32 protein-coding genes and 2 pseudogenes are annotated in these 43,938 nt (G+C 43.8%); 18 read left to right on the top strand and 16 right to left on the bottom strand.

Annotated features, from left to right (window positions below; all coding sequences use genetic code 11):
* The first annotated feature begins 238 nt into the window (after positions 1–238).
* Both P5683_RS02985 and P5683_RS02980 read left to right on the top strand, forming a co-directional pair.
* Positions 239–955 (top strand): Uma2 family endonuclease, encoded by a 717-nt coding sequence (locus P5683_RS02985; RefSeq protein WP_315648632.1) that lies wholly within the window; start codon positions 239–241, stop codon positions 953–955.
* Between the two features lie 51 nt (positions 956–1,006).
* Positions 1,007–1,489 (top strand): low molecular weight protein-tyrosine-phosphatase, encoded by a 483-nt coding sequence (locus P5683_RS02980; protein ID WP_006669755.1) that lies wholly within the window; start codon positions 1,007–1,009, stop codon positions 1,487–1,489.
* Here the strand turns inward: P5683_RS02980 and P5683_RS02975 are convergent.
* The 3 genes from P5683_RS02975 to P5683_RS02965 all read right to left on the bottom strand — a co-directional run bounded on the left by P5683_RS02975 (position 1,482) and on the right by P5683_RS02965 (position 4,978).
* Positions 1,482–2,150 carry a response regulator transcription factor gene (locus P5683_RS02975; RefSeq protein WP_006625870.1) on the bottom strand — a complete coding sequence of 223 codons (669 nt, stop codon included), beginning with the start codon at positions 2,148–2,150 and terminating at the stop codon, positions 1,482–1,484. The genes P5683_RS02980 and P5683_RS02975 overlap by 8 nt on opposite strands.
* A 246-nt stretch (positions 2,151–2,396) precedes the next feature.
* The gene (locus P5683_RS02970) at positions 2,397–4,142 is read right to left on the bottom strand and encodes a hypothetical protein (RefSeq protein ID WP_006625871.1); all 1,746 of its coding nucleotides are present in this window, start codon (positions 4,140–4,142) and stop codon (positions 2,397–2,399) included.
* 65 nt (positions 4,143–4,207) lie between these two features.
* Complete coding sequence (locus P5683_RS02965) at positions 4,208–4,978, bottom strand: pentapeptide repeat-containing protein (RefSeq protein ID WP_315640621.1); 771 nt, start codon at positions 4,976–4,978, stop codon at positions 4,208–4,210.
* Positions 4,979–5,179: 201 nt separating this feature from the next.
* Here P5683_RS02965 and P5683_RS02960 point away from each other — a divergent pair, with 201 nt between their 5' ends.
* Positions 5,180–5,383, top strand: a complete 204-nt coding sequence (locus tag P5683_RS02960) for a hypothetical protein (RefSeq protein ID WP_006625873.1) — start codon at positions 5,180–5,182, stop codon at positions 5,381–5,383.
* Between the two features lie 35 nt (positions 5,384–5,418).
* Here the strand turns inward: P5683_RS02960 and tnpA are convergent, their stop codons facing one another.
* The gene (tnpA, locus tag P5683_RS02955; protein ID WP_315669411.1) at positions 5,419–5,856 is read right to left on the bottom strand and encodes an IS200/IS605 family transposase; all 438 of its coding nucleotides are present in this window, start codon (positions 5,854–5,856) and stop codon (positions 5,419–5,421) included.
* 60 nt (positions 5,857–5,916) lie between these two features.
* On the opposite strand from tnpA, the gene P5683_RS26390 reads away from it, so the two are divergent.
* The 3 genes and pseudogenes from P5683_RS26390 to P5683_RS26385 all read left to right on the top strand — a co-directional run.
* Entirely contained in the window at positions 5,917–5,982 is a 66-nt protein-coding gene (locus tag P5683_RS26390) for a helix-turn-helix domain-containing protein (RefSeq protein WP_321201176.1), read from the top strand.
* Positions 5,983–6,045: 63 nt separating this feature from the next.
* Positions 6,046–6,891: pseudogene (locus P5683_RS02945) on the top strand (RNA-guided endonuclease InsQ/TnpB family protein); the annotation flags it as partial.
* A gap of 27 nt (positions 6,892–6,918) precedes the next feature.
* Positions 6,919–7,089: pseudogene (locus tag P5683_RS26385) on the top strand (RNA-guided endonuclease TnpB family protein); the annotation flags it as partial.
* Between the two features lie 149 nt (positions 7,090–7,238).
* Here P5683_RS26385 and P5683_RS02940 read toward each other — a convergent pair.
* The 4 genes from P5683_RS02940 to P5683_RS02925 form a co-directional block, all read right to left on the bottom strand.
* Entirely contained in the window at positions 7,239–8,087 is an 849-nt protein-coding gene (locus tag P5683_RS02940; protein WP_006625876.1) for an amino acid ABC transporter substrate-binding protein, read from the bottom strand.
* Between the two features lie 114 nt (positions 8,088–8,201).
* Positions 8,202–9,767: a helicase C-terminal domain-containing protein gene (locus P5683_RS02935; RefSeq protein WP_006669760.1), complete on the bottom strand. Its 1,566-nt coding sequence runs from the start codon at positions 9,765–9,767 to the stop codon at positions 8,202–8,204.
* A 161-nt stretch (positions 9,768–9,928) separates the two neighbouring features.
* Positions 9,929–11,482 carry a pentapeptide repeat-containing protein gene (locus P5683_RS02930; RefSeq protein WP_006625878.1) on the bottom strand — a complete coding sequence of 518 codons (1,554 nt, stop codon included), beginning with the start codon at positions 11,480–11,482 and terminating at the stop codon, positions 9,929–9,931.
* Between the two features lie 80 nt (positions 11,483–11,562).
* Positions 11,563–13,122, bottom strand: coding sequence for a pentapeptide repeat-containing protein (locus P5683_RS02925; protein WP_006625879.1), 1,560 nt, complete (start codon positions 13,120–13,122; stop codon positions 11,563–11,565).
* A gap of 234 nt (positions 13,123–13,356) precedes the next feature.
* Between P5683_RS02925 and P5683_RS02920 the strand changes: the two genes are divergently transcribed.
* A complete protein-coding gene (locus P5683_RS02920; RefSeq protein ID WP_006625881.1) occupies positions 13,357–14,244 on the top strand; it encodes a prephenate/arogenate dehydrogenase in 888 nt (295 codons plus the stop codon).
* A gap of 43 nt (positions 14,245–14,287) precedes the next feature.
* On the opposite strand, the gene P5683_RS26380 is transcribed toward P5683_RS02920, so the two are convergent.
* Entirely contained in the window at positions 14,288–15,214 is a 927-nt protein-coding gene (locus P5683_RS26380) for a CYTH domain-containing protein (protein WP_008050571.1), read from the bottom strand.
* A 199-nt stretch (positions 15,215–15,413) separates the two neighbouring features.
* On the opposite strand from P5683_RS26380, the gene P5683_RS02905 reads away from it, so the two are divergent.
* Together P5683_RS02905 and P5683_RS02900 are read left to right on the top strand one after the other, a co-directional pair.
* Positions 15,414–16,373, top strand: a complete 960-nt coding sequence (locus tag P5683_RS02905; protein ID WP_006625883.1) for an orange carotenoid-binding protein — start codon at positions 15,414–15,416, stop codon at positions 16,371–16,373.
* Between the two features lie 380 nt (positions 16,374–16,753).
* Positions 16,754–17,074 carry a hypothetical protein gene (locus P5683_RS02900; protein ID WP_006625884.1) on the top strand — a complete coding sequence of 107 codons (321 nt, stop codon included), beginning with the start codon at positions 16,754–16,756 and terminating at the stop codon, positions 17,072–17,074.
* 105 nt (positions 17,075–17,179) lie between these two features.
* On the opposite strand, the gene P5683_RS02895 is transcribed toward P5683_RS02900, so the two are convergent.
* Positions 17,180–18,154 (bottom strand): carbohydrate kinase, encoded by a 975-nt coding sequence (locus P5683_RS02895; protein WP_008050568.1) that lies wholly within the window; start codon positions 18,152–18,154, stop codon positions 17,180–17,182.
* A 129-nt stretch (positions 18,155–18,283) separates the two neighbouring features.
* On the opposite strand from P5683_RS02895, the gene P5683_RS02890 reads away from it, so the two are divergent.
* From P5683_RS02890 to hisS, 3 genes are all read left to right on the top strand, one after another.
* Entirely contained in the window at positions 18,284–18,601 is a 318-nt protein-coding gene (locus tag P5683_RS02890) for a helix-turn-helix transcriptional regulator (RefSeq protein ID WP_006625886.1), read from the top strand.
* A gap of 19 nt (positions 18,602–18,620) precedes the next feature.
* Positions 18,621–18,932: a hypothetical protein gene (locus P5683_RS02885; protein WP_006625887.1), complete on the top strand. Its 312-nt coding sequence runs from the start codon at positions 18,621–18,623 to the stop codon at positions 18,930–18,932.
* Between the two features lie 103 nt (positions 18,933–19,035).
* Positions 19,036–20,313 carry a histidine--tRNA ligase gene (gene hisS, locus P5683_RS02880; RefSeq protein WP_048895408.1) on the top strand — a complete coding sequence of 426 codons (1,278 nt, stop codon included), beginning with the start codon at positions 19,036–19,038 and terminating at the stop codon, positions 20,311–20,313.
* 196 nt (positions 20,314–20,509) lie between these two features.
* Here hisS and P5683_RS02875 read toward each other — a convergent pair whose 3' ends face one another.
* The 3 genes from P5683_RS02875 to P5683_RS02865 all read right to left on the bottom strand — a co-directional run bounded on the left by P5683_RS02875 (position 20,510) and on the right by P5683_RS02865 (position 28,577).
* Positions 20,510–21,316: a TPM domain-containing protein gene (locus P5683_RS02875; RefSeq protein WP_006669763.1), complete on the bottom strand. Its 807-nt coding sequence runs from the start codon at positions 21,314–21,316 to the stop codon at positions 20,510–20,512.
* A gap of 159 nt (positions 21,317–21,475) precedes the next feature.
* Positions 21,476–26,665: an eIF2A-related protein gene (locus tag P5683_RS02870; RefSeq protein ID WP_315639583.1), complete on the bottom strand. Its 5,190-nt coding sequence runs from the start codon at positions 26,663–26,665 to the stop codon at positions 21,476–21,478.
* 559 nt (positions 26,666–27,224) lie between these two features.
* Positions 27,225–28,577: an AAA family ATPase gene (locus tag P5683_RS02865; protein ID WP_006669766.1), complete on the bottom strand. Its 1,353-nt coding sequence runs from the start codon at positions 28,575–28,577 to the stop codon at positions 27,225–27,227.
* A 147-nt stretch (positions 28,578–28,724) separates the two neighbouring features.
* Here P5683_RS02865 and P5683_RS02860 point away from each other — a divergent pair, with 147 nt between their 5' ends.
* From P5683_RS02860 to P5683_RS02845, 4 genes are all read left to right on the top strand, one after another.
* Entirely contained in the window at positions 28,725–29,567 is an 843-nt protein-coding gene (locus P5683_RS02860; protein WP_006669767.1) for a cell division protein FtsQ/DivIB, read from the top strand.
* A 270-nt stretch (positions 29,568–29,837) separates the two neighbouring features.
* Positions 29,838–31,124, top strand: coding sequence for a cell division protein FtsZ (ftsZ, locus tag P5683_RS02855; protein WP_006625893.1), 1,287 nt, complete (start codon positions 29,838–29,840; stop codon positions 31,122–31,124).
* 186 nt (positions 31,125–31,310) lie between these two features.
* Positions 31,311–32,357, top strand: a complete 1,047-nt coding sequence (locus P5683_RS02850) for a caspase family protein (protein ID WP_008050552.1) — start codon at positions 31,311–31,313, stop codon at positions 32,355–32,357.
* A gap of 30 nt (positions 32,358–32,387) precedes the next feature.
* Positions 32,388–34,562, top strand: coding sequence for a pentapeptide repeat-containing protein (locus P5683_RS02845; protein ID WP_315639581.1), 2,175 nt, complete (start codon positions 32,388–32,390; stop codon positions 34,560–34,562).
* Between the two features lie 20 nt (positions 34,563–34,582).
* Here the strand turns inward: P5683_RS02845 and P5683_RS02840 are convergent, their stop codons facing one another.
* The gene (locus P5683_RS02840; protein ID WP_315639580.1) at positions 34,583–36,946 is read right to left on the bottom strand and encodes a S8 family serine peptidase; all 2,364 of its coding nucleotides are present in this window, start codon (positions 36,944–36,946) and stop codon (positions 34,583–34,585) included.
* 84 nt (positions 36,947–37,030) lie between these two features.
* A complete protein-coding gene (locus P5683_RS02835; RefSeq protein ID WP_396442552.1) occupies positions 37,031–40,186 on the bottom strand; it encodes an ATP-binding protein in 3,156 nt (1,051 codons plus the stop codon).
* Between the two features lie 397 nt (positions 40,187–40,583).
* Between P5683_RS02835 and P5683_RS02830 the strand changes: the two genes are divergently transcribed.
* Positions 40,584–41,849 (top strand): glycosyltransferase, encoded by a 1,266-nt coding sequence (locus tag P5683_RS02830; protein ID WP_008050547.1) that lies wholly within the window; start codon positions 40,584–40,586, stop codon positions 41,847–41,849.
* A 79-nt stretch (positions 41,850–41,928) separates the two neighbouring features.
* Positions 41,929–42,144 carry a hypothetical protein gene (locus tag P5683_RS02825; protein ID WP_006620255.1) on the top strand — a complete coding sequence of 72 codons (216 nt, stop codon included), beginning with the start codon at positions 41,929–41,931 and terminating at the stop codon, positions 42,142–42,144.
* A 10-nt stretch (positions 42,145–42,154) separates the two neighbouring features.
* On the opposite strand, the gene P5683_RS02820 is transcribed toward P5683_RS02825, so the two are convergent.
* Positions 42,155–43,801: a serine/threonine-protein kinase gene (locus P5683_RS02820; protein ID WP_315639577.1), complete on the bottom strand. Its 1,647-nt coding sequence runs from the start codon at positions 43,799–43,801 to the stop codon at positions 42,155–42,157.
* Positions 43,802–43,938 lie beyond the last annotated feature (137 nt).

Below are 43,938 nucleotides of genomic sequence, written 5' to 3'. Positions count from 1 at the left end.
AATTTACTGTTATCTGGTGAAGAACGAGCGGAACGGGAACAACAACGAGCGGAACGGGAACGACAACGAGCCGATCGCCTAGCAGCTCGTTTACAGGAATTGGGAATTGATCCTAATGAAATCATCTGAAATTATCCAATTTGGGCTTTAGTGTCATAGAAGTGGAAAAGAGAAGGAGAGGAGCGATCGCCTTGTCAGATATGCTATAGTCAAGTCAGAACTATCGGTTCTCTTGTATATGACTGCCACCGAATCTTTAACGACTCTACCGGATCATACCCAACTTCCCTGTGAAGACGGAACCTTTGTGAAAAACTTTCAAGAACACCCCCAAAGTATCCTATTAACCGATTCTATTCGTCCGGTTCTTAATCAAATACATCCAGACGGACAATATTGCATTGGTCAAGATAGTGGGATTTACTGGCGCATTACAGACCCACCCCAAAAAGGAGCGGAAGCACCGGACTGGTTTTATGTGGCGAATGTTCCCCCGACCCTCAATGGTAAACTGCGACGGTCTTATGTATTGTGGCAAGAATTAATCCGTCCCCAAATCATCATCGAATTTGTATCTGGGGATGGTTCAGAAGAACGGGATAAAACCGCTTGGAAAGGCAAGTTTTGGATTTATGAAACGGTAATAAGAACGCCGTATTATGCCATCTATGAAGTGGAAAAATCTCAGGTAGAAGTGTATCGTTTAGAGGGTAGTTTCTATGAGTTGCTAACCCCAAATAACCGCAATCATTACCCAATTCCCGAAATGGGAGTAGAGTTAGGTATCTGGTCGGGAATATATCAGAACGTGGAATTACCTTGGTTGCGTTGGTGGGATAGTGATGGTAATTTACTGTTATCTAGTGAAGAACGAGCGGAACGGGAACGACAACGAGCCGATCGCCTAGCAGCTCGTTTACAGGAATTGGGAATTGATCCGAATGAAATTATGTGAAATTATATAATTATGGCGTTAGTGCCATAGTCAAAAATCGTGTTTCCAACTATGTCCTATAGATTGTTATTTGTTTGTCTGGGAAATATTTGTCGATCGCCTTCAGCCGAGAATATTATGAATCATCTGATCGAAGAGGCTAATTTGAGCGATCGCATTGTCTGTGATTCGGCGGGGACATCAGGCTATCATATTGGTTCGGCCCCTGATCCTCGTATGACTATGGCTGCGAAAAAACGAGGCATTGTCCTCAAGGGTTCTGCTCGTCAGTTCACCGCCTCCGATTTTGATAATTTCGATCTAATTTTGGCGATGGATCAGGACAATTATCAGCAAATTCTGTATCTTGATCGAGGGAAAAAATATGGTGATAAGGTTAAGCTAATGTGCGATTTCTGTAGCCATCATACCCTCAAAGAAGTTCCCGATCCCTACTATGGTGGCCCGGAAGGTTTTAATCAGGTGATTGATTTGCTACTAGATGCCTGTGAAGGCTTATTAGAATTTGTAGTTAATCAACCATCGGTTAATTAATTAGGTCATTTTCCAAGGCAAACCGTACCAGTGCAGCGCGGTTACTGCTGTCAGTTTTGCGGAGTAAACTGCTAACATACTTTTCGACAGTGCGAGAACTCAGATGCAGAGAATTTCCGATTTTGACGTTGGATAATCCTTCTGTAAGTAGGTTCAAAACCTGTTGTTCTCGTTCGGTGAGATGAATGTTGGTAGTTGATAAACTGTGAAAATGATGCCGTTTATAACGGGGACTGGTATGGTTTGATAGGGGTTCATTAATCCGAGACCTCCATTCTGCTTCAATGAGTTGCGATCGCTCTAAAAGCGCCCTAATCACTACACCTAACTCATCTAATTCAAAAGGCTTAGGGAGATAATTATCACACCCGAGTTGATAGCCCCGAATCCGCTCTTCGGTACTGGTATGAGCGGTTAAAAAAATCACTGGTAACAAACGGAAACCAGGTTGGGAACGAACTCGCTTGACTAGCTCAAAACCATCCATTTCTGGCATGGCAATATCTGTTACTATCAGGTGTGGTTGATGCTTTTCTACCAATTCGAGTGCTTCCTGACCATTGGTGGCAGAAATGACCATATATCCTGACATTTCCAGATAATCGCTAATCGAAAGGCGAGTTCCCAAATCATCATCAACGACTAGAAGTGTCAAAGGCATAGGAACTGGAGATAAAAGACTAGAGATTTAGATTCTCTATGGGTTTTAGAGATAGGCTGACTCACAAAAAACACCTCACCAACTAGGAAGTTAATACCAAATGCTGTAGCTATCCTCAAATCGCCACTACTTAAATGATTATTTGGGATTGTTTATTTTAACATTATATGTAGTTGACAAGTGGATAGCTTAAGGGATAAGTATTTATCCCTGTACTGATCAGTGGCATGGCAGGGGGCTGTATGATTAGGCATACATCTGGGTTTCCAAGACTTTGATGGTTTGCTGGCGGGTTTTCTGATATGTAAATAATTGTCTCACATCAAATTGAGAAGATAACACTCTTTCCGGCAGCCACTCCCCCGGCTGAGTTATGGCTTGTAAGCCTTGGAGTTCTGTGATCATGTCTCTATAGGCGGGTAAGCCAGATAATTTACTAGATCGAGGGTTGGGTGTGTCTCCAAAGGAACCCACAGCTTGCCAATTTTTACCTGTGGCTGTGGTGGTGCGATCGCTATTATGACCTATACCCAAGGCCATTTTTTCGGTAGCGGGGAGTAAGGCTACTTGGGCGATCGCCACCAGGGCTGCTGTCCCAATTAATCCAGTTATCCCCTCTAGCATTGGCATTCCCGATAACAGACCCAAACCACCACGGGAGACACTGTTATAAGCCGACTCGGCTAGAGTTCCAGGTAAAACTTCAATGGGTGGGAAGTTGGCTGAAGGTCTCTGTTGGGGTTGGGTCTCGTTTATATAGGCTTTAGCAGTAGCGATCGCTTTCCAGGACTGTTCCCAATGGTCTGATGGTAATTCACTGTGCAGCTGAAAGCTACCTTCTCGCCATAGGTAAAAAATCACCTGACACACTTGGGGAATTTCAGCTTGTGCTATCCAAGCCTCAAAGCGTTTGAATAGGGGCTGATTCTGAATGTTTTTTCCCTGACGAAACTTGGTAAATACAGATAAAAAATCTGGTCGTTCTTCCTGTGCAATGGTCTGGCAGGTATTAATACTACTAATAATTATGGCATCTACAGTCATTGACCAAGCCATTGCACTAGATCTCAGATAATATTGTTTGATAATCTTAGGGAGGGAGGAATGCAAAACTATCGCATCCAGACGAGTGAGGTTGTCTAAATTAGTAACCATCTCCCCGGCACGCAAATATTGATAAGTGCTGCGGATATCTCGTTGTTCTGTTAGTTCTAATTGACCTGCATTTAAGGCTGACTCAATAGATTTTTCAATAGCCATTAATCGGGAATTATAACTAGCAATAAGATAGCGCTGACTTAACTCGGAATATACAGGAGAAGACAGAAACAAATAATCCAGCAAATTGAGGGTATTAGGGTCTGTGATAGCCGAGCCTGATTGCAGATTATTATAAGCCTGAAAACATCTAACTTTACTGCGGTCATGAATGGGAGATTGTACAATCAGGTTGTTGATTTTACGGTCAATATTATCAGAGGGCTGGTTGAGTAAAGTATGCAAAATTAAAAAGGCATCCTCTCCCTGCAATCCACACCCTTTCAGACGCAGATTAGCACCTTCTGAGCTATGGGGTGGGATTTTCACTTCATATCTTTTACCTGTTTTTACCATAACCATTTGAGTCCCCCCATTGGTGGCAATTGGAGCCGGGACAAAAATATGATAAAGCTCATCTGTACTCCAGTCATATTCTGGATTAGTGGGGATTTCGTCCTCGGCTTCTGGATAAATATTTTCCACCCATCCTTGAGCGCGTTTCACCACAGAAGCCCCAGAATTGGTGGCTGTATGTATTGCGGCTTTCCCCACTTCGGAAGCGCGATGAGTAATCGAATCCCCTATCTCAGTTGCTGTTTTTCGAGCTGTTTCCGTGGCTCGATCGCTCAGGGATTTACCCAACCCTGATGCGGGTTGACTCCAATTTTTAGGCAGACCGGATACTTTCTGGTTTACGGAATCCCAAAAAGATTGATTTTGGCGATCGCCCATAGTCTACAACTCCATCACAACTCGCATTAAACCAACAGTAGTCTTCACTCAATTATTTCTGCTTCTTAGAACAGAAATCTTAACAGTAGGGGAGTAGCACTTTCCAGAAGTCCCATAACCCCGCCATTACGGGCTCTAAGTTCCTGGGGATTTTGACGAAATTCGATAATTTCAATCAACTGAGCAGTAATTTCCTGCCCTTCCTGGCTCCCCCATCTATTATATAGTTCTTGAGCCTGTTTAGCATCCGACATGGCTCTATTTAAATCACCACTATCAGCCCAAGCCATACTGCGAGCAAAATAAGCCGCCGCCAGGTTAGGATTGAGACTCAGGGCGCGGTTGTAGTGGTCTATGGCATTTTTATAGTTCCCTGCCAAGGCTTCTTTAACTCCCAGGCGATAGAAATCCTCGGCGTTGCCAATATTAGTCGGGAGTCCCACCACTCCAATTAATTGAGCCTCAGTAATATTAGCCTCAAGGGCGATCGCATTAGCCAAATAAGCGCCTCGCAAATCCGACCCCGCCAGGTTCGCCCCAGTCAGGTTCGCCCCAGTCAGGTTCGCCCCAAATAAACTCGCCCCAGTCAGGTTCGCCCCAGTCAGATTAGCCCCAGTCAGGTTAGCACGACTCAGGTTAGCCCCAGTCAGGTTAGCCCCGCTGAGGTTCGCGCCGCTGAGATCTGCTAACACCAAGCCCGCATTAGTCAGATTGCAGTTTGGACATTCTTTAGTTGATAGGAGTTGTCGGATCTCCTGTAAATTACTAGCCTGGACCGGAGCCATTGGTAGGATAGCAATCGACAGGGTAATCATCGTTAGAATTGGGAATTTCATCGAAGATCTCCGGTAGCGAGTAAGCGTTCATGAACCTTTATTCTATACCATTTTCCGCCCATGACTTGGGTGGTATATATGCGGCAATTGTGATCTCAATCAGGTTTAATATTGATCACAATCACAATGGCTGACGCGCTCTATCACTTCCATAATCCCCAGAACGTAAGATAATAGCTACATAGCGTTATATGAGTTCCCATGCTGGCGCAATTCTCACCCTCATCTAACAATCTCGATGCTCTAATTGATCGCATTTTTGTTTCTCGCAAGATCACCCGCGAGGACCAAAAGCAACTTATGTACTTGCTTCTATCCAAGGAATGTCTGAGTGATGAAGAACACGACTGCATTAACGAAGTATTCGATCGCCTACGTCGGGGATTACTCCACGTTGTTGAGTAAATTATCGAAAATTTTTGGTTGAAAACCCCGTCGTTCTACGACGGCTTTTCTTGGTTTTTAATGTAAGACTTCAGAACCTCTAATGGTGCGCCACCGCTTGAAGATACAAAATAACTAGGCGACCATAAAGATTCTTTTCCGTAGGGTTTAGGGAATCTGGCTTGCCCATATCTACGACTGTCAACTCCTTTTAAAGCATTTACTATGACAGAAATAGAGAGTTGAGGAGGGTATTCAACTAAGGTATGAATATGGTCTGACTCCCCATTAAATTCCAGCACTTGAAAATTCATTTTTTCAGCCACTTCTCGAAAAGACTTCAGGATTAACATCCGGCTCTCCACTGTCAAGATTTGGCGACGATACTTAGTCACACAGACCAAATGAATCTTTAAATCCGAAACAGACGCTCTTTTCGTCAAAGGGTTGACATCTACCAGACTCCTAGCTATAATTAATGCAGACTCATACATTTTTACAGTATGAAGCTAAGATATCGATATCGAATTTACCCAACAGACCAACAATAGAGATTGATGTCTCAATTGTTCGGATGCTGTCGGGTAATATTTAACGATGCCTTAGCATATTGTCAATAACAATACCGTGCGGGTCACAAAAAGCCTAAGTTCAAGGAACTTTCTCAAAGACTTACAGAACTCAAAAAAACCGAGGAGAAAATCTGGTTGGGAGAAGTTTCTTCTATTCCCTTACAACAGTATTTAAGAGATTTAGAGCAGGCTTACTCTAACTTTTTCAAATCCTGTAAAGGACAAAGAAAAGGTAAGAAAGTTAAACCTCCCAAGTTTAAAAAGCGTAAATCTAAGCAATCCGCTAGGTTTATGGATAATGGTTTTAAACACCTTAATTCCGATTACATTTACATCGCTAAAATTGGTGATATTAAAGTAGTCTGGAGTAGAGAGTTACCCACAAAACCTTCTAGTGCTACCTTAATCAAAGACAGTGCTGATAGGTATTTTGTCAGTTTTGTTGTTGAGTTTAATCCTCAACCCTTACCGGAAAACCAAAATTCTGTAGGAATTGATTTAGGAATCACTGATTTTGCTACATTAAGCAATGGTGAGAAAGTTAAATATCCTAAGCCTTTAAAGAAACAACTAAAGCGTTTAAGAAGATTACAACGTAATTTGTCTAGGAAACAGAAAGGTAGTAAAAGAAGGGAAGTTGCTAGAAAGAAATTAGCTAAACTTTACGCCAAGATTTCTGATACCAGAAACGATTTTCTTCAGAAATTGTTAACTCGGATTATTCGTGAAAACCAAACGATAGTCTTGGCAGATTTAAATGTTTCAGGGATGATGAAAAACCGAAAACTATCCCGTGCTATTTCAGATTTGGGTTGGCGCAGTTTTAGAACAATGCTAGAAGTTAAATCTGTTATGTACGGGCGTGATTTTCGTGTCATTGATAGATGGATTCCCACTTCTCAAACCGGTTCTGGCTGCGGTTTTCGCGGTGGCAAAAAAGAATTAAATATGAGATAGTGGACTTGTTTAAATTGTGGCACATCTCATGATAGAGATGTTAACGCTGCGATTAATATTAAGGTCGCCGGAGGGCATTTGGAGACTTTAAACGGATGTGGAGAGAGGGTCAGACTTTCTGTAAAGAAAGCACATCTCAATGAAGCGTCAACCCGTCCAGCATTTCAACAATTGTCAATCTTTGATTTGTTGAAATAGATGGAAAGCCCCGTTAGCGCACGCCGGGACGGATAGGCGGATGTCAAAACTCATGCAGGCAGAATATACGATTAATTTCGCCTCCCCAAAACACGAGAAACCCCCTCCAGATTTCCCGGTTTGTTGATCGGCATATTCTCGGTCAATACTTATTCAAATTTACGATAAGGGAACCTACCTTGGTTGGTATCAAACCATTGATTCCAAAGGGTAGTGTTTTCTGGGCTGGCAATAGTTGAATTAACTACTCGGCTCCACTCCCGGCTGTTCATGGGTAGGATACATCCGTAATTCTCGAAGGTCAGGGGTTGGCTGGGAACCAGTTGAAAGTTCTGGCGATCGCTCCCATCTTTCCACAACTGTCCAAGCAACAGAATACCATCACTAACAATGCCTTGTAATTCCCCTGCCTGTAAGCGGCGGATACCTTCAGCGCGGCTAGGGACGGCTTCCCATTGGGCTTCTGGGTAAACTGGGCGCAACTCGCTATCAGCGGTGGTAGATTCTAAAAATCCAATGGTAACCCGTTCCAAGCTAACGGTTGAAATGTCTGTTTCGGATAGTTGGGTGGGGTCAAGGCGATCGCGATTTTCAGTTTTGACTAACATCTGAATCCCCGTTACAAAAAAGGGAGTAGAAAAATCCACCCCATTTTCCCGTTCAGCGGTGATGCTAGTAGCCTCGCACACCAGGTCTAGGTTTCCCTTTTGGACTTGTTCAAAGCGATCGAGTAGGGTAACAGTAGTCATCTCCAACCGGATCGGCTGGTTTAGCTTCTCTTCAAGGCGACCATGAATCAACCTAATCAAATCGACAGAATATCCCTCGATCTCGCCATTATCGTTTAAATAGCTAAAGGGAACCGCATCAGTCCGTACACCCGCCCGCAGGACTCCAGTTCGTTCAATTTGTTCTAAAACAGTTTCCGCCGCTGCATATCCAGTAAAGCCCACACTCAGGATTAAGCTAAGTAGGGGAATTGCCAATTTTTGATTCATAGATCTAATTTAAATGGTGGGCGATTATCAAAAAAACCGAGTTAAAAACTTGGCCCAATTGGGGAAAGGAAATTGATGGTATCATAGCACTGTTGGCAAGGACAATCAAGCCAGTTAAATATTTAACCAGGTGGTGTCGAGATAATCGATTTGAACGTGGGGACTCAGGGCTGTTAGTACCTGTTTTCCATAGGTGCGACGAGTTACCCGACTATCTAATAGGGCTACGATACCTTGTTTGTGGCGAACGGGAGCGACAGCACCCTGTAACTCTCTTAAGGCGGCGGGGAGTAAATATAGCCGAAACCAGTCCTGGCGCTGCTGTTTGTAGTAGGCGACCGTCCCGGCTACTAGGGGATTTTCTAGGGAGGGTAAGGGTAAAGTGGCGATCGCTAACAAATGGGGAGAAACTAACTGATGCTGATGGTTTCGCCAAAATTGCCAACCCGTAACTAAAACCCCTGTTTCGCTGATAGCCGTGGTTTCCACCTGTACTAGGGAACCAAACTCAGAAGCTAACACCGCCGCCACTCTTCCTTTGAGGGGAATATCCTCAACCAATATAACTTTCAAACCACTAATATTGATACTCATACATAGTAAGGTCCGCAATTGCTCAATTAATGCCTTCTCAAACTGGGGTGTATTTGGCATGGGTATCCCAGAAGGTAGATAAAGTTGAATTAATTGGCTTTGGCGATCGGGTGTAAATTTCACACAGGTTAAATCCCCTAATCCCATGCTCTGACGATAAATGGGAGCGTTTTTATCCAAGTCTAAAGCGCCGCCAATCAAGACTACGGGTTGTTTTTCCCAAATGGGACTCAAAGCTGAAGCCACTTCTAGGGGACTGCAATATAATTTGAATGAACCCTGCGCGCGGTCAACTTCTACCCACTTTAGTTGATTTTCAGATAACCATTGATGGTAAAACTCGTGCCACCGAGAGTCTAAGCGTTGACTAGAGGTTTCGGCTGAGGTAGTAGTTGATTCTGTGGGTTGTGTAAGAGCCACAAACAGATTTTGGAGAATATCCTGTTCTTCGGAGTCGAGGAGATGACAACCATAAAGATTAGCTGGGTGCGCGAAAATTGAGCGAATTAGACGCACTTGGGTTAACTGGAGGGTGTCTCGCCATTCTGGTCGATTCTGGGTTAATAGGGTCCAGTCTGACCATTCTAAGGCGACGGTGAGGCGATCGCGACTCCACTGTTCTAAATCATCGGCACCATCAATAATGGTGGGAATATGTGGGGGAAAGTGCTGGTTTTCGCCTAGTCTATCTGCTAACCATATTTGAGGGGTGGTTAGTAGCAAACCCTGAAAATCTTGACTTGGCCAGCGATCGCCTTTTTGAATCGCCATCAGGGGTAATTTCTGATCATCTGCATCTGTAATACCCTGAATTTTGGGAACTTCTACGGTCAAGAGTTGCTCAATTACCGATTCGGAGGCGACGATGACAGTGGCTTTTTTCCCAACTAAAACCGGAATTAGATAACTAAACCGATAGGGATGATCGAGGACTTTTGGCATCACCCCGGTTTGAATTAATGCACTACGTCCCAAACGCAAGGCGCGCGCCACTAATCTTGTCATTGTCAAATAGTGTGGCCAGTCCATGTCACCAACGGACTGCACCAAACGACGAACCAGATTATGTGCTTCTACTTCAATCACAGGGTTATCAAGCCAAATATTTAGTAATGGTGCCAGAGGTTCTCAACTTCAGCCCATCGACTTCTAGTTTAGCTTGTAGTGAGCAGAACACCGACCAACCCACAGCATCGAACCCGGACCCATGAATGATTAATGGTTAACCTGGAGATTTGATGCTACTGTTAGGGCATATCATTGAAACTGTTAATAAAAGCCATTACTTGGTCAAAATTAGGGGTGGAATTGGCATCGGAACCACTATTAGGAGAGGGATTGAGTTTGCTGATTTGCGAGTTTTCATGAACCATAATCATTTTCTGGCCGCCATTGGTTAATTGCGTGCGGGTCGGTTTACTAAAAAATGGCGGATTGAATTCTGAGCGAATGGTGCGGGCTATTTTTTTCATCTCATTAACTTTGGCAATGACTTTACTCATAGCGCTTAACAATTGCGATCGCCGTTCTTTGGTCAGCCCGGAATCTTGAATCTGACGCAGTAAATTCACGATATTTTTCTGGGTTTGGGGAGCATCATCAAAGGGTAAAATAGCCAGACAGCCAATAGCAAATAGTTCTTGTTCTTGGTTAGCAATAAATGTGATTTTGGTAGTGCGATCGCCTACTTCTAGGCTGGGGGGACGTTCCATGACGGGAAACTCTTGAGCAATTTTGTGGTAAATGTTGGCTAAAGCCATATTCGCATCTTGATCTAAGGAGGAATTAACCAGAATCTCAACTATAGGTCGAGTTTGATTAAAAAACTTTCGGAGACTTTCCCGATCAAAATGATAAACCTGACTATGATCACCATTAGCACTCAAATCCACCCATTCACAGGTAATCTCATCAGCTTTTAGATTAAACCTAGAAACTTGATAAAGTTTAGCGCCAGTTAATGTGGCTCCCGACAAGTCTGCGCCACTCCAATTGGCTCGAATTAAGTTAGCTTGGCTCAAGTCAGCGTGAACTAAACTAGCCTTTACTAACACCGCGCTGCTTAAATTAGCACCGGATAAATTAGCGCCACTGAGGTTAGCCTCTGTCAAATTAGCACCACTGAGGTCAGCGCCTTGTAGGTCAATCCAGCGCATATTTGCACCACTAAAATCAGCATTACTCAAGTTAGCATAGGTCAGATTTGCTTGTCTTAATTCCGCATTACTAAAATCAGCTTTAGGTAAATTAACTTTAACTAAATCCGCTCCTCGTAGGTCGGTTTTGGTAAATTTAGTCAAAGCTCCAGAAGCGCCTCGCAGGTTCGCACCACTTAAATTAGCACCATTAAAGTTAGTCTGCTGAAGTTTGGTTTCACGCAGATCCGCCCCATTTAAGTTGGCTTGGGTGAAGTTAGCTTTAGTGAGTTTCGCTCTAATTAATTCAGCTCGAATTAATAGGGAGTTAATTAACTGTGCTTCCGTCAAATCTACTCTTGCTAAATTAGCTACATTAATGGTGGCTTGATTTAAAATAGCTTTGGTGAGATTAGCATTACTTAATCGAGCTACATTCAGATTAGCACGACTCAAATTCACTTCCCTTAAATCCGAGGCGCTTAAATTAGCTACACTCAAGGATGCACCACTTAAATTAGCTCCGGCTAGGTTAATTCGACTCAAATTGATTTCGTTTAAATTGATGTCCTCAAAATCTCGTTCTCCATCTCGATATTTTTTGACAATTTCATAAACTTTAAGAACGTCACTCTCAGAATTTTGATGGTTGTTAGTATCTGTCATTCTGTGGAAAATTCACTGTTGATGTTAAAATGATTAAGAGAGCAATTAACGAGGGAGCTAGAGGATTTTTGATGACATAATTATGGGGAATCAAAACTGGCTACAAAACTGGTGAAAATATCTGGTGTTGCCATTGCCATTTGCCGATATTTTTCGGGTGTGATTTTGGATAAATCCATCAACCCAGGAATATGACTAAACTTCCTCCCAAATTCGGGATGGCTATGAATAGCTAAATATTCCCCGACTAAGTTACTTAAAATGGTTTGAGTAGGATGGTGAAAAAATGGATGATTGCCGTCAATTTCTTCCTGTAACTTTTCGGATAACAAATGGTCTTCTAAACGGCTGATTTTTTTAATTATATCGATGCCAAACTGAATCACTTGGTTAGATAATCTGACTCCCATTTGAGAACTATTTTCCAAGGTGAGCATCCGCAATGATTCCAGAATACACTCTCTGGTTTTGGCGACATCTGCAAAGGGTAGAATCACTACATAAGCTGTCAGAAATAGCTGTTCCTCATCATCTATTCTAAACGATAAGAGGGTTCGGCGCGAACCTATATCAATGCTAGGGGGAGATTTGATAAAGGGATAGTGTTGGATAATTTGCCGATATATGGAAGCTAAAATGCAGTGGGTATCTGGGTCTAGGGGGGCATTAATACGGATTTGAACGGTGGGAGATTCAACGTTAAAAAATTGATGAGCTTGTTGGGAACTAAAACGCTGTATTTTGCTACCATCACCGTTAGGACTCAGATCAATCCAATCGCAGGTGATCTCATCTGCAATTAAACTAAATCTGGACAATCCATAAAGTTTAGTTCCTGTCAATGCGGAACCTCGCAGGTTAGCATCTGTCCAGTCACAGTCTATCAAATTAGCTTGGGTTAAATCAGCATGAATGGCGCTACAATTGAGTAAACTTGCGCCACTAAGATTAGCACCGCGTAAACTTGCGCCACTTAATTGGGTGGCTTCTAAGTTGGCGCCACTCAGGTTAGCACCACTTAAATTCGCCCAGCGGAGATTTGCGCCACTCAGGTTAGCACCACGAAGATCTGCGCCATTTAGTTCAGCTTGTCGCAGTTCAGCGTTACGGAGATTAACCCCCCTGAGATCGGCTCGTGTAAGATCAGCACGGGTTAGGTTGGATCTTTCTAGGTTACTGAGAATTAAACAGGCTTCTGATAGGTTAGCGCCGGATAAATTGGTTTGTTGGAGGTCGGCGTGTCTGAGGGTGGCTTCTCTTAAATCTGCTTCGGTTAAATTCGCCCCATTGACTATGGCTTCGCTGAGTTCGGCTCGCATTAGTTCGGCGCGAATTAAGGACGCATCGACGAGGTTGGCTTGACTGAGATCGGCTCTGATCAGGTTGGCGACGTTGAGAACTGCTTCATTGAGGTTGGCTCCCTGGAGAATAGCGCCGCTAAGTTTGGAAACGTTCAGTTTGGCTCGAGTTAGGTTAACGCCTGTTAGGTTGGCTCCGCTAAAGTTGGTAACGCTCAAAACGGCTTCGGTAAAATTAGCCTGACTAAGATTGACCCGGCTCAGATTGGCTTCACATAGCAGAATGGCACTAAAATCACGGTTCCCGGATTGGTATTCTAGCAGCAGTTCTTCGGCATCCATGCCTTTTTCGCTCCAGTTTAATGTCGGCAAATTAAACTGTTATTCTATCAAAATTTGGGGGGGATATGTCAATTCGTTGAGCTGGTGTCATAAATCTCTATGGGGTTTTGGGTTGACAATTTGCCAAAAGTTTGCTTGATTGGGAATTAATTTAAAGTTATTTGGTTGTGCATTGGGGCTGCCAGTTTTTCTCACTGGTAAACTCAGGGCAGCGATCGCACTTAATAATATTTAATGAACATTGGTATTGTCGGATTGGGTTTGATTGGCGGTTCCCTAGGCTTGGATTTGCGTTCTTTGTTGGAGAGGGAGGGATTAACTGAACCTCTGGGAGAATCAGTGCTACAGGGGGGGCGGGTGTTGGGGGTTTCTCGCCGCCAGTCTACCTGTGAAAGGGCGATCGCTATGGGGGCGGTTGATGAAGCCTCTTGTAGTTTGTCCTTAATGGCTAGGGCGGATATTGTGTTTATTTGTACCCCAATAGGGGCGATCGCTTCTACGGTTGAACAACTATTGGAACACCTGAATCCTCACGCCATTTTAACAGATGTAGGTTCGGTAAAAACTCCTATTGTTGATATTATATCTCCTATAAGGCGGAACTTTGTGGGAGGACATCCCATGGCGGGAACAGCTTATAGTGGTATTGATGCGGCACAGTTAAAGTTATTTGTAGGGCGACCCTATGTAATTACTCCCACGGAAACCACCCCCCCAGAAGCGACGGAGGTAGTGGTGGCGATCGCTAATTTACTAGGCGCGAGGGTTTATCAATGTTCCCCCATGGACCATGATCGGGCGGTAGCTTGGATCTCTCATCTCCCGGTCATGGTTAGCGCTAGTCTCATTGCTGCGACGGCTACTGAGGAAAATCAGGATATCCTGGATCTGGCTTATCAACTAGCAAGTTCTGGGTTTCGAGACACCAGCCGGGTGGGTGGTGGGAACCCAGAGTTAGGGGTGATGATGGCTAAGTATAATCGGGAAGCTGTGTTAAAGTCTTTGTCTAATTATCGCGAAAGTTTAGATAAAATTACACTCGCCATTCAACAGGAAGACTGGGAGACTTTAGAACAGTATTTAACGGCAACTCAACAAGGGCGATCGCGGTTTAATTGTTAAGATTCGGGATAATGCCCTAGTTTGATGGTTGGTAGCAAAACGATTATGGTACAATGTCTAAAGCCCGTTTACCGCCCCACTTCTGGATGATTTGATCATCAAAATCGTCGGCTGTTTCTAAGACAGATAAAACTGAGGACTCTAATTCTCCGGGGTCACAGGTTGAACCGACTATGGTATGGCTAAGGTAAATATGATCATGGTCATCGATCGCAAAACCACCAAAGCGCATTTGAGAATTTTTCAATAATAAAAATTGCATCAATTCCGGGGTAATTTCTGCCCCTTGAACTACGAGCGATCGCGTTTCAATGACAGCATCTTCGTGCCAGGGGTAAATTCGCACTTCCACCCACGCGGAACCCAGAAATAAACCAAAGCCAGGATCGTCTAATTTTTCCCAAGGATACTGAGTGAACATCTCCTCCATCCAGATAGCGACCTGTTCATAACATTCTCGTTGAACTTGGGTCTGAAATTCCATGATTGTTGTCCTCACTTGATATGCCCACTGAGTATAGGGAAACTTGGTTAAATTAGCGTTATAATATCGGTAATCGTGACTAACTTCTTCCCCGATCCACTCTGGTAACTCCACAGCCTGCTCCGGGCTGTTTAATTCCACTTCGGCTAAAATTAACCCCTGATTATCCCCGAAAAATTCGTCAACTTCCCAGATCAGATCACCGATGGGAATTTTATAGCGTTTCTTTTCAATGAGAGGGCCAACGCATAAACTAGATAACATCTGTTCGGCATCCTCAATGGGAATCAGATATTCAAACTCGGCGCGCTGATAGCCCTCAGAAGCGCCCTTAATGGTCAAATAGCCCTGATTTCCGGCGATGCGGACTCGGACGGTTTTTTCTGGGGTGGTGGTGATATAGCCCTGACGGTAAACCACTCCCACAGAAAGCGATCGCCACTGGTCCCCGCGCACTAAAAATTTACGTTCGATCTCAACTGCCATATTTTAGTCAATTTGCCCAATTTACCAAGCTGTGCGCCTATTGTATCGCGCTATCCGGGTCAAGAGTGAAAAGTTAAGCCCTCCCCTGACTAATCGGTGGTATAAAAAAAAATTCTGCATTCTGAGATACCTAAACTTGTAAATTTTTGTTAAGTATGGTAAAGTTGCTTTAACAGAAATTGAAGTAGAGGTACACATAATGCCATTCACCATTGACTCGGCTCGTAGCATTTTTCCAGAAACCCTAGCGGCTGACGTAGTTCCGGCGACGATCGCTCGGTTCAAGCAGCTTAGTGCCGAAGATCAACTGGCTCTCATTTGGTTTGCGTATCTGGAAATGGGTAAAACCATCACCATTGCGGCTCCCGGGGCGGCGAATATGCAGTTTGCTGAAAAAACCCTAGAGGAAATTCGGCAGATGACTCCCCTACAGCAAACCCAAGCTATGTGTGACCTGGCGAACCGGACAGATACTCCCATTTGTCGTACCTATGCTAGTTGGTCTCCTAATATCAAGCTGGGTTTCTGGTATGAACTAGGGCGTTTCATGGATCAAGGACTTGTTGCGCCCATTCCCGAAGGCTACAAACTCTCAGCTAACGCCAACGCTATCCTAGTGACGATTCAAGGTATTGATCCAGGTCAACAAATCACGGTGCTGCGTAATTGTGTTGTTGATATGGGGTTCGATACCAGCAAATTAGGCAGCTATCAACGGGTAGCAGAACCTGTTGTACCTCCTCAAGAGATGTCCCAACGGACTAAAGTTCAAATCGAAGGTGTGACCAATTCCACAGTCCTGCAATACATGGACAACTTGAATGCTAACGATTTTGATAACTTAATTAGTCTGTTTGCAGAAGATGGAGCGTTACAACCTCCTTTCCAAAAACCAATTGTTGGTCGCGATAATGTGCTGCGGTTTTTCCGGGAAGAATGCCAGAACTTGAAGTTAATCCCAGAACGAGGTGTTTCTGAACCGACGGAAGATGGCTATACTCAGATTAAGGTTACTGGTAAAGTGCAAACTCCCTGGTTTGGTGGTAATGTGGGGATGAATATTGCTTGGCGCTTCTTGCTGAACCCAGAAAATAAGGTTTTCTTTGTGGCGATCGATTTGTTAGCATCTCCCAAAGAGTTGTTGAACTTGGTGCGCTAGAATGGAGTTCACCTAGAAATTATATAGGCGAGCGTTTTCTCAACAAAAGCGCTCCCTTTTCTGCTGGGGATAAAGTCGATTCCCCATCGATTGAATGTGGCGATGATTGTAGTGTTACGGGCAGTAAAAAGTTACTTGAGGTTAATAGGAGAAAGAAGACCGTGTTTAATATAGCATTATGAAATGATTTGTGAACTACCAGCGGTTCAGATCAAATTACAACCACAGGAGATAAAGTTCATAATGATTTATCGAAGATTTCTGATGGCTATATGATGATTGATAGCACCTATTTATTGCCTAGATATATTCATACGGTACTCGCGCACTAAATATCGAGCAAATATCGGCTGTGGTAATGCTCAATTAGGTAATGATAAGTGAGTGAAATTAATTGGTCTGAACAGGATAAAAACGCGGCTGTAGATGCCTTACACAAGGCTTATGAGCGGGAGGTTAAGATTCTGATTGATGAGGTTAAACAAAAAGCGTTTAATCTGACAGAAATTGACGAGGTGTGGAAATTGCATGATTTTTTGAGTGCCAGAAGACACGATATTGATGGTAAGTATGACTATCGAGATGCTGCCAGTGTGTTTGTGTTAGCCACATTAGTTAAACAGGGATGGTTAAGCCTGGAAGAATTACAGGTTTTGGGTCAAGATAAATTAGCGAAAATCTCGGCTTTGACTAGGCTCTAATTCTCGCACCTATTGAATAAGGGCGGGTTGAGTAGTTGGACTGTTGAGAATCAAAACTGATTACTGAACCCGCCCCCAGTAATAAGACTTATCAATTTTCGGTGGCTATGGCTGCTGTTTTAGAAATTCCTCAACTTGGGCGGCGGTGGGTTGGGCAGCGATCGCTCCTAATTCAGTAGTAACCAAGGCTCCCACTGCACTAGCATAGGTAACGATCGCCCTAGCGGTTTCGGGGTTATGGAGGCTAGGGATACCCAACTGCAAAACTTGGTGAATAAAGCCAGCCACAAAGCCATCACCTGCGCCAGTGGTATCTTGAACTGGGACAGAAAATCCGGGAAAATAACCCTCATGATCTCCGAGACAGTAAGAACAGCCGCGATCGCCTTTAGTAACTAACACCCCTTCCACGGAGTTTAGGCGATAGTTAATGGTACCAGGATCAGTGGTATCAAATAGCCAGATACTTTCAGACTCTGATAATTTGACAAAATCAACCTGTTTAAGCAAATCCATAATTAGGGGTTTGGCTGCTTCCGGGTCTGGCCAAAAATTCGGTCGCCAGTTAATATCTACTAAAATCTTGAGATTATAGCGATCGGCTAACCTCAAAGCATGAGTAATAGCATGGCGGGTTTGCTGATAGGCGAGTTCCAATGTACCCAACACCAAGAAGTCAGCATTTACAAACAAAGACTCTGGTATAGCTTCGGCTTGCAAATAGGCATCAGCGAAATCGATAGTATTGAGATTCCCAAATCCGGCAAACTCTCGCTCACCAGTGCCTGAACGCAACACATAAACCCGTCGGGTGGGTGCTGATGGGTGTCTTTGAATGCCTGTAGTATCAACCCCGACCAATTGAAGAAACCCCAGGAGGCGATCGCCGCCTTCATCAGAACCCACCGCCCCAATAAACCCGGCAGAGGTTCCCAATTTCACCAAAGCACAAGCGACATTAGCCGGAGCCCCTCCCGGGTGAGCCGTCCAAGACTTAACTTCTCCCCAGGACTGGTTAGGCTCGTCTGCCAAGCAATCAAATAAAATTTCACCGAGGCAAATAACGCGAGAATGATTCATCTTGACTGTCAAAAATAGAGTTCACAGAATCTGCGCTGGGGCAGAAGCATCTGAGGTTAGAAGACGCAAATGGATTGTACAGTTTAAAATGGTGATAAGTAAGTAAATATGCAGAGATAGGATACCTCTATGTCCGACAGTAAATTCAAATCCCCTGTCTCCCTCTCGGAAAGAGAACTACAGGTTGTGGAACTGGTGGCGATCGGTTTGACTAACCAGGAAATCGCCGAAAAGCTGGAAATCAGCAAACGTACAGTAGATAACCACATAAGTAACATCCTGACTAAAACCTCGACAGGTAATCGGGTGGAGTTGGTCCGCTGGTCTTTGCAATGGGGTAAAGTTTGCATTGATAATATCAATTGCTGCACCCTACCAGAACCAGAATCATCAGCAGAATTAACTGATAGTGTTGATGAAACTGTATCCTCTCCTATAGTTGAGTAAATATAGATCACTGATCATCATGGCAAGTTGTGACTCAAAAATCTGTTATCACCTTTGCTGTCCGCGATTACCTTTAGCGGTTTATCGGGAAGTGGCTGCTCACCTGCGACAGGTGGAGGGTGTACAGACGGGTTTAGTGCCTATGTCTAAAGATACCGACGGCGGGGAATTGCCGAAATTTGACCCCATTGAGAGTCAAATCGCAGCCCTATCAATTGAATATTCGGAATCATCTGACGGGGACATTAACTCGCAAGTTGAACGGATTTTAGCTTATTATGGCGATCGCTATGGTTCTTGGCAATCTTTAGACACCATCAACATAAATTGATCACCAGGAAATTGATCAGTACAGAAGGCTCACAACTTCCCTGAGTATGGGGATCATGCTCCTAGCGGTGAGTCATATTTTGGCACGGATTTATATATTAGAGATGGAATCAATTCAAAGTTTACGAGGAACCCGTGATATCCTCCCAGAGGAAGTCGGTTATTGGCAGTGGGTAGCTTCTGTGGCTGAGGAGACTTTGGCGCGAGGTAATTATCAAGAAATCAGAACACCGATTTTTGAGCCAACTGCCTTGTTTGAAAGGGGTATCGGTGAGGCTACGGATGTGGTGGGAAAGGAGATGTACACTTTCTGCGATCGCGGCGATCGCTCTATTACCCTGCGTCCTGAAGGTACAGCCGGGGTAGTCCGAGCTTATATTGAGCGAAAACTATTCGCTAACCCTGGTGTACAACGACTATGGTATATGGGGCCGATGTTTCGCTACGAACGTCCTCAAGCGGGACGACAACGACAATTTCATCAACTTGGGGTGGAGGTTCTCGGTAGTGATGACCCCCGCGCTGATGTGGAAGTGATCGCGGTGGCGGTGGATATCCTCAAGAGTTTGGGAGTCACCAATCTGCATTTGAATCTTAATTCAGTAGGCGATCGCACCGATCGCCAAAATTATCGTCAAGCCTTGGTGGATTATCTGACACCCTTTCAGGACGAACTTGATCAAGACTCTCGCGATCGCCTTACCCGTAACCCCATGCGGATTTTGGATAGTAAGGATGAACGCACCCAGGAAATTACCCGCGACGCTCCCAGTATTTTGGACTATCTGGGAGAGCGATCGCAATCTCACTTTGAACGAGTCCAGTATTTGATTAAGGAATTGGGGATTTCTTACACCCTCAATCCTCGACTGGTTCGCGGTTTGGACTATTACACCCATACTGCTTTTGAGATTATTTCTGATGACCTTGGCGCTCAGGCTACCGTTTGCGGCGGTGGTCGCTATGATGGTTTGGTCCAGGAACTTGGCGGCCCGGAAGTCCCGGCAGTGGGTTGGGCGATCGGTTTGGAACGTTTAATTATTCTGCTTCAGCAATTGCACCAACCTCCACAAGTTACCCCAGAATTATATTTGGTGTCTCGTGGAGAAAAAGCCGAGGCTAATGGTCTGATTTTGGCTCAGAAACTGCGTCAAGCGGGGTTGAGGGTTGAATTAGACCTGAGTGGTAGTGCTTTTGGTAAACAGTTTAAACGAGCCGATCGCAGTGGTGCTGTGGCTTGTTTGGTGTTGGGAGATGCTGAAGCGATCGCCGGAACTGTGAACCTCAAATGGTTGAAAAGTGGCGAGCAAACTGTCTTCAATCAAGTTGATCTAATTGCCAAGGCTGACCAAATTAAACAACAGTTAATTGCCAACAATTAATTATTAGTTAATTGGCTGTTTTTGTTGAGTAAAAACAAGGGGGGTAATTGTGGAAATGACTGCTGGGAGTGATTAAACTGCCATAATTCTTTTTAATTAAAAAGGCGGTTTTTGTAGATATGGGCGGGTTAGAAAATCACGGTTAATTGACAATAAACTGCTGAACCCGCCCTAATTTATAGGAATCGTCAAAGGTTTAAGTTTCCGAGGTGGAAGAGTGGTTAAAGGCGGGAGTTAGATAAGCCGCCAAAACAGCGATTAAGAAAGCCGAGACGTTGCGGATTACCGGAACCCAGTCGGAGGTGCGACTAATTACCGGACCCAGACCGAAGGCTATAAATAAAATGCCCCACAGGGGAGAAAAGATTAAGGCCCATTGCCAAGCCACAATTTGTCCGGGTTTACGGGGAATAGCCGCAATACCACAAATCACCCCACCCAAGGCGGAGGTGATTAAGGTGAGAATCCATTGTTCTCTGGGAAGACCGGGAACTACTCGACAACCACCATCTTTGAGTAAACAGGTTTCAATGGTTTGGATAGATTGCAATATTGATTGATCTTCACCATTATCGCGGACAAAGTATTGATTACCGTAGCGGGTCTGAAGTTCGACCCAAAAGGTTCGGGTCAGCAGGTCGTATAGATCCCGACCGACACTAAAGTTAAGAATATTACCGCCGCGTTGATCAGCTACCAATAGGACACTGTGTTCATCAAGTCCCCAATATTGCTTAACGGCGCGACCGGGAGTGCGATCGAACTGAGTTAAAACCCTGAGTTTCCAGCCAGTTTGGGATTCAAACTGTTTCAGGTCTTCGGCTAAAAGGTCTTCTTGAACGTCTGTCAGCAGTTCAGCTAAATCTATGATCGGGGTTTGGACTTCGGGTAAAAGTTCAGGGTTGTTGTAAGCGCCTGCTACGGGTGCGATCGCCCAGGTGGAAAGCACGACACAGAATACAGCAATGAATCGGAAGAGTTTGTGCGACCAGATTTGTTGCATAGATATTTTATACCAAATAATCAAATGTGAACGACGGGAGATGTTGCTTAACCCACAGATAATGCCAACTCATATTCGTTACAATTGTTAACTTTATCATAAAATCGGAGAAATGCAGCCAGTGTCTATGACGATTCCTGATCAGGGTAAGGAGGCTTGTTAACTCCTCTGGTAGGTGTTCTCGCACAATTGGCGATCGCTATCCCTAACATTAGGATTATGGTCAAGATAGTTGCGAACCCACTCACAAGCCTTGTCTACGAGACTATCGAGATCCAAATTCCACAGAATCACGCTGTGGTCGCGACTAGCGGAGGCTAATGTTCGGCCATCTGGACTGAAACTCAGAGACATAACACTATCACCATGTCCCATCAAAGTTTTTAGCAAAGTTCCGTCCTTAGTGTTCCAGATGCGAACATGACTATCATAACTAGCGGAAGCCACTAAAGACCCATCAGGACTAAAGACTACACGAGTGACACTATCGCTAGTCCCCTTTAATAGGGTATTGAGCAAAACTCCCTCCTGAGTCCACAATTTAACTGTATTGTCGTATCCAGCAGAGGCTATAACTTTACCATCGGGACTAAAGTTAACCCCCAAGACATAACTTTCATGAGCCTGGATAGTTTTGAGGTGATCAAGCATAGTATTGGCTGGGTCCCACTTCCACAGAATTAAAGTCCCATCATCACTGGCGGAAATCACTGTCCGACTATCGGGACTAAAACTCACCTGATTAACCCATTCCTGATGTCCTCTGATGGTGCGTAGGAATTGACCATCAGCAGTCCAGAGTTTAATGGTTCCATCCTTGCTTCCGGTGAGGATATACTGACCGTCTGGACTATAAGTAACAGTCATGACGCTATCAGTGTGACCTACTAAGGTGGCGACTGGAGAGGGTACAAACAGAGATTTTGGCATGACCCCAATACCGTTAAACTTGGAAAGCTGCAGTTTACTGGGCCAATTGCGGGACAAGTCGGACTGGGGATTAAGGCGTTTCCAGATTTTGACTGTGTGATCATAGGATGCTGTGGCTAACCATTCTCCGTTAGGACTAAAACTCACGGAAGAAACGCGATCGCTATGACCTGATAGAGTTTGTAGGAGTTTCCCGGAACTACTCCATAATTTCACGGTTGTATCTTGAGACCCAGAAGCTAAGATTTGACCATCAGGACTAAAGCTAACATCGAGAACTCGATCATTATGAGCTTTTAAAGTGGCTCTGGGGTTAGTGTGGAGATTCCATAACTTCACGGTTTTGTCATAACTTGATGAAGCTAGGGTGCGATCGTCCGGGGAAAAACGTACCCTTGTTACTTTATCTCCATGACCGCGAAAGGTTTTGAGTAATTCCCCTTCCCAACTCCAGACTTTGACGGTTTTATCATATCCGGCTGTGGCTAAAGTCCGACCATCGTGAGAAAATGAGACGCAGAAAACAATATTTTCATCTACTTGTAAAGTCCTGAGTAATTCCCCTTGGCGAGTCCAGAGTTTCACTGTTCCATCTGTACCGCTGGTGGCTATGAATTGACCATTGGGGGAGAAATTAACTGCATAAATTACTGAGTCCCGATTTTTGGTGTGGGTGATACTCATTAATCTTCTACCCTGTTGGTTAAAAAATTGCACGTCTCCTTGATTGGCTGCGGCGGCTAATATTTCCCCGTCAGGACTAAAGTTAACCCAGGTGAGTGCGGTATGGCGAAAACGAATAGTCCGGATGATTTCTCCCTGTAAATTCCATAGTCTGATGGTGCGATCGCTCCCCGCCGAGGCTATCATTTTACCATCAGGAGAAAAGCGAACAGATTTTACTCTATCTGTATGTCCGATGAATGTTTTTAACAGTTTACCGTCCCGACTCCATAGTTTAACTGTATGGTCATCGGAAGCCGAAACTAACATTTGACCACAGGAACTAAAATCTAGGCTAGTTACATTATGATGATGTCCGGTTAAAGTGGCGATCGCCTTCCCTTCAGGAGTCCATAATCTGATAGTATTATCTGTACTAGCAGAGGCTAACATATCCCCCGTGGGACTATAAACTACATCCCACACTATATCCGCGTGACCCTCTAGGCGGTTCTGTTCATGAATCCCATAAACTCCTTGTCCTAGGGTGGCTGCTACCCGAATTTCCGCATCATGGAAACTGTTAGCATTGAGAGATAAGGACTTAATTTTTTTGATTTGTTGAGCCGCTTTTAAACTTTCCAGTAAAGCATCAAAACGATAATTAGAGAAAAATAGTGCCTCGGAAGATGCTGTTAATGAGGTGATATAAGATAGGCGTTTTTGTTGGTAAGCAATTTTGGTTGATACCCCTAATCCGAGAGTGGCAATAATTGACACACAAAGCAGTTGTTTTAAGAGTCGATTACGGTGTATCAGTTGTTTTTCGCTTTCGCTTTGAGCCGCTTCGGCTTGGGTTTTTGCTTTCAGACTTTGTTGCAGTTTCTTTTCGATTTCTACCTGGCGCTGTGCGGCGAGAATTCCATAGCGTTCTCGGATGGGAAATACGAGATAATCATACATGAGTTGATAGCGGTCTTCTGTTTGCTCATGCTGACGCAGTAGCAAACCTGATTCTAGGATAATATCGATAAAATTATGATGATTATCGCTGGGTTTATTATCCCCAAATTTACCGGGAGTAACCGTAGATGGATCTGGTCTAATCGCCGCGATTAATTGCGATCGCGTTTTCATGGGACGGGCGAGTTTTTCATCCGTAAGCGCAAATAAAATATCCCATGCTGCATTGGCGTTGGGGGGGCCGCAGTCTTGAATAATACCATTAATAAAATGCTCGATTAGTTGGTTTTTGGGATGGTCTCCGAGTCTCTCATATTCGGCTAAGGTCGTGATTCCTCTTAGTCCTTCTTCCTGGAGTTGCGAGCAAACTACCTGTAACTCAATTGGTCTCACTTCGGAGCTTTCATCCGCTAAATCTTTTACTAATTTATCAATTAAAGCCGGTTCTAAATGAAAGTTAGCACGTTTGGTTAAAGCCTGAATAACTCGGTGAGCTTCCGCCTTGGTAAAATCTCGCAAATGGTAGCGAATATGTTTATCTAAAATATTGTTATTTATGGCATCTAAAGGCGATAACTGTTCCGATTCCAATAACCAAGGTAAACACTCTTCCCGCAGGGAAATAATTACCTTAACAAAAGGCGCGTTTAGACAGAGATTTAAAAACTCATAAAATGTCTGGCGTTGTGAGCGATCGCGACAGAGAAAAAAGAATTCCTCAAATTGGTCGAAAATGATAACAGTCAGGAAATTTTGCTCCGCGTTTTTCTGGAGACGACTGTTAATAAATGAATCGGGATGCAAAATATATGAGCTGCGATCGCGATGATTCAAAGATTGGATGTCCGTGGTATTACATAGAGCATTACTACCTTGGGAAGCCTTGATAATTTTCCGATACCAAAGCCGTTTTAAATTCTGGGCTTTAATATTCAGACTATCTTGATTAATTAAGGCTGTAGCTAAGGCTGCTTCTAGTTCTCGCACCCAGTCTGTATAACTATTAATGACCACGGGTAGAACATTACGAGCCCCTAAACTAATTTCCGCCATAGCTGGGACTAAACCCGCATTAATTAACGAACTTTTACCGACTCCAGAACTACCATGTAGGACAATTAATTTATGATCATCTCGTCCTAACCTGTGAATCAGATTATTAATATCTTTATTTCTGCTATTATTAGTCATCTTAAAACCCGGACTAATAGCCGCTTTTGAGGTATTATTTTTAGAGGAAATAACCGGGTTTAATGCCTGTTTAGATGGCTGCAATTGATGAACCCCAATAAAAGCCCGAAAACCGTATTGATGCTCAACTTCTCGTTGTCTTTGTTTAATCCGAAATGCTTTGATATATTGACCTTGTTCGTAGTAGAGATTACGCAATTCCGCCAAAATATCAATATACAATTGCGGATCATAACTGGGGGAGGTTTCTTGTCGGGCTTTTTCTAGTTCCTTAATCGCTGTTTCCCATTCATTTAAATGTTTATGACTACGCGCTAATAGCAGCAGATAAGTTCCCCGTTCATTGGGGCGCTTTTCCGAGTCAATAATTGCTAGGGCTAGTTTAGTTAGTTCTAAGGCTTTATGCCATTTTTTCTGCTGAAGAGCTACTTCAGCCATAAATCCATAATCTTGGGCTAATTGGCGATCGCCACCGTAGGCTAAATGGATTTTTATTCCCGTTTCCGCTAGGTTCTGTAAATCCTCCCATTGGTATAATCCCTTCAGAACATCCCCTAAATAACAGAGAATTCCAGCTACTAAATCTGGTCTTCCCGCCATTTCAAAAGCCTGTCGGGATTGTTCTAAGTGGGTTTTAGCTGAATGCAGCACTTTGACGTTAGTACCTGGGGATTTGGCATGGGGAATGTGTCGCGATCGCATAGCTTTTAGGCGATCGTTTAAGGCAATGTGAAATAAGATAATCCCCCGGATAACTTGATAGGAAATAGGATAGGCAAATTGATAGGGGTCAGCACTGGTTGTGGTCGGAGAGATCCAATTTTCCAGATCCGCTAAACTTTTTTGATAATGAACGCGCGCCTCCTCTCCTAAGTCTTGAGCATCTTTATCTAAGCCAAAAATAAATTGTTTCGTCCCTTGGAGAAAAAGGTTAAGTTCCACTCCCCTGTGTTGTAAATCTTTCCAAGCAAATTCTAATTCCCGGCGACGACTCGAACCAATACTTAGGTCATATTTCGGGGATTTTGACCTGCCATCAAATTTGCGGCTTTGCAGTTCTCCTGACCTAATTCGTAATTCCGCTAAGGAAAACAGCGTGTTACCTTGCAGGGTCAGTGATTTAATCAGGTCTGGGGTCGCCATTTCAAATTTAATCGTAGCTGCACCCCAACTTTTAAAGTCTGGCGCTAGTCGGATTAGTTTTTTGGCTAGGATATCTGTAGTCCACAATACTAAAGGACAGGAAAAATTCTTCCGAAATTCATCCCGGACTTGGTTGGTCGAACTTAGCAGGGTTTCTAAAGCCTCTACTGTGTCTAAACCCATGACCATTAAGACGCTAGGGGTAGGGGTGGCTATGCGATCTAATAATGTGGTGTAGAGGGTGGTAACTTTCGGGGAAAGCGTGATGGTTTGAATGGTCTCTGCTTCTGGTAATTTTTCCCGTAATTGCTTGATCACTTTCGTTTGCAGATAGGAATAGTTACAGCTTACTAAAATTAGAGAAAATTGACCTTTGGAAAAAGAAATAGCGCGGGCTAATCTTTGTAGCGATCGCTGATTTTGGCTCTCGAATTTCTGAGGCGTTAATTGATTAGTCATGGCTGAATTTAACCCGGTGAGTTGAGGGTGGCTATTTAATCAGTATTCGTTAGGTGAGGATTGATAATTTTGGAGTTTCCCCGGCTCCAATTGTGGCTGATTCCCTGAGATTATAGATGCCTATCCAGTCGGTGGCTTAGACATCATTAAATATTCACAATTAATTGAAAATTACCATCCAGTACAGATAGCAATACTCAATCAATTTTTCATTAGTCAAAATACTATAGCGTGATTTCTGTGGTTGATTAACACTGGTGGCTGTGGCCCCCCAATGCTCAACGCTCTCACTACAATCTGACTTATAGTATGCTGGCATTCTGACTAAACTACACCCTGACTCCTACTTATTATACATGATAATGATAAATTTAAAAAAAAAATAAAAATTTAACACTTCCCGTAATTTTTGTGCGAGAAAACCCGAAAAACTAGTCGCTATCTTGGCCGAGATTTCCGGTAAAATTGTCAGCAAAAAATAACCGATATGTCTGACCATAATATCGGCTGGTAGATGGTCTTAATTAGGACTTATTGGCAGATATTGAGCAGATACTAATTAATTCATGGCTGCTGGTGGATGAGTGGGAGATTTATTAAGTTGCCAATTTTGATATTTGGGTGTATCTATCAAAGCTGGGTTAATGCCAAACCAACGACCAGAGCGATCGCGATATTCAAAGACAAACATACTCCGCAAGAGGGTTTGACATTCATCTTCCCCGCGCACGCTTTGATTTTCGACTACTTGCAAAAGTAAATCCCACTCGTCATCGGTAATAGCTCCTAATAGGTCATCGCGATATTCCCGAATTACCGTCTCTAAACAATCAGCCGAAAAAGGTGGATCATCCTGTTGTAGACAACTGTACATTAACATTAGCAATCGTCTCATGTGACCACCACTAACCCGACAGAGGCGATCGAGAACTTGGGGGGTATCAAACAATTCGGGAATATAAGAAATCCGTTCTTCGGGTGGTAAAGTCGGGAAAGCACGCGCTAAAACCATCTGTTGCAATAAAGCCAGACCTTGGGGGTTCTCGGAACCATCTCGATTGCATACCGGAACCATCGGCAAGACTTTTGGTTTCACCCCAAATCGACTGGAAAGCCGACCATAATCATTAGAAAACATTAAAGTTAAAGGAATTGTATAGACCACATGACAATGTAGCCGTCTGAGTTGCTCACCCCGATCAACAAATAAATATTCTGGCTGAGTACGTCCCCAGGATTTGGGGGAATTATCTACCCGATCTAAATTATCAACAATCACTACTAACCCGTTTTTGCCTCTCTTTTTGAGAGTCTCGTTAGAAGGTTTAAGTAGTTCCTCATTAATCGCCTCTAAAATAGTGCTAACCCTCGGTTCAAGGTATTGTCGCAGTTGAGATCTCAGTTTAGGGGAATCTTTGGTGCGAGCGGTAATTCTGGCAATACCAATGGAAATTTCCGCCTCACCAGATAATTCAATGGGGGTTTGCAAAAAATCACCAATCTCCGTAAACAGGCGGCCGAAGTATCCGGGTTTTAACTGCACTGCGGCAGTTTGAATGCTTTCGCTCACTTGACGAGCGATCGCCAGTACAATATCACTGATGTCAACATCAGCCATATCCAGATCTTGGGATGACTCAAAGTAAACTACATGGTATCCTTGTTGGTCCAGACTATCTTTGAGTCTAAACAGTTCTGTGGATTTTCCGCAGCCAATGTGTCCAGAAAATAACTGACAGGTGGGTTCATCACTGGAAAGCAATGTGATAGTGCGGCTTAACTCGCGAACAATATTGCTGCCGCGAACCGACGAAAAATCGATATAATACTGCTGATCTTCCAGATTCGCCATATCAATGGTTTTGCTGGGATTGCAGGCTTTGTAAAATTGGTTCAGGTTAAGTCCAACCATAATTGACTCACTTATGTTACGATGCCTCCTTTTGAGTGTAGGATGATGCTGATACGCCAGGGATGTGGTTTCTCCCCCCACTAGGGGAATAGCAGTCAAGGGGGATAGTCTTTTAGATAAGGGAATTAGAAGGGACAAAAATTAGGAATGGCCAATATTGTGTTTACTTCTCGCAATCGATTAGGGACTCGCCGACGACAACTTCGCCGTCAGCGACGTTTAAAATTGGTTCGGGTGATTTGGCAGGTTCTGGCGGTCGGAGGTATTTCTGGGGGGGTATTTTGGGGAATTAGTCAGCCGATTTGGTTAATTAAAGAAGCTGAACAGGTCGAGATTAAGGGTAATCAGTTACTTTCTCAGCACAATATTCGCTCACACCTGCCTTTGTCCTATCCTCAATCAGTATGGCAAATTCAACCTTCCGCTATTCAACAAGCCTTGATCGATAATGCTCCCATATCGGAAGCGATCGTGATTAGGCAGGTATTTCCTCCCCGCCTTACTATAGAAGTGACTGAACGAGAACCTGTGGCGATCGCTCAACCTCCCATAGGAACTACTACCCCAGGAACTGAGGCGATCGTTGGCTGGTTGGATGCTGAAGGTAGTTGGATGCCATTATCAAGTTATACTGAGCTAGAACAAACAGGTCAACTGCCAAATCTGAGAGTGATCGGTAACTTTGAGATGTATCGACCCCATTGGCAGCAGATGTATAGTGATCTGAGTCGCTCCCCGGTTGACATCCATGAAATTGACTGGCAAAATCCAGCTAATATTATTTTAATGACTGAGATCGGCGAGGTGCATATTGGCTCATACAGTACACACTTTTGGGAACAGTTGCAGGTTATCGATCGCATGAGAAAATTGCCGGAACAAGTTGATGTGAGTCAAGTGGACTATATTGATCTCAGAAATCCCAACTCTCCCTTGGTGTTAATGATCTCAGATCAGTCATCACTATCAGAAGCCTCCTTCTCTAAGTGAACCCTTGACTACATCCCTGTATAGTTTAAATCATTATTAAACTAACCAGGACCGGGGAGAGATTCCTAGGGTCAGTATTCAGAGCCGGGAACAGCTTAACTGGAACCAAAAGGAAAGACTTGACCATCTAGGTGTCACTAACTATCTAAGTCCTACTGTCCTGATAACTGCTATATTAGCGTTTTGGGTTGTTAGCTCAACTTAAACAAACTTAGTTGACTTGGACTTGTTTAAATATTAAAACTGATTCATCTACCCCAAATACTTAAAATGATGCTTGATAAGAGCAATCTGGGATCTACCCCAAATAACAACCAACCTGAAGGAAAAGCCAGCCTGTGGACGGCAGCAGAATCGGCTAACCCCTTTCGCCAAAATAATGAAGGATTAAATAATCATAATAATGATGGTAACGCCGTCCCTAATGAACAGTCCTGGAGTAGTGATATTGTGCCTAGCAACGCTGCCAAAATTAAAGTTATTGGTGTAGGGGGAAGTGGCGGAAATGCCATTAACCGGATGATTGATAGCGAGGTCTCCGGTGTCGAGTTTTGGGCCGTCAATACCGATGCCCAAGCCCTTACTCAGTCTAAAGCATCTAAACGCCTTCAGGTTGGTCAAAAACTGACCAGAGGTTTGGGAGCTGGCGGAAATCCGGCGATCGGTCAAAAAGCCGCTGAAGAGTCCCGGGATGAAATCGCCCAAGCCTTAGACGGTGCCGATTTGGTCTTTATTACCGCTGGTCTAGGTGGCGGCACCGGTACTGGTGGCGCTCCCATTGTCGCCGAAATCGCCAAAGAAGTTGGAGCCTTAACTATTGGCGTAGTTACCCGTCCTTTCACCTTTGAGGGACGGCGACGCATTTCCCAGGCTGACGAGGGAATTGCCGCCCTTCAAACTCGCGTTGATACCCTCATTGTGATTCCTAACAATAAGCTCCTGTCCGTCATTAATGAGCAAACCCCTGTACAGGAAGCCTTCCGCTATGCTGATGATGTATTGCGCCAGGGGGTTCAGGGTATTTCTGATATTATTACCATTCCCGGATTGGTGAATGTGGACTTTGCTGATGTCCGTGCCGTCATGGCTGATGCCGGTTCCGCTTTATTGGGTATTGGTATTGGTTCTGGTAAGTCACGCGCGCGGGAAGCTGCCTTAACTGCTATTTCTTCGCCTTTATTAGAATCCTCCATTGAGGGTGCGCGGGGAGTTGTATTTAATATTACTGGAGGCACAGACCTGACCTTGCATGAGGTCAATGCTGCCGCCGAGACCATTTATGAAGTCGTCGATCCTAATGCTAATATTATTTTTGGGGCCGTCATTGATGAACGGATGCAGGGTGAAGTCAAAATTACCGTCATTGCTACCGGGTTCACCGGTGAATCTAAATCTACTGTTCCCCAATCCGGCAGAGAGGTTCCTTTGTCTCGACCCATAACTTCTATTCCTCAGCAGCGCACTATACCGACTCCTGCTCCTGAGCCACAACCTCAGCCCCAGGAACTTGATATTCCCGATTTTCTCCGTCGTCGCCGTCCGCCTCCTGGTCGGTAGAGCATCAAAAATTCCTAAATTCCTATCCCCCCTTAACCCATCTGATTACCGGGTAGAGGGGTTATTTATGGGAATTGGGCGCTGAGGGTCATAGCGTGTTAAGCAATAATTAAATTCTTCGCCACTTTCCGGATCTGAGGTTAGCCTATAGGTATCAGAAGGGCAATTTATAGTTTCCATTAAATTATGTCTAGCACTTATAAAAACGGACACGCTTTAGTAATTGGGGTTGGTCAAGATTTACCCAACACCGTTAATGATGCTGAGGGTTTAGTTGCCATTCTCACCGACCCGTCCAGATGCGCCTATCCACCCGAACAGGTGACATTATTAGTTAATGAAAAAGCCGATCGCTCTCAGGTATTAGAAGCCCTAGATCAACTCGCTAAAACCACCAATTCCGAGTCAACTGTAGTTATCTATTTTTCCGGTCATGGCTATCAAGTCGCCTCACCTACCGGGGAGTTTTATTATTTCATGCCCTATGGCTACAACATTAATAAACTCTATCAAACTGCTATTAGTGGTCAGGAATTTTCCGAAAAACTTAAAGCTATTACCTCCCAAAAACTGTTAATTTTATTGGACTGTTGCCATGCGGGAGGCGTGGGAGAAGCCAAAGCACCAGGACTAGAAATGGCTGCCTCTCCTTTACCGCCTGAAGCCATCAAGTTATTACAAGAAGGTCGAGGAAAAGCCTTGATTGCCTCCTGTAAGGAAGATGAACTCTCATATCTTTATAAACACAAACATAATAGCGAATTTACCATGGCTTTAATGGAAGCCTTTTGTGGTTCTGGGGTCGCTAAAAAAGATGGTTCCGTGAGGGTCGCCGATTTAGCCTTACATACTCGCCAGGTCATCCCCACCCGCACCCAAGACCGACAACACCCGGTTTTACACTATGAAAATGCTGATAATTTTGTGGTGGCTTATTATGCGGGGGGAAGCATAGAACCCAAAGGGTTGCCATTTCCGCAAGCGACAGAAGAACCGGAAACCGAAACGGCGGCTAAGTCTCAACCTTCCGTGGTGTTTGACCAAAAAGACCAAACCGTTGACAATCAAACTAATATTGCTGGAAATGTGGGAGAAATTGGGAAACAGGAAACCCATATTTCTGGGGGGTTTAATCAACCCGGTTGGAAGGTTGGCGGTGATGTGATTCAATCACAGCGAGATGTGGTTATCGGTGCGAAACAACGGAAAACCAATGACTCCGAAGATGAATAGTAAAACCGAGTAATTTGCAGGTAAATAATCATGGTAAAATCATCAGAACTGAATCAGAATCCCCTTGAAGATGAAACTCATATTACTGGGGGGTTTAATCAACGTACCTGGGAGGTTAATGGTAATGTGATTCAAGGGAGTTCGGTAACTGTTTATTTATCTGCTTCTGCTTATACGATACCCACGGAGAAGGAAACTAAGCCGACTCAATTGGGGGAGAATCCTTATCGGGGATTAGATGTATTTAGAGAAGAAGATTCTATGTACTTTTTTGGGAGAGAAAAGCAAATTGAGCGACTGTGGGAAAAATTCCGCGATTTGAATGAAGATGAATCGGCTTATCGATTTTTGCCGATTTATGGAACTTCTGGTTCCGGGAAATCATCATTGACGCGATCGGGTTTAATTCCAGAATTGGATAAAAAACCTTTATTCGGTTATCAAAAAGCTCAAATTGCGGTATTATTTCCGACTACTCATCCCCTGGAGTCCTTGGCGACGGTTTTGGCGCGAATTGTGACCAATGACCCTTCACCAGTGGAAAAAACCGCAGAATTTGAACGGGTGTTAAAAAACCCCAGCGATAGGGGAGAGTATGAAGGGTTACGACGCATTGCGAATCAAATCCCGAATATTCATGAGTCGCTTCTGGTGGTGGTAGTGGATCAATTTGAGGAAGTTTTTACTCTCTGTAAAGACGATGAAGAAAGGAAGGCTTTTATTGCTAATTTACTCTGTGCGGCGAAGGATGCAGATAGACATACTTCGGTTATTGTCACCATGCGGAGTGATTTCTTGCGGGAAACTCAACAATATCCGGGGTTAGATGGGTTATTTTCTAGTAATGGCTTTTTGGTGCCGAGTATGCAGCGAGAAGAGTTAGAAATGGCGATCGCCAAACCCGCAGAAATCGCCGGACATAGCCTCGAACCTGCAATCATTCAACTATTAATTGAACAAACCCAGGGAAGGGAAGGCGCTCTCCCATTGCTTCAGTTTGCATTACAACGCATTTGGGAGGGGTTAGAAGATGGTATAGACCCCGCAGAAACCTTAGAAAAAATTGGGGGTGTGGGGGGTGCTTTAGCGGGGGAAGTACAACGTTTATATGAGTCCCTAAGTCCAGAAGACCAAATATTAGCGCGTCGCATTTTTCTAGCTTTAGTCAACCTAGACGAGTCCGACAAAACCACCCGTCGCCGCGCTCCGGTCTCCGAATTAATTAGCAATAAACAGGAAGAACCCGCCATCAAATCAATTATTAGGCGTTTTTCCGCCAGAGGTGTCCGTTTCCTGTCTACCTCCCAAGACCCCCAGCAAGGTAAAACTCTGGAAGTCACCCACGAAGCGTTAATTCACAATTGGGATAAGCTACAAGGTTGGTTAAGTGAACGTCGGGAACAATTGCATCAAAAGCAGAAATTTGAGCGATATGCAGAGGAGTGGCGTTCTCAAAATAAATCCCCAGATTATTTGTTACAAAGTCGCATTCTTCGGGATGCTCGGGAGTTTAATAAAACGGCGGCTCAGGAAGTGGCATTATCTGAGTTAGCCACGGAATTTATTAAGGCGAGTCAGACTGAAAAATGGCGCAAAATATTTAAAAATCTGGGAGTTTTAGCTCTGGTTCCTACTGTGATGATTGCTGGTTATCTGATATTTGATGAACAAATTACAAATATGCGTGTAAATATTCATACAGAAATACTGTTAGCTCAGAGAAATTGTGAGCCTACTCCCCAATTAAAAGATTTATTAGAACATCAACGGGAAAACGGTAGAGATAACATGGAGAGAATTTATCTCTGTGGTAAGGCTCTCAATGGGATTAAATTTGAAAGAGCAGAACTTTCACAAGCTAACTTTCGAGATGCTAGGCTAAATCGTGCTAATTTCCGTCAAGCAGTTTTACTAGATACTGATTTTCAGGGAGCAAGACTTTACAAAGCAAATTTATATAATGCTTTTCTTATTAGTGCTAACCTAAGAAATGCTCGTTTACAGGATGCGGATTTACGGAAAGCCGATTTACGGAAAGCCGATTTACGGAATGCCGATTTACGAGGAGTAGACTTAACACAAACTAAAGGTCTTAGCCAACATCAAATCGAGTCAGCTATCCTTTGTGACACAAAATTACCTGATTATTTGTTGTCAGCAGAATCAAAACATCTGGAAAATAGAGATTGTCATAGATTCAATTAACAAACTTTTTATGATTAATTTCACAAATATTTAACATAGCGTTGAGAACTACTATTAAATTTTGTCTGTCTTATTTCAATTTGTCTGCCATCTTGAAGTTGATATATACCATCAGCAATTTGTTCCTGAAAATCGTAACTTTCTATCTCCATATCTTCAGATGATTGTGTGGTGTGAAACTCTCCTAATGCTTCGGCTGCTAAGGCGGCTACTTTCTCGTCTGCTTCTTCTATAGCCTTAATTAAAATGCGTGTGGCTAACTTTTGATATTTCTGAATCCTGAGCAGGCTTTTGGCGGCGGAAACGTGCTTTTTCTGAATGGGTTGAGGTTCAACACTGACTAGGTTGTTGATATATGATGATTGGATTTGCTCAATAATCTCTTGATTTCTCAAGTTAAAACCAGCTTGTGCTAGGGTGGTTTTGGCGGATTTTAGGATATCATTGACAAGGGATTCCTTAACTGTTTCTGGGTCGTCCCAACTTTTCTCTAGTTGCTGTAAACAAGCTACCAGAGCCAGTATGCCTTCGGTCCGGGGAGAGCGATCGCTAAAATGTCGCAGGGAGATATTTAGTTCAACGGCTTCGATTTCTTCGGCTTCGATTTTGCCCTTTAAAATATTGTCGAAATCATTTAAAATTTCATCGAATTTATTGTTGAGTTTGGGATAATTGTTAGACATGGTGACTTGACTCCTAGTTGCTGAAATTGTCGGTAAAGTTGATTGAGGTGTTTCCGGTTCTATGCTGTGACTGTGCCAAGTATTTGATAAGCCATGATCCGAGGCTGCATCAGGTACATAACTGGCTGCTGATGGACTGTCACAATCACAATTGATAGGGGCTGATAAAGCGGGATTAAAAGTATCATCAGCCTGGGAATAATCGATGATTTGAGAGTGGGATGCTTCCTGATTATTTACCTGTCTGAGGGTAGCAATGGCGTTCCCAGCATCAACTAAGCCGTAACCCGTGGCTAGGTCGCGACCCGGACCGGCTGTTGGTCGGCTGAAATAGTAATTAGAAGAACCCTTGACTACATCGATCGCACTTTTCTCTAAAATTCTCTTAGCACGCACCGGAGATAAACCCGGATCCAACTGTTTTAATAGCGCACAAACCCCCGCCACTTGGGGCGCAGCCGCTGATGTACCACTAAAAGCCGCCCAGCCATCATTGGGTTCTGTACCATCCTCAAACTCAGCACATTTGATATCATTGGAAGACCCAGGCGGCACAGGTAGCATAATATAGGCGGCGTGGGGGAGCTGTCCTACCAACCCGCAGACATCGGGAACCTGTCGCCCTCGATAAACCGGACTGTGGAAAGCACTGGAATAGTTACTCGCTTCTAACTCTCCCTTTGTGGGTCCGTCAAGATGCTTATAAACTCCCCCAGCAGCGATCGCATTGGGATGTTGACCAGGAAAAGACCAGTGACCATTTCCCGCCGAAAAAATCACAATTATTCCCCGCCGCACCGCATCGGCTACTAAGGTGGCTAAGACCTTATTATAAGGTGAAAGTTCCGAACTTCTCTGATTTGAACCCCAGCTACAGGAGATAATATCAGGTCGTTGGGCGATCGCTGTCCTGAAAGCGGCAATAGAATTAACATTCCGGAATTTACCACGGATCGCCACATCAGCTTTAACCATGATAAAATCAACTCCCGGAGCCACTGCAAATAAATTAGCAGATTCTCCAGTTCCGTGACCGTTTGCATCAATATGTTTATCCGTAGAACCGGGGGCGAGAATCACCTGACCCTGATAGTTATGGTGAGTAAAAAAGGGGTGATTATACCACCCAGAATCCACCATTACTACTTTCACACCCCGACCGTCAATTCCCCCATCATGAGCCTGTTTTGCATTTAGACCCTTGGCTAAACAATCGGGTACAGATAAATATTGCGAGACTGCTGGCGGCGGAAAAGCAGAGGGAACACCTGACCCTAAATAAGAAACAGGTTCGTTAATGGCTACCCCTACCAGTTCTGTATTCCAACTGCTCTGAGAAATATCAATTTCCCCAGGGGGTTTATCATCAACCGCATCAATAAATTGAGCCGTGCTAGGCTGACCCAACTCTTTAATTACCTGATATTCAACATTAGTGAGAGTCGTCTGGAAAGACTGCTCATAAAGCTCAGGAGAGCCGCAAATACTAATAGAACCGCGACCTTTGCATAGGACATTAAATCCGGTATCCCTGAGCCTTTCTTCTGTGTATTCAATCAGCCGTGGATCAGCGTCAAACAGGGTGACATTTTCACTGGTAACTAACGTTTGTGTTGACAGCAGAGACTCTCCCGATCGCGATCGCACTACAGCTTCAGCATAGACCAAATCTGGGAGTTCCTGCCTAACTTGCCCATCCATATTTTTTTTTGCGGGCTAAAATTACTACCGAACACTCCCATTCTCCCACATTTAATCAGCCATCAGGAATCATTTTACAAAACTTTACATTAACTCTCGAATCTGATCCAATAGTTCAGTCATGGAAATCCGACCCGATAGAAATTTGAGGGTGAGATGTTGAGTTAAACCCTGTAAGTCTGTGGGGATATGTTGAATGGGGGAACTGTTAGGTTTGGTATCAGGAGAAGTTTTAAATAAACCAGAATTGTCTAAAACCAGAATCGGCGGAATTGTTAAATCATCATGCTGAGAATTACCCAGGTTAACTAAAGCCTCTAAAGCGTTTCGGAGAATGGGGGAAGTTTGATGGCGCACACAAATCAGCAATAAATCGACACTCTGATACTGTAATTGTTGCATAATTTCTTCCCAGGTTCTCCCCATAGTTCCCCGAAATCCTGCTGTTTGTAGATACTGAATCAAGGCTTGCTCAATTTTGCTGGTTTGGTCAGCCGGGGGATAAAAATTCGCCCTTTGATTACTTCCATCATCATCTAGGTTTACTAAGTCTGGTAATGTCAACAAATCCACCACCAAAATATGAGATTTCCAACTCATCCCCGCCGCCACTTGAATCACCTGTAAAAGACCTGGGTCAGCTTGTCGCCTCCTAGACCCCATATAAGTCTGGCTAATTTGAGGTAATAGACAGGGGAAAACGGATAATCCTTGAATTTGATTGGCTGCTTGAGTTGTGGGTGTGTCTAGGGTGACTATGGGAAGATTAGCTAGATGTTTTTCATCTTTCAATTCCAGCAAAAATGCCATGGGGTCATCAAGGTAATTAATAGACTCTAAAACCATAACATTAGGATGCCAAATTCTCGCCAGTAGTTCCGCCTGACCCAAATCATCAGCTTCCAAAATCCGACAAGGGGAAGTTTGAGAAGTGTCGTTAATGGGTGATGGCAAGTTTTTGTCGGTTAAACTACCTGCTAAACCTTGGTTTAATTCGTCGTGGTCAACTGGATTTAACCACAGGACTGTTAATCTCTTAATTGGTGCGATCGAGGGGGTTTTTTCCAGTTGATTAATCACTAACTTTAAATCTGACTTCTCGACAGGTAAACTCAGAAAACCATCACAGGTTACTTTCATAGCCCGCTTTTTTTCCCCTAAAGTAGCTGTAATAAATACGGGAATTTGACAGGTATCTACATCGGCTTTCAGCAAGGTTAGCACATCCCAACCTGATAAAAGTGGCAGTAAAGGATTGAGAAAAATCATCCGAGGTTGCAACCTTCTGGCTTTTTCTAAAGCCTCGGTTCCCGTCCTGGCGACGATGGCTCGATAACCCAATTTGGAGAGTTTATCACTCAAATCATCAATATATTTGGGGACGGCTTCGACAATCAAAATTAACCGAGATTGTCCCTGGGTAGTGGGACGAGATAAATTGGTTTTAGGGTATGGAGAGGATGGATAAACGTCGGCTTTTTCCCAGTCTAATTTATCTGATTTCCAGCCGTTTACGGGAGGGACGGGAGGCAAAAGTAAGGTAAACTCAGTGCCTTTTCCTTGGTGGGAAATAAAGCTAATATCTCCACCATGAAGCCGGGCTAATCTTTGACAGAGAACTAATCCTAAACCTGTGCCTTCAAATTGACGATTTAGGGGACTTTCTAGCTGTTGGAACTTTTCAAAAATCAGATGTTGTTTTTGCTCGGGAATGCCAATACCTGTATCCCAAACTGTAAACACGATCCAATCCTCCCAACGGTTAACCCGTAAACCCATATAACCACCATCAGGAGTAAATTTAAAGGCATTAGAAATTAGGTTGATTAGCATCTGGCGTAGACGCAATTCGTCGGCTTCAATAGTTTCTAGTCCGGGTTCGATTTCGATGCTAAATTTTTGGCTACCTAAGCTAGATTGACTATCCTTAATATCACCCTGCTGGTGCAGGTGCAGGACGGCTTCTAAAGCGCGATCGCATACGGTTTGAATGTTCACACCTTCGGGAGTTAGTTCTAACTGTCCGGTCTCAATGCGGGTTAAATCTAAGATATCATTAACCACCATCATCAGATGTCGTCCGCTTTGGTGGATCAGTTTGGCGTATTTAGCTTGGCGATCGCTTAATTCCCCCAAGGCTTTATCTTTCAGCAAACTAGACAACCCCAAAACCGCCGTCAAGGGAGTTTTCAGTTCATGGCTAATACAGGCTAAAAACTCATCTTTGAGTCGATTTAGTTGGATTAAATCCGCATTTTTAGCGGTCAACTCTTGAGCGACTCGATATTGTTCTGTGATATCCTGAGCAATAATTAACCACCATTTATCAAAGCATTCTGTTAAACTTGGCTGTACCAAAGTCTGGCGGGTAAATTGCCACACTCGCTGCTGTTTGGATTGTGGACAAATACAGATATATGTTTCCGAATTAGACCCGATATCGCACCAGTTAGGGATATCGGAGATACACTCGTCTAACTGGCTGGTGTTGGGGTTAACCGCTGTGGTGGAGGAGATGGACGACCCTGGCATTGGGGAAGCCATGGTAGAATCGTCAGAGTTGCCACTGAGACGGACATGGGTTTTAGTGGAGTTGGGAACCCATTGGTTGACTGTTTCAGCGGCTTGCTGCAAGACTTCTGGTTCATTTCCGACCTGTTGCACCCAAGCCGTATTCTGCCCCAGGATTTCCCCGTTTTGGGTTTGAATCATCATGGGTAGTGGCAATTGGTCTAGGAGTTGCAACAGGGAACCGAGAAACGAATCAAACCCCCCTTTCTGGACGGGTGACTGATATTCCGCCAATTGGACTGGCTGACTAACTAGATATGGCAGTAGTTTGGCTAAGTCAATCAGCCCCAAAAATTCCTGTTTTTGATTAATGATAGCCAGAGGGGACAGACCCTCTGTTTGATGATTATTACCGGATTGACAATAATAGGGATGCCATCCTAAATCATAACCAATTTGCTGCAAATAAGCCCAAAATTCTGGCCAATCTAAATAAGCGGGAATTAGAAGCAAGGGTTTAATGAGGCGATCGCTTAGATCGGCTAGGATGGCTTTTGTTAATGGCCGCTTTTTATTTTTTGTCGAAAATAAATAGGTAGTTAAATTACGCAGATACACTACCCCAATGGGATATTGCTGTTGGTTAACAACCACAACGCAATCATGATCACCTTCTGAGAATACTGACCACAACTGATCAACGGTGATATCCTGACCACAAACTGGCACCCTCTTGATTATTGTCGGAAGAGAGATTTGAGAAAACATGAAAAAACTTGAACCCCAAACTGGTTTGGTCGCAGATACCTATGAGAGTCAATTTTCAGAGGAACTGCTCCCACTGATTTATTTTAGCCAGGAATAATGACTAACTTCAAATTTAAGTATTTTCTTAATCTTTCCTAACTGACATCCTCAATCATTGAGTAATCATAAGTCTATAGAGAAATTATTAAATTTTATGACTAAGGGCGCGAGATTTGGTTACCATTCCTCACAGGGGACTCAGGCTGTTAGTAACCATGGAGGGGTTGATCCCTGCTGGGTGGTTATGACACTGCAATTGCCTCCCAAGTGTTACTGGGCTGGTATACTGACCTAAGTTCAATTAGCTATAAGTTAAACCATGGGACAAGGAGATTATAGTCGTCAACAACCATATTTCCATGATCCCAAGGTAGATAAAGCCATTGAGGATATCTATGCTGATTTGGATAGCTGGACTTATGAGATTGACAAAAGCCAACCATCAAGATTTAATACTGTCAGCTTTTATGTAGTGTTACCCCCAGTTTTTTATGAGGGGAGATTTATCAAAGGATTTTATTATAGTGAGTCGGTGGATTTGCTGAATCATGTCTTGCCGAATTTATCCCGTTATTTCTTCTCGTTGGCTTACTCGATGTGGTGTTCCTATCCTTGGTCACAAACGGCTGATGCCTATTCCTGTTTGTATAATAACCGCGATCGCGCCCGGTGGTTTTTCCGAAATAATCCCGTTGATAAAGTGTTGATGACTTGCTACAATTCGGACTTTATTAATGAGTATATTATCGCCCCGAAACCCATAGAGACAAAAGATATTGATTTGCTTTGTGTTTCTCGGATTGCTCCCGAAAAGAATTTGCCGATGATTGCTAGGGGTTTAAAAGTGTATCGGCAAAAATATCAACACCACATTAAACTCTCTTTAATTGCTGGCGATCGCCACCTAGACTTTAATAACTTTGATAATAATGATGAGATTACCCGGAAAATTTTGGCAGAAATCACGTCAATACTAGGGAATCCCTGGGATTATATTAATTTTATCAAGTATGCCAACAATTATCAAGAAATGCCAGCATATTATTCACGGTCAAGGGCTTATATTTTGGGGTCATTATTAGAGGGTAAAAATCGCAGCCTGAGTGAGGCGATGAGTTGCAATATTCCGGTGATTTGTTTTGAGGAGTTTAATCAATACGCGAGGGGAAGCGATCGCCTTTTTCCCGAAGCGGCGGGTTTATGCGCCCAATTTGACCCCGAATCCCTAGCAGATACCATTCATCAAGTCTTAGCAAATCCGGGATTATTTAAACCCCGATTAAGCTATTTAAAACATCGAGGGAGAAAGAACTTTTTTAATACCTGTCTGACCGCCTTTCCCTATTATCAACAATCCATTCCCGACTACCACCATAACTCACCTTTTCATAGTCTGTGGCTAGATTTAGCCATTCAGGACAACTATCAAATGAGTCTATATGATTTCCTCTATGGACGATCTGAATATTCCCATCTCAGAGGTCTGGTGAATATTTATAAACATCTCAATCAGTGGTTAGGCTGGCTACAGAGTCAAATAAATCGGAAATACCCCGGAATTTTGACCAATAAGCAACCGGGTTGATTTGGTAAAAGGGGCTTGCCAAATTGCTCCGATTGTGATATAATGTGCTGGCTTGACCCAAAAGATATGGTTAGATAATATGACTAACGAACCATCCCAGGTCTGCCCAATTTGTGGCGTAAAAATTGTGAAAGCACCCGGAGGCGATCGTGTTTTATTCTCAGTAGGAGCGCCCGGAACCAGAGCCAGATTATGGGCGCGGGTGTGTCAGTTTGTGAAAAAACCAGGCTGCATAAATTCCGACCCCGCATTAATTGGTGAAACCAAACCCACAGACCCCTATCGACCGCAATAAATAGCCACTTTTACCAAAAGCAAAATTTGCGTTTTCCATTAGGCAAAATAGTCCGCCAGTTAGTGCGTGCTAAAGCCAACTGTTCATCCCCCACCATACAACCTCTAAGATTAGCACCGCATAAATTAGCACCTCGCAAATTAGCGCGAGTCAAATATGCACCCTGCAAATTAGCACCTCTCAAATCCGCCTTTTCCAGATTAGCGGTACTCAGATAGGCATTTTCCAGATTAGCATTTTTGAGTTTAGCCTGAGTCAATCGTGCGCGGCCAAAATTAGCATCTCTCAAGTCAGCATTTTGAAAATTAATATTACTAAGTCGCGCCTGATAGAAATTAGCACCTCTCCATTTTCCCCCGGACAAATTTAAGCCACTCAATTCACAATCGCCAAAATCTCGGTGTCCCTTACTAAAAGCACTACGGAAATTATTTTCATTCCAATTATGGGAAGTAGAAGTTACGGTTTTCTGAGATAAGCCATCACTATGAATCGCAGTTACGGGAGCTCCCCGAGTAGCACTTAATCCCCCCCGGACAGGTCGTTTAGGGGTAGAGATTTCAGTCATTTCCTGTCGTTTTTTGCGTTCTCGGCGTTCCCGAATCAATTTCACTTCCCTTTGGGGAGCAGTCATCATTATGGAGGTTTTATCATCGTTATAAATAGTTTGTTCTTCGGGTGGTTCTGGTTTGGGTTCAGGTGTGAATTCTGTAACTATAGGCTGAACGGACATATTAGCAGATAAATCATCTTCTGCATCATCCTGATGATCAAGAGCATATAAAACATCTTTGGCGGACTGGTAACGCTGATAAACGGACACCGCCAACATTCTTTCTAAGACCAAACCAAAAGCATCACTGACATGGGTATGTTCTCGCCAGTGAACTTCCCCGGTGGTGGGGTTATGTTCCAAAGCGCTGGGAGATTTCCCGGTCAGTAAATAAATACAAGTCATTCCCACCGCATAAATATCACTAGCATAAACAGGTCGTAAAGACATCTGTTCCATGGGAGCAAATCCCGAAGTTCCAATGGCAAAATTAGTAAAAGCGGTTTCTCCAGTTCCCATCATGGTGGCTTGATTTACTTTATCCTTAACCGCGCCAAAATCAATGAGAACTAAACGATTATCCTGACGGCGACGAATGATATTAGCGGGTTTAATATCCCGGTGAATGACCTCTTGAGAATGGATATAATCGAGTAGTGGTAAAATATCCCGCAGAAACTCCTGAGTTTGTGCTTCGGTATAAGGTCCATTGGCTCTAACTTCTTGTTTGAGGGTCAAACCATCAACAAATTCTTGGACTAAATAAAACTGTTTTTTCCCGACAAAGTAATCTAAAAGACGGGGAATTTGGGGATGATCACCAATTTTCCCCAGAGTTTTCGCCTCCCGCTGAAAAAGCTGTTGTGCCATTTCCAGGACTTTTTTAGAAGTGGCAGAAGGTCGCAATTGCTTAACTACACAAGCAGGATAGCCGGGAAGGGATAAATCCCGCGCTAGAAATGTGGCCCCAAAACCCCCCTTACCAATGGGTTTAACGACTAGGTAGCGATTTCGTAGCCGTAGCCGGGAACCACAAGCCTGACACTTGACAGCCTCGTTAGGGTTTTCGGGATTAGGACAACTGGGATTGGTACAGTAACTCATGGCGGTTGGAGATAACTCAATTTAAGATTAACGTCAGACCGCGAATTCGTGTAAGTAGCTATGTATATAGCAAGGCACAGGGAACTGATACATTTACGCGACATTTATCCGGCTATTGCCTGACAATGCGACGATAG

It is taken from the genome of Limnospira sp. PMC 1279.21, from assembly GCF_032349615.1.
Taxonomy (GTDB): domain Bacteria; phylum Cyanobacteriota; class Cyanobacteriia; order Cyanobacteriales; family Microcoleaceae; genus Limnospira; species Limnospira fusiformis.
The sequence above is the reverse complement of the archived record's forward strand: the minus strand, read 5'-3'. Positions and strand labels throughout refer to the sequence as shown.

Bases quoted from the DNA above. Each gene is read 5' to 3' on its own strand.
- P5683_RS02895 (WP_008050568.1), bottom strand. From the start codon at position 18,154: ATGAATCATTCTCGCGTTATTTGCCTCGGTGAAATTTTATTTGATTGC.
- P5683_RS26380 (WP_008050571.1), bottom strand. From the start codon at position 15,214: ATGGCAGTTGAGATCGAACGTAAATTTTTAGTGCGCGGGGACCAGTGG.
- P5683_RS02860 (WP_006669767.1), top strand. From the start codon at position 28,725: ATGGCCAATATTGTGTTTACTTCTCGCAATCGATTAGGGACTCGCCGA.
- P5683_RS02890 (WP_006625886.1), top strand. From the start codon at position 18,284: ATGTCCGACAGTAAATTCAAATCCCCTGTCTCCCTCTCGGAAAGAGAA.
- P5683_RS02820 (WP_315639577.1), bottom strand. From the start codon at position 43,801: ATGAGTTACTGTACCAATCCCAGTTGTCCTAATCCCGAAAACCCTAAC.
- P5683_RS02850 (WP_008050552.1), top strand. From the start codon at position 31,311: ATGTCTAGCACTTATAAAAACGGACACGCTTTAGTAATTGGGGTTGGT.
- P5683_RS02830 (WP_008050547.1), top strand. From the start codon at position 40,584: ATGGGACAAGGAGATTATAGTCGTCAACAACCATATTTCCATGATCCC.
- P5683_RS02840 (WP_315639580.1), bottom strand. From the start codon at position 36,946: ATGGATGGGCAAGTTAGGCAGGAACTCCCAGATTTGGTCTATGCTGAA.
- P5683_RS02845 (WP_315639581.1), top strand. From the start codon at position 32,388: ATGGTAAAATCATCAGAACTGAATCAGAATCCCCTTGAAGATGAAACT.
- P5683_RS02940 (WP_006625876.1), bottom strand. From the start codon at position 8,087: ATGAATCAAAAATTGGCAATTCCCCTACTTAGCTTAATCCTGAGTGTG.
- P5683_RS02960 (WP_006625873.1), top strand. From the start codon at position 5,180: ATGCTGGCGCAATTCTCACCCTCATCTAACAATCTCGATGCTCTAATT.
- P5683_RS02920 (WP_006625881.1), top strand. From the start codon at position 13,357: ATGAACATTGGTATTGTCGGATTGGGTTTGATTGGCGGTTCCCTAGGC.
- P5683_RS02970 (WP_006625871.1), bottom strand. From the start codon at position 4,142: ATGGGCGATCGCCAAAATCAATCTTTTTGGGATTCCGTAAACCAGAAA.
- P5683_RS02870 (WP_315639583.1), bottom strand. From the start codon at position 26,665: ATGACTAATCAATTAACGCCTCAGAAATTCGAGAGCCAAAATCAGCGA.
- P5683_RS02875 (WP_006669763.1), bottom strand. From the start codon at position 21,316: ATGCAACAAATCTGGTCGCACAAACTCTTCCGATTCATTGCTGTATTC.
- P5683_RS02825 (WP_006620255.1), top strand. From the start codon at position 41,929: ATGACTAACGAACCATCCCAGGTCTGCCCAATTTGTGGCGTAAAAATT.
- P5683_RS02925 (WP_006625879.1), bottom strand. From the start codon at position 13,122: ATGGATGCCGAAGAACTGCTGCTAGAATACCAATCCGGGAACCGTGAT.
- P5683_RS02965 (WP_315640621.1), bottom strand. From the start codon at position 4,978: ATGAAATTCCCAATTCTAACGATGATTACCCTGTCGATTGCTATCCTA.
- P5683_RS02975 (WP_006625870.1), bottom strand. From the start codon at position 2,150: ATGCCTTTGACACTTCTAGTCGTTGATGATGATTTGGGAACTCGCCTT.
- P5683_RS02985 (WP_315648632.1), top strand. From the start codon at position 239: ATGACTGCCACCGAATCTTTAACGACTCTACCGGATCATACCCAACTT.
- P5683_RS02865 (WP_006669766.1), bottom strand. From the start codon at position 28,577: ATGGTTGGACTTAACCTGAACCAATTTTACAAAGCCTGCAATCCCAGC.
- ftsZ (WP_006625893.1), top strand. From the start codon at position 29,838: ATGATGCTTGATAAGAGCAATCTGGGATCTACCCCAAATAACAACCAA.
- P5683_RS02885 (WP_006625887.1), top strand. From the start codon at position 18,621: ATGGCAAGTTGTGACTCAAAAATCTGTTATCACCTTTGCTGTCCGCGA.
- P5683_RS02905 (WP_006625883.1), top strand. From the start codon at position 15,414: ATGCCATTCACCATTGACTCGGCTCGTAGCATTTTTCCAGAAACCCTA.
- P5683_RS02930 (WP_006625878.1), bottom strand. From the start codon at position 11,482: ATGACAGATACTAACAACCATCAAAATTCTGAGAGTGACGTTCTTAAA.
- tnpA (WP_315669411.1), bottom strand. From the start codon at position 5,856: ATGTATGAGTCTGCATTAATTATAGCTAGGAGTCTGGTAGATGTCAAC.
- P5683_RS02980 (WP_006669755.1), top strand. From the start codon at position 1,007: ATGTCCTATAGATTGTTATTTGTTTGTCTGGGAAATATTTGTCGATCG.
- hisS (WP_048895408.1), top strand. From the start codon at position 19,036: ATGGAATCAATTCAAAGTTTACGAGGAACCCGTGATATCCTCCCAGAG.